The sequence below is a fragment of the Massilia sp. IC2-477 genome, from assembly GCF_020707265.1.
Classification (GTDB): Bacteria; Pseudomonadota; Gammaproteobacteria; order Burkholderiales; family Burkholderiaceae_D; genus Telluria.
Window position 1 is genome coordinate 227682 of record NZ_JAJFEQ010000007.1, and the last position, 55675, is coordinate 283356.

Below are 55675 nucleotides of genomic sequence, written 5' to 3' on the forward strand. Positions count from 1 at the left end.
AGGATGTCGCGCAGCGAGGAGTTGGTGATCTGGATGTCGAGCACCGCCATGAAGGCGCCCAGCATGCCGGCGGCCACCGCGATCCAGGTGCGCGCGTCGATGCGGGCGCCGTTGGCGGGCGCCCCGGGGACGGCACCCGGCACGCCGGCCTTGGTGAGGCTAGTCATGGCAGGTCCTTAATGGGCGACGGCCGCAGTCTGGGTGTGCTGGACCTTCTGGCCCAGTTCGACCTCGGCCACCACCGACATGCCCGGCACCAGGCGGCCGGCGTATTTCTTGACGTCGTTCGGGTCGAGCACGATCTTGACCGGCACCCGCTGCACGATCTTGGTGAAGTTGCCGGTTGCGTTATCGGCCGGCAGCAGCGCGAACTGGGCGCCCGAGGCCGGCGAGAAGCTGTGCACGCGGCCCATCAGGTGTTTGCCCGGCAGCGCATCGACTTCGAGCGAGACCTGCTGGCCCGGCTCCAGGCCGGCCAGCTGGGTTTCCTTGAAGTTGGCGGTGACCCAGACCTCGTCCTCGACCACGGCCAGCAGCTGCTGGCCCGGCTGCACGCGGGCGCCGACTTCGACGCTGCGCTTGCCGACGCGGCCCGCCACCGGCGCCACGATCTGGTTGTAGGCCAGCTGCTGGCGCGCGTCCTTCAACTGCGCCTGCAGCACCTTGACCTGGGCCTTGAGCACGTCGCGGCCGGCGCTGGCGGCGTTCACCTGGGCCAGGGCGGCGCTGGCGCTCTCGCGGCGCGCCGCCACGTCGGCGGTGGCGGCGGCGCGCGCGGCGCTCGAGGCATCCACTTCGGCCCTGGAGACGGCCTTCATGGTGTCGTTATACAGCTGGCCGAAGCGCTCGGCGTCCTGGCGCGCACGCACCAGCTGGGCTTCGGACTGCTTGACCTGGGCGCCGGCGGCCGCGGCCTGCGCCTTCACCTGCGCCACCTGGGCGTCGGCCTGGCCGATCTGCTGCTCCGCGCTGGCAATCTGCGCTTCGATCTGTTCGATGCGCACGCGGTGGTCGGCCGGGTCCAGCTCGGCGATCACGTCGCCGGCTTTCACGATCTGGTTGTCGTCCACCAGCACGCGCGTCACCACGCCCGCCACCCGGCTCGACACCGGGTGCACGCGCCCCGTGACGTAGGCGTTCTCGGTCTCGACGAAGTGGCTGCTGCGGTACCACATGCGCCCGCCCGCCCCGAGGGCGACCAGGGCGATCAGCGCCACCACGCCCAGCACGCGCTTGTTGGGCGGGGTTTTAACCGGGGCTGCCGGTGCTGGTGCGGATACTGGCGACTGCTGGGCCGGGGTGTGCGATTCTGCCATGACGGTCAAACTCCGAAGAAAAATGAAATGGGTCCATCGCATTATTCGACACGCTGCCAGCGAAGTCAAGAAATGAAACGGTTGCATTTCATTTTTAGGTGAATTACTCTATCCACCATGCGTAATGCCCATCCCGACACCCCAGATACTGCCAAGTCCGCCTCCAAATCCGCCGGCCGCCCCAAGGCCTCGGAAGTCGAAGCGCGCACGCGCGAACTGATCGACGTCGCCGGCTGCCTGTTCCTGAAGCACGGCTATACCGGCGTCAGCCTGGACACGATCGCGCGCGAGGCGCGCGTCGCGGTGCGGACCATTTACGTCAAATTCGGCGGCAAGGCGGGTCTGCTGAAGGCCGTGCTGGCTGCGCGCCGCGCGCGCTTCTTCCCGGTCGGGAAGATGGATGCCGACCAGCGCCCGCTGCGCGAGGTCATCGGCGAGTTCGCCGGCCATTTCTACGACATGCTGTGCGAACCCGATGCCATGGCCCTGCAGCGGGTGGTGATCGCGGAAGCCGGCAGCAATCCGGAACTGGCCGACGCCTTCTATGACGCCGGGCCGCGCGCCACCCGCGAGATGCTGGAACGTTATTTCGCCCGTCCCGATGTGCGCGCCCAGCTGCGCCCGGATGCGCCCATCGCCCTGCTCCCCGGCCACCTGATTGCCTGCATCAATGGCGACCCTGTCATGCGTTTCCTGTTCCCGGAACGGGAACCGGTGCGCGAAGAAGCGCGCCGGCAGCTTGCCGAGCGTTTAGAACTGTTTTACCGCAGCATTCTTTGACCACATGGTAAAACCCCGGTCTGTGCGTGATCGCACCGACCTGGTGCGCCCAATGTGACAATCTGACACCCTTATTACAGGAGGATGTCATGAACAATAAAACGACAGCGGCCGTTCGCCGCGAGGAGGAAGCATGAGCAAGTCTTCCCGATACGAATGGCGCGACCAGCAGGCGGCCCTGCAGGAACGCATGAAGGGTTTCCTGCAGAATCCGAACAACGAACAGCTTGAAGCAGTCGTTGCAGAAATGCGTGCCTACGCGGCCGCTGCCCAGGCCGGGACCATCGATATCCCGCAACGGTTTATCGCTTTTACCTGAACGCCGCTACCTGAGCGAACACGCACGCAAACAGCCGCCCCGCACAAGCCGGGCGGCTTTTTTACGTCCCTGCTCCGCCTCAGGCCATGGCCGGCGTGCGATTGCCCTGCGGCGCGGTATCGAAATCGAACAGCCGGGTCAGGCAATACACCTTGCGCGGGGCGCGGTGGCGTTCGTGGATTTCGCGGGTCATCACTTCGACCCGGCGCGGCTGCAAGGCCACCTGGCGCGGGTCGATCGGATCGGCGGCGCCGTCGGCGAAGCGCGCCGCGAGCTGCTGGGAAATGGTGCCGGTCACAATCGCTGCTTCCCCATGGACCATGGTCCTGAGCTCGAAGGAGCGGGTTTCGGGCAGCACGAATACCGTGCCGACGTATTCATTGCCATGTTCGTACATCGCAGCCTCCCTGTCGCTGACTCCATGGCCTTCATCATAGCGTCAATACGACGCCATGGCCCCGCGGCACGATTGGAATCCGCCTGCCTGCCTCGTCCGCCGCCACAAGTGAGAAAGTGAGATTTTTCGAGAGCAACGATTTGTTAAGCTCGTCGCCGGCCGCATGGCCACTTTACCAATTACAAAGGGATGAAATGAACTTCATGATCGCGCCTGGGCGCGCGCTGATGCGCCACGCCGCCACTGCCCTGCTGCTCGCGGGCTCGGCCCTGCTGACCGGCTGCGCCAGCTTCTATGTCGACACCGCGACCAAGGAAGTCGCCGCCGCCCAGTACAAGAAGGTCGCCCAGCCGCGCCCGGTCCAGCTGACGTTTGAATTCCAGAGCGCCGGCGCCCCGAACGCCCGCGCCACCGAACTGCTGCGCGGCCAGGTGACCGACCAGGTCATGGCCAGTGGCCTGTTCTCCGGCATCGTCGCCGACGGCAAGGCCCCGCTGCTGAACGTGACCGTCAACAACCTCCCGGCCGACACCGGCAGCGCGGCCGCCAAGGGCTTTGTCACCGGCCTGACCTTCGGCCTGGCCGGCAATGTCGTCACCGACTACTACGAATGCAAAGTCACCTATCTGGCGCCGGGCCAGACCACGCCGGTCGTGACCAGCGCGCGCCACGCGATCCACACCGCCATGGGCGTCACCAGCGACCCGCCCAACGCCACCAAGTCGGCCAGTGTCGAAGACGCCGTGCGCAGCATGACGCGCCAGATCGTCTCGAACGCGCTGAACGACTTGTCCCAGCAATCCGTCCTGAACTGAGCCCAACATGAACATCTCCCGTCTCTTCGCCATCGCCGCCACCGGCGCCGTCCTGCTGCTGACCGGCTGCGCCTCGACCCCGATGGGCGTGCCGCAAGCCACTATCGAGAACACCGCGCGCCTGCGCAGCGCCCAGCTGGCCCCGGCCCGCGTCGGCAGCTTCACGCTCGACACCAGCAAGCCGGCCGCGCTCGACCAGTCGGTCAGCATCCGCGCCGCCAGCCTGAACTCGCCGATCGGCGGCTCCTTTGCCCAGTACCTCGGCGAGACCCTGCGCGTGGAACTGGCGGCGGCCGGCCTGGCCGACCCGAACGCGCCGACCGTGATCAGCGGCACGCTGCTTGACAGCGAGCTCGATGCCGCGATCGGCACCGGCAGCGGCAAACTGTCGGCGCGCTTCGTGGTCAAGCGCAACGACACCGTCCGCTATGACCGTACCCTGAGCGCCAGCGCCACCTGGGAGTCGTCCTTCGTCGGCGCGGTCGCGATCCCGCTCGCAGCCGGACAGTACCAGGGTCTGTACCGCAAGCTGGCCGGCCAGCTGTTCGACGACCCGGAATTCCGCAAGGCGCTCGCGCCCTGATCTGCAACTCGCGCTGCCCGGCTGCAACTCGCGCCGGGCAGCCGGTCCCTCGTCGCATCCCTCTTCCTGCGCTCCCGCGCATCGCTACAGTGGCTCCATCGACAACCGAAGGAGACCACGATGAACCCGATCCGCAGCGCCTGCCTCGCCCTTTCCCTGCTCAGCTGCACCGCCGGCGCCGCCGACCTCACGGTGCGCGTCACCGACGTCAAGTCAAGCCAGGGCAACATCATGGTCGCCGTCTACGATTCGCCGGGCAGCTTCCTGCGCCGCCCAATGCAGGCCGCCCGCGTGGCGGCGGCAGCCGGCAGCGTCGACGTGGTCATCAAGGACCTGCCGGCCGGCGCCTATGGCATCGCCCTGTTCCACGACGCCAATGCCAACGGCAAGATGGACAGCAATCCCATGGGCATCCCGGTCGAGGACCACGCCTTCAGCAACAACGCCCTCGGCAACATGGGGCCGCCGAGCTTCGAGCAGGTGAAGTTCGCGCTGCCCGCTGACGGCGCCACCGCCACCATCAGCCTGCGCTGAGGAAGCGGACATGGACCGCCGCCGCTTCCTCGCCGCCGTCGGCAGCCTGGCCCTCGCCGGCACTGCCCGTGCCGACGAGCAGACCTACCGGCGCTTCCACGCCGCCCTGGCACGCGACCCCGCGCTTGCCGTCTACGCCGACACGGTCGGCAGCCAGGCCGGCGCGGCGGTGGTCTCCGGACGCCTGCCACGCGACCTGGAAGGCAGCTTCTATCGCAATGGGCCCGGCCGTTTCGAGCTGGGCGGAGAACGCTATCACCACTGGTTCGACGGCGATGGTTTCGCCCAGCGCTGGACCATCGCCGGCGGACGAGTCACCCACCAGGGCCGCTTTGTGGAGACCCGCCGCTACCTGGACGAGTCGGCGGCCGGCCAGTTCCTCTATCCCGCCTTCGGCACCTGGGTGGCGCGGCGCGGCTTTCGCGACAACGACACCCTGAACGCGGCCAACACCAATCTGCTGCCCTTCAATGGCCGCGTGTATGCGCTGTGGGAAGGCGGCTCGGCGACCGAAATGGATCCGGAAACGCTGGCCACCGTCGGCGTGAAGACCTGGCGCGAGGACCTGCGCGCCATGCCCTTCTCGGCCCACCCGAAAGTCGACCCGCAGGGCGGCATGTGGAACTTCGGCGCCCTGCCCGGCTCCGGCGGCATCGCGCTCTACCAGATCGGCGCCGACGGCCAGGTCCTGCGCACGGCCCTGATCAAGGTGCCGCAGCAGGCCATGGTGCATGACTTCGTGGTGAGCAGCAAACACCTGATCTTCATGATCCCGCCCTACGACCTGCTGCCCGGGAAGGACAAGAGCTTTGCCGAGCGCCACGCCTGGGCCGAGCGGCCGATGCGCATCGTCGTGGTCGCGAAAGACAGCCTCACCGTGCGCAAGGTCTTCGAACTGCCGCCGCGCATGGTCTTCCACTTCGGGAACGCCTGGGAAGACGGCGACTGCACCCGCTTCGACGTGGTCCTGCACGAGGGCGACGTGCTGGCCGAACTGGGCAGCCTGATGGCCGGCGAACGCCGCGCGGCCCAGTCGCGCAGCGAAGCGGTCCAGGTCTGCCTCGACTATGGGAGCGGCCAGGCGCACGTCAGCCGTCTGTTCGGCGACAGCGAATTCCCGCGCGTGGCGCCACAGGTAGTCGGTGGCCGCCATCGCAAGCTGGTGCTGCTTGGAGGAGCGGGACGGCTGTCCTCGGTCAACCTGGTCGACACCGACAGCGGCAAGGTGGACGGCTACCGCTTCGATGAAGGCTGGCAGGTCGAGGAACACGTGCTGGTCCCGCGCCGCAACGCGCGTTCGGAGACCGACGCTTACCTGGTCGGCGTGGCCCAGGACCTGCGCCGTGGCGTGGGCGTGATGACGGTGTTCGATGCAGCGCATGTGTCCGCCGGCCCGCTGGCCCTGGCGCGGCTGCCCTATCGCACACCGCACTGCTTTCATGGTAATTTCTTAACAGCATGATGACCAACCACCACACCAGCGCTCCGGTCCGCGAGCGCAACCATCCACTGGAATTGTTTCCCCTGTTCCGGCGCTGGCCGCCCTCGCTCGCGCGCGACTTGCTGTACACGGCGATCTGGAGCAGCCTGCTCGGCGTGGGCCTGACGGTGCTGCAGAAACTCTTCGGCCGCGAGATGTCGTTCTGGCGTCTGCTGTACGCCACCCTTGTCATCAGCAACCTGATCGGCTTCCTGATCCACGGCATGCTGCAGCTGCTCGAACGCTTCCTCGCGCGCGACAACATGCTGCTGTTCCGCACCGCACAGGTGGCTGCGATCACGCTGGCCAGCGTAATCGGCATCCCGTTCGGCAATGCCCTGGTCGTCGGCAGGAGCCCGCTGCGCTTCTTCCAGTACAGCACTACCGTGATGTTCCTGCTCGCCTTCGGCATGATGACGGCCGTGCTGATGGTCCTGCTGCTGGCGGCGGGCGAACGCCGTATGCGGCGCGAAGCCGATGCCGCGCGCCAGCAGGAGCAGATCGCCGCCGCCGGCCGCCTGGTCGCGGAAGCGCGCCTGCGCGCCCTGCAGGCCCAGATCGAGCCGCACTTCCTGTACAACACCCTGGCCAATGTCGTCAGCCTGATCGACACCCAACCGGCCAGGGCGCGCCGCATGCTGGAGCGCTTCATCGACTACCTGCGCGCCAGCCTGTCGGCCAGCCGCGCCGAGCATGCGACCTTGGGCAGCGAAATCGACCTGGCCGGCGCCTACCTCGATGTGCTGGGCGTGCGCATGGAGGGGCGCCTGCGCTGGCGCTTCGAATGCGACCCGGGCGCGCAAGCGCTGCCGCTGCCGCCGATGCTGCTGCAGCCGCTGGTCGAGAACGCAATCATGCATGGCATCGAGCCCAAGCTCGAGGGCGGCGAGATCGTGGTGCGCGCGCGCCGCGAAGACGCCGTGCTGTGCATCGAAGTATGCGATAGCGGTCTCGGATTGCGTCCCGGTGCGCCGCGTCCCGGCGGCGGCGTCGGCCTGTCCAACCTGCGCGAGCGCCTGCGCCAGCTGTACGGCGCCGGCGCGCAACTGCAACTCATCGAAAACCCCACGGGCGGCGTCACCTCGCGCCTGCTGTTACCTCTCCTGGTGCCATGAACGACCATCCACGCGCCCTGATCGCCGACGACGAACCGCATCTGCTCGACTACATGGAAACCCAGCTCGCGGCTGCCTGGCCCGAGCTGCGCGTCAGCCGCGCCGCCAACGGCATCCAGGCGCTCGAGCTGATCGACGAGCTGGCGCCGCAGGTGGTCTTCCTCGACATCCAGATGCCGGGCCTGAACGGCATCGAACTGGCGGCGCGCCTGTGCCAGGGTGGCAATCCGCCACGCGTCGTGTTCACCACCGCTTACGACCACTACACGCTGCAGGCCTTCGAACACGCGGCCTTCGATTACCTGCTCAAGCCGATCGGGCTGGAGCGCCTGTCGCGCACGGTGGCGCGCCTCAAGCAAGCCTTGGGCACTCCGGCGCCGGCCCAGGTCCCGGAGGCGCTGGCGGCGCTGCTGCGCCAGCTGGGCGTGGGCGCACCCGCGCCGGCGCCGCTGCAATGGATCCGCGCGGCCAAGGGCCAGGAGACGCGGCTGGTAGCGATCGACGAGGTGATCTACTTCCAGAGCAACGACAAGTACACCAGCGTGTATCTGGCCGACGGCGAATGCCTGATCCGCACCCCGCTCTCCAAGCTGAAGGAGCAGCTCGATACGCAGCAGTTCTGGCAGATCCACCGCGGCGTGATCGTCGCGGCGAAGCATGTGGCGGGCACGCGCACGGATTTCCGCGGGCGGCTGCATGTGCGCCTGAAAGGACGGGACGAGCAGCTGGTGGTGAGCCGGAATTACGTGGACCTGTTCAAGCAGATGTAAAAAAACGGGACCCCGCGGGGTCCCGTCTTCATTGCGTCGCGACAGCGACAATCACTTCTTGCGCGCCGGCGGCAGGTCGGTGCAGACGCCCTTGTAGGCTTCCGCCGCCATGCCGATCGATTCGCCCAGGGTCGGGTGCGGGTGGATGGTCTTGCCGATGTCCACGCCGTCCGCGCCCATCTCGATCGCCAGCGCCACTTCGCCGATCATGTCGCCGGCATTGGTGCCGACGATCGTGCCGCCGATGATGCGCTTGGTCTCGGCGTCGAACAGCAGCTTGGTGAAGCCCTCGTCGCGGCCATTGGCGACCGCGCGGCCGCTGGCGTTCCACGGGAAGTGGCCCTTCTCGACGGCGATGCCCTTCTGCTTGGCTTCTTCCTCGGTCAGGCCGACCCACGCGACTTCCGGATCGGTGTAGGCCACCGACGGGATCACCTTGGCATCGAAGAAGGCCTTCTCGCCGTGCGCCGCTTCCGCTGCCACGTGGGCCTCGTGCACGGCCTTGTGCGCCAGCATCGGCTGGCCCACCAGGTCGCCGATGGCGAAGATGTGCGGCACGTTGGTGCGCATCTGGCCGTCCACGCCGATGAAGCCGCGGTCGGTCACGGCCACGCCAGCCTTCTCGGCAGCGATCTTCTTGCCGTTCGGGCTGCGGCCCACGGCCACCAGCACCAGGTCGTAGACCTGTGCCGCCGGCGCCGGCTGGCCCGCTTCAGCCGACTCGAACGTGACCTTGATCCCTTCCGGCAGCGCTTCCACGCCGACGGTCTTGGTCTTCAACATGATGTTGTCGAAGCGGTGCGCGTTGTACTTCTGCCAGACCTTGACGGCCTCGCGGTCGGCGCCCTGCATCAGGCCATCCATCATTTCGACCACGTCGATGCGCGCACCCAGGGTCGAGTACACGGTCGCCATCTCCAGGCCGATGATGCCGCCGCCGATCACGAGCATGCGCTTCGGCACCTGGCGCAGTTCCAGCGCGCCGGTCGAGTCGACGATGCGCGGATCTTCCGGCACGAAAGGCAGCTTCACCACCGAGGAACCGGCGGCGATGATCGCCTTCTGGAACTTAACAACTTTCTTGCTACCGTCAGCTGCGGTCACTTCGATGTGGTTCGGGCTGAGGAACTGGCCCACGCCCTGCACCACGTTGACCTTGCGCGCCTTGGCCATGAAATTCAGGCCGCCGGTCATCTTCTTGATCACGCCATCCTTGTAGGCGCGCAGCTTGTCGATATCGACGTCGGGCCTGGCGAAGCTCACGCCCAGGTCGGCCATGTGCGCGGTCTCGTCCATGATGTGCGCCACGTGCAGCAGCGCCTTGGACGGGATGCAGCCCACGTTCAGGCAGACGCCGCCCAGGGTCGCATACTTCTCGACCAGCACGGTGTTCATGCCCAGGTCGGCCGCGCGGAAGGCGGCCGAGTAGCCGCCCGGACCCGCGCCCAGCACCATCATTTCGCATTCGATGTCGACCTGGCCGCTGTAGCTGGCCGCGCCCGGCGCCGGTGCGGCAGGCGGGGTGGCCGCTGGCGCCGGGTGTGCCGGCGCGTACGAGTCGGTCGGAGCGGCAGCGGCGGTCGGCGCCACTGCCTGCGCGCCGATCTGCGCGGCCGGCTTGGCGTCAGGCGCAGGGGCGGCAGGTGCCGCGCCGGCGCCGGATTCCTCGATCATCAACAGCAGCGAACCTTCGTTCACCTTGTCGCCGACCTTGACCTTCACTTCCTTGACCACGCCGGCGTTCGTCGACGGGATCTCCATGCTGGCCTTGTCCGATTCGACGGTGACCAGGGACTGGTCGACCTTGATGGTGTCGCCCGGCTTCACCAGCAGCTCGATGACTTCGACGTCCTTGAAGTCGCCGATGTTCGGTACTTTTACCTCAACAGTGCTCATACTCGGCGCTCCTTACAGAAGGGTCTTGCGCAGGTCGGCCAGCACGTCCGCCAGGTAGGCGGCGAAGCGCGCGGCGCCGGCGCCGTCGATGACGCGGTGGTCGTAGGACAGCGACAGCGGCAGCATCAGGCGCGGCTGGAAGCTGGAACCATCCCACACCGGCTTCATCGCCGACTTCGACAGGCCCAGGATCGCCACTTCCGGCGCATTGATGATCGGCGTGAACGCCGTGCCACCGATGCCGCCCAGCGACGAGATGGTGAAGGTCGCGCCCTGCATCGCGCTCGGGGACAGCTTGCCGTCGCGCGCCTGTGCGGAGAGTTCGCCCATTTCGACGGCGATCTGCGAGATGGTCTTCTTGTCCGCATCCTTCACGACCGGGACCACCAGGCCGTTCGGGGTATCGGCTGCGAAGCCGATGTTGTAGTACTGCTTGACGATCAGGCTGCCGCCGTCTTCCGACAGCGACGAATTAAACTGCGGGAACTTCTTCAGCGCAGCGACCGAGGCCTTGATGACGAAGGCCAGCATGGTCAGCTTGACGGTCGACTTCTGCTTGGCCAGCGCGGCGTTCGAATCGACGCGGAACTGTTCCAGGTCGGTGACGTCGGCGTCCTCGAAGTGCGTCACGTGCGGGATCATGACCCAGTTGCGGTGCAGGTTCGGACCCGAGATCTTCTTGATGCGCGGCAGGGCCACGGTTTCGGTCGGACCGAACTTCGAGAAGTCCAGCGACGGCCAGGCCAGCACTTCCATGCCGCCGCCGGAACCGCCCTTCGCCGGGGCGGCAGCCGTTGGGCCGGCAGCCATCACGCCCTTGACGAAGTTCTGCACGTCCTGCTGGGTGATGCGGCCTTTCGGACCGGTGCCCGGCACGCGCGCCAGGTCGACGCCCAGTTCGCGGGCGAACTTGCGGATCGACGGCGAAGCGTGGGCTTTGGAGCCGGTGACGCCCTGGCTTGGCGCCGGGGCAGGTGCAGCTGCGGCAGGCGCCGGAGCGGCGGCCGCCGGTACAGGAGCGGCAGCAGCAGGCGCAGGCGCGGCTGCGGCGGGCGCAGCGGCAGGCGCACCGCCGGTCGACTCGACCAGCAGCACCAGCGAACCCTTGGCGACCTTGTCGCCGACCTTCACTTTGATTTCCTTGACGGTACCGGCGTGGCTGGACGGGATCTCCATGCTCGCCTTGTCCGATTCGACCGTGATCAGCGACTGGTCGACCTTGATCTGGTCGCCCGGCTTGACCATCAGTTCGATGACTTCGACTTCCTTGAAGTCGCCGATGTCCGGCACGGTGACTTCGACGATACCACCAGCAGCTGCGGGAGCAGCGGCGGCAGGTGCCGGTGCGGCTTGCGGTGCCGGTGCGGCAGCGGCAGGCGCAGGTGCAGCGGCAGCAGGTGCAGATGCAGCGGCCGCGCCGCCGGCTTCCTCGACCAGCAGCACGAGCGAACCTTCGGCGACCTTGTCGCCGACCTTCACTTTGATTTCTTTCACGACGCCGGCGTGGCTGGAGGGGATCTCCATGCTGGCCTTGTCCGATTCGACGGTCACCAGCGACTGGTCGACCTTGATCGTGTCGCCCGGCTTGACCATCAGCTCGATGACTTCCACTTCCTTGAAGTCGCCGATATCAGGGACTTTGACTTCCACAATGCTCATAGTGTTAGCTCCGTTTGTTCTTTGAGTTAGCGCTTAAGCCGCTCCCGCAGTTGCAGGTGTGCGAGAACGGCTTCGAGCATTTACTGGGTCACAGGATTCGGCTTGTTCTGGTCGATGCCGTACTTCTGGATCGCCTGGCCAACCAGGGCGCGGTCGATCTTGCCTTCGTCGGCCAGTGCGCGCAGCGATGCCACGGTGATGTAGTAGCGGTTCACCTCGAAGAACTCGCGCAGCTTGACGCGCGAATCCGAACGGCCGAAGCCGTCGGTGCCCAGCACCTTGTAGGTGCGGCCCTTCGGCATGAAGCCGCGGATCTGCTCGGCGAACATGCGCATGTAGTCGGTGGTTGCGACGATCGGACCGGCGGTGTTCTGCATCAGCGAGGTCACGTAGGGCACGCGCTGCTCGGCATCCGGGTTGACCATGTTCCAGCGCTCGGCGTCCTGGCCGTCACGCGCCAGCAGCGTGAGCGACGGCGCCGACCACACGTCCGCATCGACGCCCCAGTCGTTCTTCAGCAGTTCTGCCGCGAAGATCGACTCGCGCAGGATGGTGCCGCAGCCGATCAGCTGGACGCGCTTGGCGTCGTCCTTGCTGCCCTGGATCGGGGCGCCTTCCTGCAGCAGGTACATGCCCTTCAGGATGCCCTCTTCCTGGCCCGGCTTCAGGCCCGGATGCGCGTAGTTCTCGTTCATGATGGTGATGTAATAGAACACGTCTTCCTGTTCTTGCACCATCCGGCGCAGGCCGTCCTGGATGATCACCGCCACTTCATGGCCGAAGGTCGGGTCGTACGGAATGCAGTTCGGGACCGTGGCCGCGATGATGTGGCTGTGGCCGTCCTCGTGCTGCAGGCCTTCGCCGTTCAGCGTGGTGCGGCCGGCGGTGCCGCCCATCAGGAAGCCGCGCGCACGGATGTCGCCTGCCAGCCAGACCAGGTCGCCCACACGCTGCATCCCGAACATCGAGTAGAAGGTGTAGAACGGGATCATGGTGCGGTTGTTCGACGAGTACGAGGTCGCCGCGGCGATCCACGAGCTCATGCCGCCCGCTTCGTTGATACCCTCTTGCAGGATTTGGCCGGCCTTGTCTTCGCGGTAGTACATCACCTGGTCGCGGTCGACCGGCTCATACAGCTGGCCCTGCTGGTTGAAGATACCGATCTGGCGGAACAGGCCTTCCATACCGAAGGTACGCGACTCGTCGACCAGGATCGGGACGATGCGCTGGCCGATGCTCGGGTCTTTCAGCAGGCTGGTGATCACGCGCACATACGATTGCGTGGTCGAGATCTCGCGGCCTTCCGCGGTCGGTTCCAGCACCGACTTGAAGGTCTCCAATGCCGGCACCACCAGGTTTTCGTCGGCCTTGGCGCGGCGCTGCGGCAGGTAGCCGCCGAGGGCCTTGCGGCGCTCGTGCAGGTACTGCATCTCGGGCGAATCGTCGGAGGGCTTGAAGAACGGGATCTCGGACAGCTTGTCGTCCGGGATAGGAATGTTGAAGCGGTCGCGCATCTCGCGGATCGCGGCGTCGTCCAGCTTCTTGGTCTGGTGCGCGGTGTTGCGCGCCTCGCCCGACTTGCCCATGCCGAAGCCCTTGACGGTCTTCACCAGCAGCACGGTCGGGGTGCCCTTGTTCTCCTGGGCGTTCTTGAACGCGGCGTAGATCTTGTGCGGATCGTGGCCGCCGCGGGTCAGGCGCCAGATGTCGTCGTCGCTCATGTTGGCGACCATCTTGAGCAGCTCCGGATGCTTGCCGAAGAAGTGCTTGCGCACGTAGGCGCCGTCCTTGGCCTTGTAGTTCTGGTATTCGCCGTCGACGGTTTCCATCATCACGCGCTGCAGGATGCCGTCCTTGTCTTTAGAGAGGAGCGCATCCCACTGCGAGCCCCAGATGACCTTGACGACGTTCCAGCCGGCGCCGCGGAAGTCCGCTTCCAGCTCTTGAATGATCTTGCCGTTGCCGCGCACCGGACCGTCCAGGCGCTGCAGGTTGCAGTTGACGACCATGACCAGGTTGTCGAGACGCTCGCGCGCGGCCATGCCGATCGCGCCCATCGATTCCGGCTCGTCCATCTCGCCGTCGCCGCAGAATACCCAGACCTTGCGGTTCTCGGTGTTGGCGATGCCGCGTGCGTGCAAATACTTCAGGAAGCGCGCCTGGTAGATCGCCATCAGCGGGCCCAGGCCCATCGAGACGGTCGGGAACTGCCAGAAGTCCGGCATCAGTTTCGGGTGCGGGTAGGACGACAGGCCCTTGCCGTCGACTTCGCGGCGGAAGTTCAGCAGCTGCTCTTCGGAGATACGGCCTTCGAGGTAGGCGCGCGCGTAGATGCCGGGCGAGGAGTGGCCCTGGATGTACAGCAGGTCGCCGCCATGCTCTTCGGTCGGAGCGTGCCAGAAGTGGTTGAAGCCGATGCCCAGCATGTTGGCCAGCGAGGCGAACGAGGAGATGTGGCCGCCCAGGTCGCCGTCGGCGCGGTTGGCCTTGACCACCATCGCCATCGCGTTCCAGCGCATCCACGAGCGCAGACGCTCTTCGTATTCGAGGTTGCCCGGGCAGTTCACGTTCAGGTGGGCCGGGATGGTGTTCACGTAGGCGGTATTGCTCGAGAACGGGATATGGGCGCCGCGGCGACGCGCCAGGTCGACCATGCGCTCCATCAGGTAGTGGGCGCGCTCGGTGCCTTCATGTTCGATCACCGCCTCCAGCGCATCCAGCCATTCCTGGGTTTCGAGGGTGTCCGGGTCGTTGGCAGCTTGTGCCGTCAACTGGTCGAGTTGAGCTGACATTAATGCGTCTCCTAAGAATTTGCGCCCCACCCGATCCCAATCACGGCTGGCGGCGATGGTGAATTTTCAAATGTCGGGAAATAAACCGTTCGATTCTATCAGTAGCGTTTGGCTTTTTCAAATTGCGATATGTCATTCCACATAATGAAATTCGATGCTGCGATCGCACATTTTTCACTCTGGAGCGGATTGGCAATCGTATAACGAAGCCGGCGGCGCACGCTCCCACCTTTGGCACAGGCGGCTATAAATATGACCATGCTTCGCCCCGCGCGGCGCGCGATAGTGGATGAAGACCTTATAATTTCATTTTTGCCTAGTCGTGAGCCCAAACATGCCAGCCCAGAACATCGACGGAGTCCTCCTTTCCCAACAACTGCGCGGCGAAATCGCCCAGCGCGCAGCAAAACTCACCGCCGCCGGCAAGCAGCCGGGCCTGGCCGTGATTCTGGTCGGCGAGGACCCGGCGAGCCACGTCTACGTGCGCAACAAGGTCAAAGCCTGCGGCGACGTGGGCTTTCATTCGGTGCTGGAAAAGTACGACGCCGACCTGTCCGAAGCCGCCCTGCTCGACCGTATCGCCGCCCTGAACGCCGACCCGGCGATCCACGGCATCCTGGTGCAGATGCCCCTGCCCAAACACATCGACCCGAGCAAGGTGATCGAAGCGATCGCCACCAGCAAGGACGTGGATGGCTACTCGGTGCTGTCGGCCGGCGAACTGGTCGCCAACCTGCCGGGCTTCCGTCCCTGCACCCCCTACGGCTGCATGAAGCTGATCGAAACCACCGGCATCGACCTGCGCGGCAAGCACGCGGTCGTGATCGGCCGCTCGAACACGGTCGGCAAACCGATGGCCCTGCTGCTCTTGCAAGCCAACGCCACCGTCACCATCTGCCATAGCGCGACGCCGGACCTGGGCCTGTACACCCGCCAGGCCGACGTCGTGGTGGCTGCCGTCGGCCGCCGCAATACTCTCACGGCAGACATGGTGAAGCCGGGCGCGGTCGTGATCGACGTCGGCATGAACCGCGACGACGCGGGCAAGCTGTGCGGCGACGTGGATTACGCCGGTGTACGCGAAGTCGCCTCGCATATCACCCCGGTGCCGGGCGGCGTCGGCCCGATGACGATCACCATGCTGTTGATGAACACCGTGGAGTCCGCAGAACGCGTGCACTCCAGCAGCCAGAACTGCCCCAGCCAGGCAACGGGAATGGAACCGAAGCCGGGCGTGGCCTGAACCTTTTAAAGGAACACCATGACCATCGACACCAGCAATCCCCTCCTCGATTTCTCGGGCCTGACCCGGTTCGACCTGGTCAAGCCGGAGCACGTGACGCCGGCCATCGAACAGCTGATCAAGGGGGCGGCCGACGTCGTCGCCCAACTGGAAGCACCGTCGGATAACGTCACCTGGGACAGCTTCGTGATCCCGCTCGAGGAAGCTACCGAGCGCCTGGGCCGCGCCTGGGGCGTGGTCAACCACCTGAACCACGTGGCGGACACGCCCGAGCTGCGCGCTACCTATAACGAGAACCAGCCGAAGGTGACCGAGTTCTGGACCTCTCTGGGCCAGAACGAGGCCCTGTTCGCCAAGTACAAACAGCTGCGCGCCGGCAGCGAATACGAGAGCCTTTCCCCGGCGCGCAAGCGCATCGTCGAGAACGCGCTGCGCGACTTCCGCCTGGGCGGCGCCGAGCTGCCGGAGGATAAGAAGGAACGCTTCGCCGAGATCCAGGAACAGCAGGCCGCGACCTCGACGCGCTTCTCGCAGAACGTGCTGGACGCCACCAACGACTACAAGCTGCTGGTCGAGAACGAAGCCGAACTGTCGGGCATCCCGGACGACGTGAAGGCCGCGGCCCGCGCCAGCGCCGAGCAGGAAGGCAAGGCCGGCTGGCAGTTCACCCTGCACTTCCCGTCCTACTATCCGGTGCTGCAGTTCTGCGACAACCGCTCCCTGCGCGAAACCATCTACCGCGCGAGCAGCACCAAGGCCTCGGACACCGGCACCATGTTCAGCAAGGCCGCCGAGTGGGACAACACCGCCAACATCGTCAAGCTCCTGCAACTGCGCCATGAAGAAGCCCAGCTGCTGGAATACGCCAACTTCGCCGAAGTCTCCCTGGTGCCGAAGATGGCGGAAAGCCCGCAGCACGTGGTCGAGTTCCTCGAGGACCTCGCCAAGCGCGCCCGCCCGTTTGCCGAGAAGGACCTGGAAGAGCTGCGCGCCTTTGCACGCGACGAACTGGGCATCGCTGACCTGCAGTCCTGGGACGTGGCCTACGCCTCGGAAAAGCTGCGTGAGCAGCGCTACGCCTTCTCCGAGAAGGAAGTGAAGGAATACTTCCCTGAGCCGAAGGTCGTCGAAGGCCTGTTCACCGTCATCCAGGACCTGTTCGGGGTGCGTGTCAAGCAGGACGTGGCGCCCGTGTGGCACCCGGATGTGCGCTTCTTCCGCATCGAGCGCGATGGTCAACTCATCGGCCAGTTCTACCTCGATCTGTATGCGCGCGCCGGCAAGAACCAGGGCGCGTGGATGGACGATGCGCGCGGCCGCCGCGTCACCATTGGCGGCATCGTGCAGACCCCGATTGCCTACCTGACCTGCAACTTCACCCCGCCGGCAACCGTCGATGGCAAGCTGCAGCCGTCCCTGTTCACGCACGACGAAGTCATCACCCTGTTCCACGAGTTCGGCCACGGCCTGCACCACATGCTGACCGAAGTCGAGGAGCTGTCGGTGTCGGGCATCTCGGGCGTCGAGTGGGATGCGGTGGAGCTGCCCTCGCAGTTCATGGAAAACTTCTGCTGGGAGTGGGACAAGCTGCAGCAGATGACCGCGCACGTGAAGACGGGCGAGCCGCTGCCGCGCGCGCTGTACGACAAGATGCTGGCGGCGAAGAATTTCCAGTCCGGGATGATGACGCTGCGCCAGGTCGAGTTCTCGCTGATCGACATGCACCTGCACTACGACTTCGACCCGAAAGCCGATCGCACGGTGCAGGAGCTGATCGACGACATCCGCAAGCAGTTCGCGGTGATGATCCCGCCGGGCTTCAACCGCTTCCAGCATTCCTTCGGCCACATCTTCTCGGGCGGTTACGCGGCCGGCTACTACAGCTACAAGTGGGCCGAGGTGCTGTCCGCCGACGCCTATGCGGCCTTCGAAGAAGCACTGGAGTCGGGCCAGCTGCAGGAAACCGGCAAGCGCTTCCAGCAGGAGATCCTGGCGGTGGGCGGCTCGCGTCCGGCGCTGGAATCGTTCAGGGCCTTCCGCGGCCGCGAGCCCTCGATCGACGCGCTGCTGCGCCACAGCGGCATGATCCAGGGCGGCGCGCAGAACAACGCCCGCGCCTGATGTTCCCAAGGGGCGGCCTGGCGCCGCCCCGTTTTACAATAGCACCATGACCCGCATCGACTTCCACACCAACATCCCCGACAAGCTGGCCTATGCCTGCCGCCTCGCCCGCAAGGCCTACGCATCGAAGGCCAAGGTCGTGGTGCTGGCCGAAGACGCCGCGCAGGCCGAAGCGCTGAACACCGCGCTGTGGACGGTCTCGGATACCGACTTCATTCCCCACGTGCTGGCAGATGACCCATTGGCGGATCAAACGCCGGTCATCGTCACCTTTGATGAGGCCCTGCCATTGCCGCATCACGAGATGCTGGTCAACCTCACCCGCCGCACGCCCGCTAGACTGGAGCAGTTCGCGCGCGTGTTCGAGATCATCTCGGTCGACGAAGACGACGCCGCCGCCGGGCGCCAGCGCTACGTCGCGTACAAGAAGCAGAACTATCCCCTGACCCACTTCGTCGCAGGACAGTCATGAGCCAAACGCCAGCCTTCGATCCGAGCATTCCTGTCCTCACCGAGGTCGTCACCGAGCCGCTCGCGCCGACACCGGCTCCGAGCCAGGAGCCCGTGGCCGAACAGCTGGAACGCCGCGCCACCGAACGCTGGACCGGCGAGGAATGGAGCGTGCTGGAACGCCGCGTCACCGAGCGCGTGCTGCAGCAATTGCAGGGCCGCGTCGACTTCGCGATCGAGCAGCGCGTGCGCGACGCCATGGCCGACGCCATGCAGCGCACCCTGGAAAGCTTCACCGCCGACCTGCGCGAAGGCCTGAACCAGGCCCTGGGCGAGATCGTCAGCAACGCCGTCGCCAAAGAGATCGCTCACCTGCAAACGCTCGGCAAATAATCGTTTGCCCCGGGATCGGATCCCGTCCATCCCACGTACGACACGGCGCGCGGGCATCGGCTAAGATTGCTGCCTCAGCAATCATCCGGCAGCTCCAGTGAACCGAAAGATCCTCATCGCCGCGCTCGCGGGCGCGGGCGTCGCCATTGCCGGCGCCGTCCTCTATTTCACCGACACCATCGAACGCCAGCCGGGCGCGCTGGCAGTGTTCACGCCGAAGGCGGCCAAGACGGTGCCGTTCTGGCCCGCGCGCGTGACCACGCTGGCCGGCGACGGCATCCCGGGTGCGGTGGACGGCCCGGCCGCCTCGAGCCGCTTCGACGACCCGTTCGGCGTGGCGCTCGACGCCAAAGGCAAGGTCTACGTCGCCGATGCCGGCGACACCAACCGCATCCGCAGCATCGCGCCGGATGGCACGGTGAGCACTTTTGCCGGCAGCAAGGAGGGCTTCCAGGACGGTGTCGGCACGGCGGCCGCGTTCCACACCCCGTCGGCGCTGGCTTTCGACCACGAGGGCAACCTGTTCGTGGCCGATACCGGCAACCATGCGATCCGCAAGATCACGAAGGATGGCGCCGTCACGACCATCGCCGGCGACGGCACGCCGGGAGACACGGACGGCATCGGACGCGCGGCGCGGTTCCACGGCCCGGTCGGCATCGCTGTGGACGACACCGGCGTCGTCTACGTGGCCGACACCTACAACGACCGCATCCGCCGCATCGGCCGCGACGGCAGCGTCACCACCATCGCCGGTGGCGCCAAGCCGGGCAACGCCGACAGCGTGGGTGCGGCGGCGAGTTTCGATACCCCGAGCGCGCTCGCGGTGACCACCAACGGCACGCTCTACGTGGCCGACACCGGCAACAACGCGATCCGCCGCATCGGCACCGACGGCACGGTCACCACCATCGCCGCACCCGCCGAGGGCGAGCGCCGCGCCCCGCTGCGGCGCCCGGTCGGCCTGGCCCTGACCCGTGACGGCTACCTCTATATTGCCGCCAGCGCGGGCGGGCGCATCCTGCAGCTCACGCCGGAGGGTGAGGTGCGTCCCCTGCCGGACGCCGACGTGCCGGCGTCGACCGACGGCTTCGGCCCCGACGGCACCGTGCAGCTCTACGGTCCGCGCGGCATCGCGGTCGAGCGCGACGGCAGCCTGGTGGTGGCCGACGCCCAGGCCCACCGCCTGCACCGCCTGTCCAGCCCGCGCGCCAACGAAGCGGCGCCGGCGCGCCCGCAGCCGGTCGCCGTCGCCCGCAAGGAGCCGATGCCCTGGCCGGTCGGACCGCAGGACAGCGTGCACGAGGTGGTCGGCGTGATGGGCGAAGTGCGCGGCAGCTACAGCGGCGAGAGCCGTGACCACTTCCACGCCGGCCTCGACGTGCGCGCCGACGTCGGCTCGAAGGTGCTGGCCGTGTTCCCCTCGAAGATCTCGGACCCCTACGCCAACTGGGGCTTCGATTCGCTCAGCGAGGGCATCAGCCTGGGGCCGCTCTCCTATATCCACATGCGGGTCGGCCGCGACACCCGCGGCAAGCCGCTCGACCCGCGCTTCGTGGTGCTCACGGGCGAGCGCGGCAAGGCCGAGCGCGTGCGCGTGCCGCGCGGCACCCGCTTCGCCGTCGGCGACCCGCTCGGCACCATCAATGCGATGGCCCACGTGCACCTCGACTACTACCAGGGCGGCGCGGTGGTCAATCCGCTCAGCCTGCCCTTCGTGGGCTTCATCGATACCGTGGCGCCGCGCATCAACAGCATCGCCCTGTTCGACAGCACGGGCAAGCGCCTGCGTCCGCCTACGGGCACCCGCAAGCGTCCGGCACTGGACAAGCGCCTGCGCGTGCCGCGTTCGCTGGGTGAGGTGAACATCGTGGTCGACGCCTATGACCAGGTGGACGGCAACCTGGCGCGCCGGCGCCTTGGCCTGTACAAGCTCGGCTACCAGCTGCTGCGCGCCGACGGCACGCCCGTGGCCGGCTACGAGCGGCCGCTCATCACGCAGGTCTACGACCGGCTGCCACGCAACCCGGACGCAGTGAAGGCCGTCTATGCGCCCAACAGCGGCATTACCGTGTACGGCAGCCAGGCCACCCGCTTCGCCTACGCGCTCCACAGCCGCCTGCAGGATGGCGAGGTGCAGACGGGCAGCTGGCAGCTCGGCGGCGTGGCGCCGGGTGAGTACATCCTGCGCATCTACGCGGCCGACTACGCCGGCGAGGTGGCGCTCGAAGGACGCGACCTGTCGCTTGTCATCGAGTGAGCCTACAATGAAGTTCGGATAACCGCGGAACATCCGTACCGCGGCGGCATCTGTGCAAGACGAAACTTGTAACAGGAGCTCATCATGGACCGAAATGACGTACTCATCGCCGGTGCAGGCCCGACCGGCATGGTGCTGGCGCTGGCGCTGGCAAAGCAGGGCACCCGGGTCTGCATCGTCGACAAGGCCGACGGGCCGGGCACCACCTCGCGCGCGATGGCGGTGCAGGCGCGCACGCTGGAGCTGTACCGCCCGCTCGGGCTGGCGGACGAAGTCGCCGGGGCCGGCCGGCCGAACCCCTGCATCAACCTGTGGGTGCGGGGCAAGCGCCGCGCCAAACTGTCGCTGCGCGACGCCGGCGCGCGCCTGACGCCCTACCCCTACGTGCTGATCTATCCGCAGGACGCGCACGAGCAGCTGCTCGAGCGCCACCTCGAGGCTGCCGGCGTGCGCATCCTGCGCCGCACCGAACTGGCCGGCTTCGACGAAACCGCGGACGGCATTTCAGTCCAGCTGCGCCACGCCGACGGCGACAAGCAGCTGGTCGAAGCGCGCTACCTGTGCGGCTGTGACGGCGCGCGTTCCTTCGTGCGGCGCCAGCTCGGCACCGGCTTTGCCGGCGGCACCTACGACCACATCTTCTACGTCGCCGACGTGCAGTCGCGCGGCCAAGCCGCCAACGGCGAAATCCACCTGTCGCTCGAGACCTCGGACTTCGTGATCTTCCTCGGTTACGACGATGCCGGGCGCGGGCGCCTGGTCGGCACCATCCGCGACGAGCGCGACGAAGCGAGCATCCTCAGCTTCGACGACGTCAGCCACCGCGCCATGGCCAGCCTGGGCCTCGAAGTCGAGCAGGTGCACTGGTTCTCGACCTACCGCGTACACCACCGCGTCACCGACCACTACCGCAAGGGGCGCGCTTTCCTGCTGGGCGACGCGGCCCACGTGCACAGCCCGGCCGGCGGCCAGGGCATGAACACCGGAATCGGCGACGCCATCAACCTGGCGTGGAAGCTGGCCGCCGTGGTGCGCGGCGAGGCCCGCGACAGCCTGCTCGACACCTACGAGAAGGAGCGGATCGCCTTTGCCCGCAAGCTGGTCGACACCACCGACCGCCTGTTCAGCTTTGTCACGGCGGAGAGCAGTGTCGCCGACTTCGTGCGCACGCGCATCGCGCCGACCTTCGCCAGCGCCGCCTATGGCATCGGGCCGGTGCGCGAGTCGATCTTCCGGATCCTGTCGCAGACCACCATCAACTACCACGACAGCCCGCTGTCGAGCGGCGTGGCCGGCCGCGTGCATGGCGGCGACCGCCTGCCCTGGGTCGCGGCCGGCGACGACGGCCAGGACAACTACGCGCCGCCGGCGCGCATCGACTGGCAGGTGCACGTCTACGGCCAGGCCTACCCCGACCTGCGCGCCTGGTGCGACCGCCACGGCATGATCCTGCGCGAGTTCGACTGGCGCCAGGAACACGAAGAGGCCGGCTTTGCGCGCAACGCCGGCTACCTGCTGCGGCCGGACGGCTACGTGGCCCTGTGCGATCCGGGCGCCTCGGCGCAGGCGCTGGAAGACTATTTCTGCGACCTCGACTACGGGCGCTACCGTGTATGCATGCCTAGACCGGCTGTTCTATGATTTACGCATAAGTGCTCAGGGCTCCTGCGAAACTTATAGACACATATGTCTAGATAATCTATTGTCGAGGCATTCCTCATTGACCACGGAGTGCCTCGCATGCTGAAACGATTCGCCGCCGCCCTGCTGCTGGCCGCCACTGCCTTGCCAGGCATGGCGGCCGACCTGCCCAACCATCCCTTCATCCACGTGAGCGCGACCGCCGACCAGTACATCATGCCCGACGTCGGCGAGATCGATATCGACATCGTATCGCTCGAACCCGATGCCGACGCCGCCTGGAAGATCGTCAACGACAGGCTCGAGGCCAGCCGCGCGCTGTTCGCCCAGCACGGCATCGCGGCGGAAGACGTCTTCGTGCAGGACATCGTGCGCCGTCCGCGCAAGGTCGACATCCTGCCCGAAGGCCAGCCGATGCCGATGGAGACGCGGGTCTCGATGCACGTGACCGTGCGCGACCTGGGCCAGTGGACGCCCGTGATGCGCGCCCTGATCGTGATGAAGGACATCGAATCGCTGGCCGTCACCTACAACCGCAGCGACCGCGAGAAGATCGAATCCGACCTGCTCCAGCAGGCGCTCGTGTCGGCCAAACTCAAGGCACAGGAGATCGCGCGCGGCGTCGGCGCCAGGCTGGGGCCGGCGACCGGCGTATCGATCGCGCCGCTCAAGAACCTGTCGAACGCGATGGGCATGGCCAGCGATTCGAACGCCCGCGGTGGCGGCGGCCGCCGCGTGCCGCCGAAGACGGACATGGCGCTGGTGCAGGCGATGCGGCTGGCCCAGACGGCTGACGTGATCTACCGGATCGGCGGGAAATAAGCACCTCCTTGCGGCAGCCGCCATGCCACGCCGGTGCTTTGCGCACTGGACTGGTGCGGCGGCGCAAATGCTCGCAATAATTGCTTTTCGGCTGTAAAAAACTGATGTACCTTGTGCTGTGGAACGCGTCTTTACAAGGAGATTCCACATGCGCCTCGGTATCGGACTCATCGCATTCGCCTGCACGCTGGCTGCCGCCGGCGCCCACGCCCAGCAGGTCGTCAAAATCGGCCACGTGGGCCCGGTCTCCGGCCCCAACGCCCACCTCGGCAAGGACAACGAGAACGCCGCCCGCATGGCGATCGACGAACTCAACGCCAGGGGCTTCACCCTGAATGGCCAGAAGGTGAAACTGCAGCTGCTGGCCGAGGATGACGGCAGCGACCCCAAACAGGGAACGGCGGTGGCCCAGAAGCTGGTCGACGCGCGGGTCAACGGCATCGTCGGCCACCTGAACTCGGGCACCACGGTGCCGGCCTCGAAGATCTACCATGACGCCGGGCTGGTGCAGATCTCCCCCGCCACCACGGCCACCCAGTACACCAGGCAGAAGTTCCCGGGCGCCTTCCGGGTGGTCGCCAACGACGCCAAGCTGGGCGGGACGCTGGGCAGGTACGCGGTCGAGACCCTGAAGGCCAAGAACATCGCCATCATCGACGACCGCACTACCTACGGCCAGGGCGTGGCCCAGGAATTCGCCAAAGGCGTGAAGGGACCGGGGGTGCGCGTGGTGGCCAAGGAGTTCACCACGGCGACCGCCACCGACTACACCGCCATCCTCACCAAGATCCGCGGCGCCAAACCCGACCTGGTCTTCTTCGGCGGCATGGATTCGGTGGCCGGCCCCATGCTCAAGCAGATGAAGACCCTCGGCATCACCGCGAAGTTCATGGGCGGCGACGGCATCTGCACCGAAGCGCTGGGACGGCTGGCGGGCGATGCGGTGGGCGAAAACAAGGTGGTCTGCGCCGAGGCCGGCGGCGTCAAGGGTGCCCAGGAGGGGGTGATGGCGGACTTCCGTACGCGCTTCAAACAGAAGACCGGCGCCGAGGTGCAGCTGTATGCGCCCTATGTCTACGATTCGGTGATGGTGATGGCGGCGGCGATGCAGAACGCGAAGTCGGCCGACCCGGCCCGGTACCTGCCGGAGCTGAAGCGCATCAAGTACGAGGGCGTGACCGGGACCATCCAGTTCGACCCCTCGGGCGACATCCAGAACGGCGCGCTGACCCTGTTCACCTACAAGGGCGGCAAGCGCTCGCGGATCGACGTGATCCGCTGATGCACCAAAAAACAAAAAGCGCGCTCTGCTCACGCAGGCGCGCTTGATTTATGCCGGGCGAGGATTACTTCTGCGCCAGCACCCATTTCACCAGGCTGCGGGCTTCGGCCTCGCTCACCTGCGGGTTGGCCGGCATCGGCACCGGGCCCCAGGTACCCGCGCCGCCCTTCAGCACTTTCTGCACCAGCTTGTCCTCGGCGCCCTTCTGGCCCTCGTACTTGGCGGCCACATCCTTGTAGGACGGGCCCACCAGTTTGTTGCCGACCGCGTGGCAAGCCATGCAATTCTTGGCCTTCGCCAGGTCGGCCTGGGCCAACGCGCCGCTGGACGCGAAGGCCGACATCACCACACACAACAACAACGAGCGTTTCATTTGTTTCTCCAGGTTTATGACGACTGCATTCTACCGTGGATTTCCCGGCGCTTCATAAGGGGATACACCCTGTTACGCCGGTAACACCACTGCATTGTTGGCGAATCTTCACAAACTGCGATATTTTTCCACGCGGAAATAAATTCATGCGTAATATGCACGGGATAAGGAGCTATCCCATGCCGCTGATCCTCTTGATCGCCGCCCTGAGCGGCCTGCGCCTGTTCGAGGTCTGGCGCTTTGCCGAGCTGTCCTGGTGGGCCATCATCGGCCTGATGGTGTTCGCCTTCATCTGGTTCGAATTCATCGAAAAAGTCCTCGGGCTCGACAAGAAGAAGGAACACAATGTGCTGAACAAGCGCCGCGAAGAACGCGTCCAGAAAGCCTTCGACAAGCGCCGCAAGACCTGACAGCGCACACCGCGCGCCCTGTGATGTGATATGTTTAACATATCACTGAGCATTTTCCATACACGGCGCGTATCAATGAATCTCGAACTCCGCCAGCTTCGGCACTTCGTTACAGTGGCCGAAGAACTCCATTTCGGGCGTGCGGCCGAACGCCTGCACATGACGCAGCCGCCGCTGTCGCAAAGCATCGCCGGGCTCGAAGAGCTGCTCGGCGCGCCGCTGTTCCTGCGCAACCGGCGCCAGGTAGCGCTCACCGCCGCCGGCAGCGCCCTGCTGCCTGAAGCGCGCCGCATCCTGCTGGAGGCCGGCGCCCTGCCCGAGCTGGTGCGCCGCGTCGCTGCCGGCGAAGCGGGTCGCCTCACCCTCGCTTTCGTCTCCACGGCCGACTACAGCGTGCTGCCTTCGATCCTGCAGCGCTACCGCGCCGCCTTCCCCGAGGTGCGCCTGGTGCTGCGCGAAGCCACTTCCGACGTGCAGGCCGAGGAACTGCTGCAGGGCCGCGTCGACGCCGGCTTCGTGATCCCGCCGCTTCCCGGTGCGCTCGATACGACGCTCGGCTACCGCAAGGTGCTCGCAGAGCCGCTGATCCTGTGCGCCCCCGCCGGGCTGGACGCGCTGCGCGGCAAGGGCCCGGTGCGGCTGCGCGACCTGCCGCCGCTGCCGCTGGTGATCTTCCCGCGCGCGGCGGCCCCGGCCCTGCACGACGCCATCCTCGCCACCTTCCGCGCCGCCGGCATCACGCCCGTCATCGGGCAGGAAGCGCTGCAGATGCAGACCATCGTCAGCCTGGTCTCCGGCGGCATGGGATTGGCACTTGTGCCACAATCCGTGTCGAACCTGATGCGCGCCGGCGTCGAGTACCGCGCCCTGCATGAGCCCACGCCGCTCACCGAGCTGGGGCTGGCCTGGCGCCGCGACAATGCCTCGCCCGTGCTCAGGAGCTTCCTGGATTTCATCGAGAGAGAATAACAATGCTAGTACACCCGCAGCCGGATCCCATCGCCTTTGCCATCGGACCGGTGCAGATCCACTGGTATGGCCTGATGTATGTCGTGGCCTTCGCCCTGTTCCTGATCCTGGGCCGCGTGCGCATTCGCCAGCCGCACATCGCCGCGCAAGGCTGGAAGGCCGAGGACCTCGACGACATGCTGTTCTACGGCATGCTCGGGGTGGTGCTGGGCGGGCGCCTGGGCGAAGTGCTGTTCTACCAGCCGCTCTACTTCCTGCAGCACCCGCTCGAGATCTTCATGGTCTGGCGCGGCGGCATGTCCTTCCACGGCGGCTTCCTGGGCGTGCTGATCGCGATGGCCCTGTGGGCCCGCAAATCGAAGCGCAACCTGCTCGATGTGTACGACTTCATCGCGCCGATGGTGCCGCTCGGGTATGCCGCCGGGCGCCTCGGCAACTTCATCAACGCTGAACTGCCGGGCCGCCTGGCCGACCCCAGCCTGCCCTGGGCCATGCTGTGGCCGGGCGTCGAAGGCCCGCGCCATCCCTCGCCGATCTACCAGATGCTGCTGGACGGGATCATCGTGTTCCTGATCCTGTGGCCCTATGCGCGCAAGCAGCGCCCGCGCCTGGCGGTGGGCGCCATGTTCACCCTGCTGTACGGCTGCGCGCGTTTCACCACCGAGTACTTCCGCGTGCCGGACTGGGAAACCACGGTGCTCGGGATGCCGATCACCTCGGGCCAGGTGCTGTCGCTGCCGATGATCGTCGCCGCCCTGGTGATGCTGGCCTGGGCCTACCGCCAGCCGAACGGGCGTCCGGCCACGGCCTGAGCTGCCTTTGATGGGTAGGGTGGTCGGCTGTGCCGACCGCGCGTTCGACAAGTGCGAACGCCTCCATCACGCTTGCCGCAGCTGAACGCGCGTTCGGCGGTCATTCAGTCCAGTGGACTGAATGACGAACACCCTACGCACAAACCGCCCGCTGCAGGTCTTCGAGCGAGGCCGGCTTGGTCAGGTGCAGGTCGAAGCCGGCGCCCAGCGCCTGGCTGACATCGGCGCGCTGGCCGTAGCCGGTCAGCGCGACCAGCCGCAGGTCAGGCGCCTCCTTGCGCAGCAGCGTCGCCAGCGCATAGCCGTCCATGTCGGGCAGGCCGATGTCCAGCACCGCGACATCGGGGATGCGGCGCCGCACCTGCTCCACCGCGGCCACCGCCGTTTCCGCCACCCGTACCGTGTGCCCCAGGTGGGCCAGCACCGCGGCCGTCGCTTCGGCCGCATCGAGGTTGTCGTCCACCAGCAGCACGTCACGCTGTTCCATTGCGGGCGCAGGGGCCGCCTCCGGCGCCGGCAAGGCAGCCGCGGCCAGCGGCAGCCTCACTTCAAAGCGGCTGCCCTTGTCCAGTCCCTCGCTGTGGGCACTGACCGAGCCGCCGTGCAGCTCGACGATGCGGCGCACGATCGCCAGGCCCAGTCCCAGCCCGCCGGTATGGCGCGCCAGCGGCTGCGGGGCCTGGAAGAAGGGTTCGAACACGCGCTCTAGCATCGGCCTGTCCATGCCCACCCCATCGTCGACAACCGCCAGGCGCGCATCCATGCCGTCGGCGGCCAGGGTGACGCGCGTGCTGCGCCTGCCGAAGCGCGCCGCGTTCGACAGCAGGTTGTTCAGCACCTGGGTCAGGCGGCTTTCGTCGCCCTGCACCCACAGCGTTTGCGGCGTCTGCACCTCGACCCGGGTGCCCGGGAAGGAGGCCGCCACGTGGCGCACCAGTTCGGCCAGGTCGAGCGGGCGCCGTTCGATGCGCAGCTTGCCGCTGGTGACGCGCGAGACGTCGAGCAGGTCGTCGACCAGGCGCTTGAGGTGGTTGGCCTGGCGCCGCAGGATGGTGCGCTCGCGCTGGCTGGACGCTTCGCCGCGCAGGTCCATCAGGTCGAGTGCTGCAACGATGGGGCTGAGCGGATTGCGCAGCTCGTGGCCGAGCATGGCCAGGAATTCGTCCTTGACCTGGGCCGCGGCGCGGCTGTCGGCCAGCGCCCGTTCGAGCGAAGCGAGCAGGCGCGAACGCTCGGCCTCGTGCGCGTCGCGCAGGCCGGCGGCGGCCATCAGGGCGCAGCCGGTGTCGTCGATCTCGGTGATGCGCGAGGGCGGCACCGATACCGGCAGGCCGGCGCCGAGCGCCGCGCCGCCCTTCTGCAGGCTGCGGAAGGCGCGCACGATGCGGTTCGACAGCAGGGTCGCCAGCACCGCACACGCCAGCAGCGAAGCGACCAGGCCAGCCGCGTACAGCGCGATGCCCTGCAGTGGGCCCAGCGCCGAGGGCGGCACGCCGATCGCCACCTGCCAGCCGAAGCGGGTGCGGCTGAAGCCCGTTACCACTTGATCGCCTTCGAGCGTGGTGGTGGCGGCCACCGCTTCCTGTCCGGCGCCGCGCATCAGCGCGACCAGCGAGGGGCTGGGCAGGCCGCCCACCAGGCGCTGTTGCCCTTTCGAGCGGGCGACGATGGCGCCGCCACTGTCCATGATCCCGATCACCGAGCTGGCCGGCACCTTCTGGCGCTCGAGCACACGCAGCATGCGGCCGGGCTGGACCACGGCGCTCAGCACATACCGGCGGCCGGCATTGTCGGTAACGGGAACCCGGATCGGGAAGGCGGCGCGGCCGCCCTTGCCGATCACGACGCGGCCGGCCAGGGGCTGGCGGCTGTCGATGGCGCGCTGCAGGCTGGCCGGGTCGGCGATGATGCCGGGCGGCCCGCCAAACGGGGCATTGGTGCGGAACAGGACGGCGCCCCTGTCGTCGGTGAGGATCACGGCCAGCCATTCCGGCTGGCTGGCCGCCTGCATGCGCGCGATCTCGTAGACTGGACGCAGGTCGCCGTTGGCCATGGCCGGGGTGCGCGCCATGGCTTCAAGGGCTGCGGCGGCGCCATCGAGTTCGGCATCGACGGCGCTCGACAGCGCACGCGCCAGGTTGAGCAGGTGGCGCTCCTGTTCACGCTGCTGGTAGTCTCCCACCAGGTGCAGGCCCCACACGCCCAGCAGCGCCAGCGGCAGCAGGCCGAAGGCGGTGAGGAGCACCAGCAGGCGCCGGAGCGAAACGGTGAAGCCCTGGCGCAGCGGCATGGGGTGGCCTGTGTCGAAAAACACATTATAGGCACATTGCCGTGCCCGCCATTAAACCGGTGTTATTCGAAGTCTTCGGCCAGGTTCTTCCACCCGCGGCTCTTCGCAAAAGCGGTGAACTCCTCAGGGGCCTCGAGCACCACCAGGCGGCTTTCCTGCAGCCCCGGGTCGCTGTGCCCGAAATCCGGCCCCTTGTAGCCGAGCGCGCGCAGGCGGTCGACCAGCTGGCGCAGCAGCACCTCGTCCTTGTAGGCGCCGGGTTCGAGCCGGTCCTTGAAGTCCACGTACACGTCGATGATGCCGTAGCCTTCGTCGAAGATGCGGATCGCCTTGACGTCGAGGGTGCGGCCGTTGCCGTCCTTGGCCTGGAAGGGGCCGGACAGTTCGATGTCGGAATCGGTAGTCATGGCCCCAGCATACCACCGCCCGACGCCAGGTGGTGCGCGACCAGGGCATTGGCATGGCCATGCCCCAGCCCGTGCTCGGTTTTGAGCCAGCCGACCAGCTCCATGTGCTTCATGCCCGGCCTGGCGGCCAGCAGGCCGAGCCAGTGTGAGATCGGCTGCCCGTATTTCTTTTCGATGGAAGGGAAGTACGAAGCGGGCCCTTGGGGCCTTGTCTTTTCCGTCATAATGCTCTCCGTGGTGGTTGAGGAAACTGTACATTCCCACGACGATTGGGACGAACGAACATCGACATGATAACAACGCGGCGACAACGATGGTGGCTGGCGCTGGCGGCGCTGGCCGTGCTGGCGCTCACCGCCTTCTTCCTCATGTGGCGTCCGGCGCTGGAACCGCAGGCTGCCGCGCCGCGTGTCGATGCGGCCCTGGTGGCGCGCGGCGCCAATCTGTCCCGGCTCGGCATGTGCGCCGCCTGCCACACGGTCGATCCATCGCGTCCCTTCGCCGGCGGCCTGGCCTTGACGACGCCGTTCGGCACCGTCCACAGCACCAACATCACGCCGGATGCGCAGACCGGGATCGGCGCCTGGAGCTTCGAAGCCTTCGAGCGCGCCATGCGCCAGGGTGTCTCGCGCGACGGCCACCTGCTCTACCCCGCTTTCCCCTACAACCACTACACCAGACTGGCGCAGGACGACATGCGCGCCCTGTACGCGTATTTGATGACGCGGCCGGCCCTGAGCGCCCCGGCGCGCGAGAACCGCATGACTTTCCCCTTCGGTTTCCGTCCGCTGCTCGCGTTCTGGAATCTGCTCTACCTCGACGAATCGCCCTGGCGCCCGGACCCGGGACAGTCCGCCGAATGGAACCGCGGGGCCTATGTGGCCGACACCCTGGCGCACTGCACGGCATGCCACACACCGCGCACGCTGCTGGGTGGTCCGGACCTGAAGCGGCAACTGGACGGCGGCGAGGCCGAAGACTGGTATGCCCTCGCACTGAACGCCAAGTCCCCATCGCCGACTCCCTGGACGCGCGAGCATCTCGCCACCTACCTGCGCACTGGCATCGCACCAGGACACGCGGTGGCGGGCGGCCCGATGCAGGACGTGGTGGTCAACCTTGGCCAGGCCGACGCCGGCGACGTCGGCGCCGTCGCCACCTACATCCACGGCTTCCTGAAGCAGGCCCCGGCCCGCGCCATACCGGCGCCCGGCCCGCTCCCGGCGCCTGGCGACAAGGACCCCGACCTGGCCCGCATGCGCCTCGGCTACGAGACCTATGCAATGGCCTGCGCCAGCTGCCACGACGCGGGCCGCGGCGCCAGCTCCGGCGCCGCCCTGCAGCTGCAGGGGGCGGTGGCCCTGTACGATCCGGACCCGCGCAGCCTGGTCCACATCATCCGCGAGGGCATCACGCCGCCCGATGGCGCACCGGGACGCTGGATGCCGGGCTTCGCCACGGTCCTGAACGACACCCAAACGACGGCGCTTGCGGCCTACCTGCGCCGCTACGGTGCCAAAGCCGAGCCGTGGGAAGACCTGGACGAGGCGGTGCAGAAAGCGAGGACACAGTGAGTAAATTCCAGCTGCAGGTCAACGGCAAGGCACAGACGGTCGACGTCGACGCCGACACGCCCCTACTCTACGTGCTGCGCAACGACCTGAAGCTCAACGGCGCCAAGTTCGGCTGCGGCCTGGGGCAATGCGGCGCCTGCACCGTCATGCTCGACAAGCAGGCCGTGATGTCCTGCCTGGTGCCGGTATCGATGGTCGGCGCACGCGCCGTGCGCACGGTGGAATCGGGCGGCACGCGCTGGGTCCCCGCTTCGGTGCTGCAGCAGGCCTTCGTCGACGAGCAGGCCGCCCAGTGCGGCTACTGCATCGCCGGCATGATCATGCGCGCCACCGCCCTGTTCGAGCAGGTGGCCTCACCCACCGACGCCCAGATCCAGGCCTGGATGCAGCCGAACCTGTGCCGCTGCGGCACCCACATGCGCATCCTGCGCGCGGTACGCCGCGCCGCCGACGTGCTGGCGGCCCAGCCGATCCGGAACTACTGATGACGGCGCAAACCGCTCCGCGTCCAGGCCGGCGCCGCTTCCTCGCCGGGGGCGGCGCCCTGACCCTGTCCTTCGCGCTGCCGCTGCCGGCCAGCGCGGCGCTGCCGGGCAGCCTGGAAACCGAGCCCTGGCTCGACGCCTGGATCCGCGTGGGCGCCGACAACCGCGTCACCCTCTTCACCGGCAAGGTGGAACTGGGCCAGGGCATCCGCACCGCACTGCTGCAGGTGGCGGCGCACGAGCTGCAGATCGACCCGGGGCGCATGGTATTGATCACGGCCGACACCGAACGCACGCCGGACGAAGGCTATACCGCGGGCAGCCATTCGATGCAGGACAGCGCTACCGCGATCCGTTACGCCGCCGGCCAGGTGCGCGCCCTGCTGCACGACAAGGCGGCCGCCCACCTCAAGGTGCCGGCCGCCGCGCTGGCGCAGGACAACAGCGTGTTTCGCGCCCCCGACGGCCGCCGGGTCAGCTTCAGCGACCTGGTGGCGGCCAGCGAGCTGCACGTGCGCGCCGGCGACACCCTGCCGCCACGCCCGCCGAACGCGCGGCGCTGGATCGGCACGCACCTGCCGCGGGTCGACATCCCGAACAAGCTCAAGGGCTACCTCACCTACATCCAGGACATCCGCTTGCCCGCCATGGTGCACGCGCGCGTGGTGCGCCCGCCTGCCCCGGATGCGCGCCTGCTCGGCGTCGATACCAGCCAGGTTGCGCGCATGAGCGGCGTGCTCGAGGTGGTGCAGGATGGGCGCTTCCTGGCCGTGATCGCCGACGAGGAGTACCGCGCCATCAAGGCCGCCAGGGCGCTGGCGCTGGCGGCGCGCTGGGAAGTTCCGCCGCGGCCGCAAGTCACGCGCGACGTGGCGGCCTTCGTGCGCAGCCTGCCGGCCCAGCCGCAGCAGGTGCTGGCGCGCGGCGTCCCGGCGGCTGCACGTGCGGCGGGCAAGACCCTGCGCGCCAGCTACACCCGCCCCTACCAGCTGCACGCCTCGATCGGCCCTTCCTGCGCAATCGCGCTGCGCGAGGGCAGCCGCTATACGGTGTGGACCCACGCCCAGGGCGTGTTCCCCCTGCGCCGCGCGCTGGCCGAGCTCCTGGACGTGCCGGAAAACGCGATCCGCTGCATCCACGCCGAAGGCCCCGGCTGCTACGGCCACAACGGCGCCGACGACGCGGCGGCCGACGCGGCGCTGCTGGCGCGCGTCTTCCCCGACGTCCCGGTGCGGGTGCAGTGGATGCGCGAGGACGAACATGGCTGGGAACCCTTCGGCCCCCCGATGGTGGCCGACGTCGCCGCCACGCTGGATGCGGGTGGCCGCATCGTCGACTGGCAGTACGAGGTCTGGAGCCAGGCCCACGCGACCCGCCCGGGGCGCGCCGGCAACCTGCTCGGCGCGACCCTGCTGGCGCGGCCCTTCATCCCGCCTGTCCCCAAACCCCTGCCCCAGCCGGAAGGCGGTGGCGACCGCAATGCGATTCCGTATTACGCGCTGCCGAACGCGCGCGTGACCCACCGCTTCCAGCCGGCCGGCCCGTGGCGCACCTCGGCCCTGCGCTCGCTCGGCGCCTACTGCAACGTGTTCGCGATCGAAAGCTTCATGGACGAGCTGGCGCGCGCCGCCCGCATCGATCCGGTGGCCTTCCGCTTGCGCCACCTGAATGACGCGCGCGCGATCGAGGTGGTGAAGCTGGCCGCGGCGAAGTTCGGCTGGAATGCCTACAAGCGCAGCCCGCGGCGCGGACGCGGCTTCGCATTTGCCCGCTACAAGAATTCCGCCGCCTACTGCGCCATCGCGCTGGAAGTCGAGGTGGCGCTCGATACCGGCTTTGTGCGCATCGTGCGCGCCGACGCCGCCGTCGATTGCGGCGAAGTGGTGAGTCCGGACGGAGTGCGCAACCAGATCGAGGGCGGCCTGGTCCAGTCGAGCAGCTGGACCCTGATGGAACAGGTCCACTTCGAGGCCGGCAAGGTCGCGAGCCTGGACTGGGGCGGCTATCCGATCCTGCGCTTCAGCGGGGTGCCGCAGGGGGTGACGGTGCACCTGCTGGACCGTCCCGGCCAGCCCTTCCTGGGCACGGGAGAAGCGTCCCAGGGACCGGCCGCGGCGGCGCTGGCCAATGCCGTGGCGGACGCCTGCGGCGTGCGCGTGCGCGACCTGCCGCTGGACCGCGAGCGCCTGCGCCGGCTCGCGACCTGAGCTGGGTTCAGGCCTGGCGGGTTTCCTGCGGCGCCGGGTGGTCTTCGGCCGCGGCGGCGCTGTCGCGCATGCGCATGCGCAGGCTGGCTTCGCGGTCGATCAGGAAGGCCACCAGCAGCACCAGGCCGGTGAAGGTCGTGCTCAGGTTGCGCAGTTCGCCGGTGGCGCAGAAGGCCAGGAACAGCGGCAGGTTGACCAGGGCAGAAATGGCCAGGTGGCGGCGCACCACGCGCGGCGCCAGAGGCCAGGCCCGCCACAGCACGATGCCGAGCACCGCCAGGGTGCCGACGAAGGCGCGCGAGGGGCCGACCAGGCCATAGGTGGTCTCGAGGCGGAAATACGGGTTGCCCGACAGGTAGGCCTGGATGTTGGCCAGCAGGTGGAACTCGAGCGCGCCGCCGAAGGCTTCCAGGTAGGCCGCCTTCAGGGCGACGTTCATCAGGCCCGCGAACAGCACCAGCACGCCCACCGCCAGCCACGCGTTGCGGCGCGACTGGTGCCGGCGCAGCAGCGGATACAGGGCCGGCAGCACGAAGAAGAAGGTCTCCTTGTTCAGGGTTGCCACCAGCACCAGGGCCGCCAGCGCCACCAGGCGTCCGCGTAGCGCCAGCAGGAAGGCCAGGCTGGCGAACAGCAGTTCCGCCGTGTCATAGAAATAACCGCCGACGGTCTGCAGGTAGGGAAAGGCGAGCGCGAAGGCGGTCGGCGCCAGCACCGCCGCCAGCGGCGACACATTGAAATGCAGGAGGATCCGGCGCAGCACGAACAGGCTGCCCAGCAGCGAGAGGAAGCTGGCGTACCAGACGATCGCATAGCGGAAGCGCGCGCTGTCCGTGGTCCCCGGCTGGCTCTTGGCAAAGGTCTCGTCCGGACGGAAGCGCTTGGCGACGCGCTCCTTGAGGCGATCGGAGGCGACGGCGTCGAGCCGGCGCGCCAGGTCCGGCACCAGCTGGCGATACACGAAGGGCTTGTGCGCTTCCATCTCGAGCATGGCGGCCACCCCGAAGCGCGGATCGCCGTCGCGCAGCCCCCACTTGCCGGCAAAGCCGGAAAAAGCGGCGGCGGCCACGATCCAGAAGAAGGCGAACAGCAGGAAACCGCCGGCCGCGCGCGACATGGCGCCCTGGCTGGCGGGAGAGGTAACGGGAAGCAGGTGAACGGTATCGGATGGCATGCTGCAAGGACGTTATCGAAGCCGGGCCACGGCGTCAATATGCCGGGCGCGAAGGGCGCGCAATTGTATCCGTACAGCCTCACTTCGTCACTCCCTGCCCTCCCCCTGCCCGGCCGTGACAATGGGTGAGTTTGTATGTACGCCTTTTCGGTAGCATGGTCTGTTTTTCCCTGGACCCGCCATGCAACGATTCCTCATCGCCATCCTGCTGTGCCTGAGCCTGGGCGCCGCCGGCGCACAGGACGCCGCGCCTGCCCAGCGCACGGCCGAACAGTTCCTCGCCTCGCTCAGCTTCCAGCAGGGGCGGATCACCCTGCCCGGCGGGATCGCCACGCTCGACCTGCCACCCGCCTTCCGCTACCTGGCGCCCGGCGACAGCGCCCGCCTGCTGGAGCAGGGCTGGGGCAATCCGCCCGGCGCCGGCACGCTCGGCATGATCGTGCCGGCCGGCGTCAGCCCACTGAGCGAGCAAGGCTGGGGGGTCGTGATCACCTATGAAAAGGACGGCCACGTCAAGGACGACGACGCCGACAGCATCGACTACGACGAACTGCTCACCGAGATCAAGGACGGCATCGCCGAGGGCAACAAGGAGCGCAAGGAACAGGGCTATCCCGCGATGACCCTGGTCGGCTGGGCCGAGAAGCCGCATTACGACAAGGGCCAGCACAAGCTGTACTGGGCCAAGGAGCTGCGCACCGAGGGCGCGCAGGCGAATGGCCTGAACTACAACATCCGGGTGCTGGGCCGCGAGGGCGTACTGGTGCTGAACGCCGTGGCGAGCCTGAGCCAGCTGGACCAGATCCGCACCGAGATGCAGCAGGTGACCGCCTTCACCAACTTCAACGCCGGCCACCGCTACGCCGACTTCAACGCCAGCACCGACAAGGTCGCCGAATACGGCATCGCCGCCCTGGTGGCGGGCGGCGTGGCGGCCAAGCTGGGCTTCTTCGGCAAGCTGCTGGCGCTGCTGGTCGCCTTCAAGAAGCTGATCATCCTGGGCGTCGCCGCCCTCGCCTCCGTCCTGTGGAAGTTCCTGCGCCGCGAGAAGCCGGCGCCAGGCCTGCGGAAGGTCGACCTGAGCAAGGGGCCTGAGGCCTGATGGGTAGAGCCAGGGTCAGGTCTGACATCTGGACACGGCCTCTACAGTGCACATGCTGTCAAGGCAGGGCTCGTGTCCGAATGTCAGACCTGACCCTCATTGATCGTGACCCTCATTGATCGATGCGGCCTTCCTGCGCCGCGCCCTCGGCCCGGCGCAGGAACACCAGGTGCTCAGTTCACCGCTTTCCAGAACATGTAAGCCGCCAGCGCATACAGGATCACCGCAAACACCTTCTGCAGCTGCCGCACCGGCATCCGGTGCGCGGTGCGCGCGCCGAGCGGCGCCATGCTCACGCTGGCCAGCACGATGATGGCCAGCGCAGGCAGGTAGATGAAGCCCAGCGAATACGGCGGCAGGCCGGGTTCGCCCCAGCCGAAATAGATGTTCGAGATGGTGCCCGACAGCGCGATCGGGAAGCCCAGCGCCGCGCTGGTGGCGACCGCATTATGAATGCGCACACCGCACCAGGTCATGAAGGGCACCGACACGAAACCGCCGCCCGCGCCGACGATGCCCGACAGCGTGCCGATCAGGCCACCGGTCGCGAACATCCCCGGCGCTGCGGGCAGCTCACGCGCCGCGGCGGGCTTTTTCCCGATCAGCATCTGGGTGGCCGAAAAGGCGACGAACACGCCGAAGAAGGCTGCCAGCACGGTCGAATCCATCTGCTTGCCGATCCACGGACCGATCCAGGAGCCGACCAGGATGCCCGGCGCCAGCAGCTTCACCACCGGCCACAGGACTGCGCCGTGCTTGTGGTGGGCGCGTACCGAGGACAGGGAGGTGAACAGGATGGTGGCGAGCGAGGTGGCGATGGCCATGTGGATGGTCAGTTCCGGCGCGAAGCCACGCGCGGTAAAGATCATGGTGATGAAAGGGACCAGCACCATGCCGCCGCCGATGCCGAGCAGGCCGGCCGCGAAGCCGCCGAAGGTGCCCATTGCCAGCAGGGCGAGGATCAGGCCGAGGTCCATCAGCGCTGCTCCCGCAGCAAAGCGACGATGGTGTTCCACTGTCCCGCCGTCACCGGCGACACCGACAGCCGGCTGCCCTTCTGCAGAAGCACCATGTCTTCCAGCGCGGGGATGCTGCGCATCTCGGTGAGCGGCAGGTAGCGCCCCGCCTCGATCGCACGCACGTCGACCGAGATCCAGCGCGGATTTTCCTGCGTGGCCTTCGGGTCGTGATAAGGAGAGGATGCATCGAACTGGGTCGCATCCGGATACGGGCTGCTCGCCACCTCGGCGATGCCGGCCACGCCGGGGGCCGCGCAGCTGGAGTGGTAGAACAGGATGCCGTCGCCAACCGACATGGCGTCGCGCATGAAGTTGCGCGCCTGGTAGTTGCGCACGCCGTACCAGGCGACGGTCTGCTGCGGCGCGGCCAGGACGTCGTCGAAACTGACTTCGTCCGGCTCGGATTTCATCAACCAATAGCGCATCGAATCTCCATCGACAAGCACCAATAAAAAAAGCGGCTGCGTACCAAGGTGCGCAACCGCTCGTGTGTGTAGCCCCGCCTGTGTCGTTATTGCCGGCATCCCGAACCAAAAGGCTCAAGGTGGTCGCAGTCAGCTCGATTTCGGGTTCGTCAGACTAGTGACGCTCGCGCCCACCAGGCATGTCCCGCAACCTATGCGAAAGAATGGTTCAAGGAATATATGACAAATCTCGAACACCGCAGGGTAGAGCGCAGTTTACTCTGTTGACCGAGCATGTCAACCGAAACTGAATCCAATCCGACATTCAGGACAGATTTTCCTGCGTCGACAAAGCCTTGTCGAGGACGGTGTGCATCGCTTCCAGCTTCTGCTTCACTTCCAGGATCGACATGTCGGACAGGGGGCCCTGGGGCGATTTGACCGACAGGAACTCCGCCGCCACGCTGAGCGCCGCCATGACCGCGATGCGGTCGGTGCCCCGGACCTTGCCCGAGTCGCGCAGCGCACACATCTTGCCGTCCAGGTAGCTGACCGCCTCGCGCAGGGTGCGCTCTTCGCCTTCGCGACAGGCCAGGCGGTAGGGCTGGCCCATGATGGTGCAATCGAGATGGATCATTGGGTAGCCTCGTTCGCTTCGTCGGCGTCATCCTCGGGCGCAGGGGCTTCCGGCAGGGGAAGCTCGGCGAGCAGCGCTTCGACACGGTACTGGGCCTGGACCAGCCGCTCCTTGAACTCCTGGTTCTCGGCGCTGAGCAGGCTGTTGGCCTGGCGCAGCAGGTAGTTCTCGGCGCGCAGCGACTGGGTCAGCTGGGCGAGCCGGTCGATCTTGTCGGAGAGGTCTTGAAATTCGGAAATCATTCGACACTATAGAACTGAGTTCGTTTTTCCGTCAACCGAATCGCGCCTCCATCAAGGGGAGGACGGCGTCCGGGCCGTCGCCATGGGGCGCGCCCATGGGCGAGCGCCATCCGTGTGGCCCCCTGTTGCGATTCCGGTGTACGCTGCCCGGCTATTGTCGCGGATGCCACGGGCGAGAGTGTACAACCCATCTATTGGATTGTGTTTTCGCAAAAAAGTCGGTTCGATCCCCCACATTCCCGCTTGAAATGGGAAGTTATGATCCCTATAATCATGTTGCGTTAGCACTCGTCGATTGAGAGTGCTAACAACCGTTTCCAGGCCGACGCCCTCCGGCGGCGGCACCGAATAGCTAGTCAAACCACTGAAAAATAAGGAGTTTTGCATGAACCTTCGTCCTCTGCACGATCGCGTAATCGTGAAGCGTCTCGACCAGGAAACCAAAACTGCATCCGGCCTGATCATCCCAGACGCGGCTGCCGAGAAGCCGGACCAGGGCGAGATCCTCGCCGTCGGCAACGGCAAGGTGCAGGAAAACGGCCAGGTTCGCCCGCTGGAAGTGAAGGTCGGTGACCGCGTCCTGTTCGGCAAGTACTCGGGCCAGGCCGTCAAGGTCGATGGCCAGGAACTGCTGGTCATGCGCGAAGAAGACATCATGGCCGTCGTGGCCCAGTAATCCTCCTCGTATAGAACATTCACGAATTCATTCGGAGAAATAAAAAATGGCAGCTAAAGAAGTAGTGTTCGGCGACGCAGCGCGCGCCAAGATGGTCGAAGGCGTCAACATCCTCGCCAACGCAGTCAAAGTCACCCTGGGCCCGAAAGGCCGCAACGTGGTGCTGGAGCGCTCGTTCGGCGCCCCGACCGTCACCAAGGACGGCGTCTCGGTCGCGAAAGAGATCGAGCTGAAGGACAAGCTCATGAACATGGGCGCGCAGATGGTCAAGGAAGTCGCTTCGAAGACCAGCGACAACGCCGGTGACGGCACCACTACCGCGACCGTGCTGGCACAAGCCATCGTCCGCGAAGGCATGAAGTTCGTCGCCGCCGGCATGAACCCGATGGACCTGAAGCGCGGCATCGACAAGGCCGTCGCCGCCACCGTCGAAGAACTGAAGAAGATCGCCAAGCCGACCACCACCTCGAAAGAGATCGCCCAAGTCGGCGCCATCTCGGCCAACTCGGAAACCTCGATCGGCGAGCGCATCGCCGAGGCGATGGAAAAAGTCGGCAAGGAAGGCGTCATCACCGTCGAAGACGGCAAGTCGCTGAACGACGAGCTGGACATCGTGGAAGGCATGCAGTTCGACCGCGGCTACCTGTCGCCGTACTTCATCAACAACCCGGACAAGCAGGTCGCCGTTCACGAGAACCCGTTCATCCTGCTGTGCGACAAGAAGATCTCGAACATCCGTGACCTGCTGCCGGTGCTGGAGCAAGTTGCAAAAGCCGGCCGTCCGCTGGTGATCGTCGCCGAAGACATCGAAGGCGAAGCGCTGGCGACCTTGGTGGTCAACAACATCCGTGGCATCCTGAAGACCGTCGCCGTCAAGGCGCCGGGCTTCGGCGACCGCCGCAAGGCCATGCTGGAAGACATCGCCATCCTGACCGGCGGCCAGGTCATCGCCGAAGAAGTCGGCCTGACCCTGGAAAAGGTCACGCTGCAGGAGCTGGGCCAGGCCAAGCGCGTCGAAGTGGGCAAGGAAAACACCATCATCATCGACGGCGCCGGCGCCGCTGAATCGATCGAAGCACGCGTCAAGATGGTCCGCGTCCAGATCGAAGAAGCGACCTCGGACTACGACCGCGAAAAACTGCAGGAACGCGTGGCGAAGCTGGCCGGCGGCGTTGCCGTGATCCGCGTTGGTGCAGCCACCGAAGTCGAAATGAAAGAGAAGAAGGCACGCGTGGAAGACGCGCTGCACGCAACCCGCGCTGCTGTGGAAGAAGGCATCGTCCCGGGCGGCGGCGTGGCCCTGCTGCGCGCACGCTCGTCGATCGACATCAAGGGCGACAACCCTGACCAGGACGCAGGCATCAAGATCGTCCTGCGCGCCATGGAAGAGCCGCTGCGCATGATCGTCCAGAACGCCGGCGACGAGCCGTCGGTCGTGGTCGCAGCCGTCATCGCCGGCACCGGCAACTACGGCTACAATGCCGCCAACGGCACCTATGGCGACATGGTCGAAATGGGCGTGCTGGATCCGGCCAAGGTCACCCGCTCGGCACTGCAGAACGCAGCGTCGATCGCCGGCCTGATGCTGACCACCGACTGCATGGTTTCGGAAGTCGTTGAAGACAAGCCGGCCGGCGGTATGGGCGGCATGGGTGGTATGGGCGGCATGGGCGGCATGGACGGCATGATGTAATTCGTCCCCGCACGAAAATAAAAGCCTGCAGGGTTCGCGCCCTGCAGGCTTTTTTCATTGGTGCGCCTCTACCGGCAGGCGGCGATGGCGGCACTGCGCAGGCGCCGCGTGTCGGCCGACGAGGACAGCGCAGCCGCCCCGTCACCGATGCGGGCATGCAGCAGCGTGGCCATCATCAGGATCGCCGGGTACAGCCAGCCGCCACCCGGGATGTTGTCAAACCAGCCGTTGCCGGTGTGGGCGACCAGGGCGCCGGCCAGCAGGGGCAGCAGCACCAGCGACGCGATCCGGCCGTGCAGGCCGAGGATGATCAGGGCGCCGCCGGCGAGTTCCAGCAGGGCCACCGGCCAGGCCATCGGCGTCGGCATGCCCTCGAGGGCCAGGAAGCTGCCGAGCGCCGGGACGCAGAAGGCGGCCAGTTTCAGGAAAGCGTGCGAGAGCCAGGCGGAGCCGAGGGCGAGGCGCAGCAGCAGGGCAGCATAGGGAGTCAGGTTGTAGCGGGTCATGGTAGTCTCTTGCGCTGGTGGTTGACGAGGACCCCACTCTATCGGCGCAACCGGACGAATAAAATAAGCAGCCATGAAAGCACCCTCTGCAAATCTGCAATCGAAGCTGGGCCTGCCGGACCTGGAGACCATCCTGGCCCTGCACCGGGGCCGCACGCTGGCCGGCGCGGCCGAGCGCCTGAAGGTCGATGCGTCCACGGTGTTCCGTGCGATCCGGCGCATCGAGAAGGACATCGGCGAGGTGCTGTTCGACCGCGGCCGTCACGGCTATGCGGCCACGACACTGGGACGCGCCCTCGCCGCCCACGCCGAGCGCATCGAGAAGCAGCTCGAGGAGGCGCGCGAGACCGCCTTCAACCAGGACACCGAACCTTCCGGCCTGCTGCGCATCACGCTCACCGAAACCCTGTTCCACACCGTGCTGCTGCCGATACTGCCGCGTTTCGCCGCTGCCTATCCACGCATCGAGCTGGAACTGGCGACGACCAATGCGATCGCCAACGTCGGGCAGCGCGAAGCCGACATCGCCATCCGCGTCACCAATGCGCCACCCGAGCACCTGGTCGGCATCCGGCTCGGCACCATGCGCTCGGCGCTCTGGGGCGGCCGCGATTACCTGGCCGCGCAGGCGCCGGGCCGGCAGGTCGAGGAGATGGACTGGATCGCACTGGACGACAGCCTGCCCGAGCACCCGTCCCACATCTGGCGCCGCACCGCCCTGCCCTCGGTGGCGCCGCGCTACAAGGTCGGCAACCTGCTGGCGGTGGCGGGCGCGGTGGTCAATGGCCTGGGGGTCGGGGTGGTGCCGCTGGCGGTCATGCGCGGGCATCCGCACGCCGTGATGCTGGGCGATCCGCTGCCGGAACTCGACATCGGCCTGTGGGCGCTGGCCCATCCCGACACCCGCTATCTTGGAAGGATGAAAGCGATGTTCGATTTCCTGCGCGCCGAGATCGCGCTGCCGGCATGAGCAAGACCGAACCGAGCTTCTTCGCCGACGCCGGGGCTTTCCGTGCCTGGCTAGAGGCCAATGCGGCGAGTGCAAGCGAGCTGCTGGTGGGCTTTCACAAGGTCGGCAGCGGCCGGCCCTGCATGAGCTGGTCCGAGTCGGTCGACGAGGCGCTGTGCTTCGGCTGGATCGACGGCGTGCGCAGGCGTATCGACGAGGACAGCTACTCGATCCGCTTCACGCCACGCAAGCCATCGTCGATCTGGAGCGTCGTGAACATCGCGAAGATGGAGAAGCTGCGCGCGGAAGGGAAAATGACGCCAGCGGGCGAGGCGGCTTTCGCCCAACGCTCGGAGGCCAGGTCCGGCGTCTATTCGCATGAGCGCCTCGACGTCCCCGAGCTCACGCAGGTGGAGCTGGAGCGCTTCCGGCAGGAGGGAGCAGCATGGACCTACTTCGAGACCGTCCCGCCGGGCTACCGCAAGACAGTGCTGCACTGGATCACCAATGCGAAGAAGGACGAGACGCGCGCCGGCCGCCTGGACAAGCTGATCCAGGCCTGCGCGGCCGGCACACGTTTACGCTAGCGTCGCTTCGCCTGAAAGGATCTGCGCAAGCACCCCGCCGCGACGCAGGATGAAGGCGCGCAGGCGCTCCGGATAATCGCCGGCCACCGCACCCGCCACCGAGGGCCGCGCCGCCAGCGCGCGGCGCCAGGCTGCCACCTTGCGCAACTCAGAGGGCACGCAATGCACCCCGTGCGCGTCGAACAGGTCGAGGTAGCGGAACACCGGGCCGAAGGCCGCGTCGACCAGCGAGAATTGCAGGCCGCCGAAATACGGCCCCTCCCCCAGTACCGTTTCCAGGAAGGCGAAGCGCTCGCGCAGCAGGCCGAGCGCAGTGTCGAAAGCCGCCCCGTCCTGCGCCGAGTACAGGCCGCCGATCGTGTTCAGTACCGAGGACGCAAATTCGACCCAGCCGCGGTGGTGGGCGCGCGCCAGGTCATTTTCCGGGTGCAGGCGCGGCGCGACGGTGTCGTCGAGGTACTCGCAGATCACGCTCGATTCGAACACCGGCTGCCCGTCCACCAGCAGCACCGGCGTCTTGCCGAGTGGTGACACCGCGCTGAACCAGGCCGGCTTGTCGGCCAGGTCGATGTCGATCCGTTCGTAGCGCGCGCCTTTCTCCGCGAGCGCGATCACGGCCCGCTGCACGTAGGGGCACAGCGGATGGCTGATCAGCTTGAGATCCATCACGCCGCCTTCAGGCCTTCCGCCGCCAGCGCTGCCTGCACTGCCGGACGCGCCGCCACGCGGGCGCGGAAGGCGTTCAGCGCAGTCCAGCGATCGAGGCTGATGCCCAGGTACGCCGCCCAGTTGGTGGTGACGTACAGGTAGGCGTCGGCGATCGAATAGCGCTCGCCCATCAGGTAGTCGTTCTGCGCCAGGTGGCGTTCCAGCACGTCGAAGCGCTTGCCGAGCTGCTCGACGAAGAGAAGCTTCGCTTCCGCCGGCATCTCCGGCTTGAACAGCGGCGAGAAGCCCTTGTGGATCTCGGAGGTGATGAAGTTCAGCCAGGATTGCAGCTGGTAGCGCGCCAATGTGCCGGCGCCTGGAGCCAGTTGCGCGCCGGGGGCCTTGTCAGCCAGGAGCTGCAGGATGGCCGGGCCTTCGGTCAGTACCAGGCCCGGTTCGATTTCCAGCGCCGGCACATAGCCGTGCGGGCTGATGGCCAGGAAGTCCTTGCCCTCGGCGGTGCGTTTGCTGTTGGTGTCGACCTTGTCGAGCGTGAAGTCCAGGCCGGCCTCGCGCAGGACAATATGGGAAGCCAGCGAGCATGCGCCCGGTGCATAGTACAGTTTCATGGTGACCTCAATGAATGGTGATTGGGAGCCGCCACTCTAACTATGCGAAACTGCAATTAAAATAGGCGTCCATGAAACTTCCCTATGCAAAAACGCAATCGAAGCTCGACCTGCCCGATCTCGAGCTGATCCTGGCCCTGCACCGCGGCCGCACGCTGGCCGGCGCCGCCGAGCGCCTGCAGGTCGATGTCTCGACCGTGTTCCGCTCGATCAAGCGCATCGAGAAGGACCTGGGCGAACTGCTGTTCGAGCGCAGCCGCCAGGGTTACGCGGCCACGGAACTAGGCATCGCGCTGGCGGGATACGCCGAACGCATCGAGTCCCAGCTCGAACAGGCCAGGGAAGCGGCCCTCGACACCGGCACCACGCCGTCTGGAACGCTGCGCATCACCACCACCGACTCGGTGATGCATAGCCTGCTGCTGCCGGCGATGGCGGCCTTCAGCGGACGCTATCCGCAGATCGAGCTGGAACTGATCGCCTCCAACGCCCTGGCCAACCTGAGCCATCGCGACGCCGACATCGCGATCCGCGCCACGAAGAACCCGCCCGAGCACCTGGTCGGCGTGCGGCTCGGCCGTCTGGAAGCGGCCGTGTATGCCAGCAAGGCTTACCTGGCCGCGCACCGCCACATCCCGGACTACCGCGACATGGACTGGATCGCGCTCGACGCCACCCTGCCCGACCATCCTTCGCAGCGCTGGCGCCGCCTGCACCATCCGAAGGTGATTCCCCGCTACCGCATGAACAGCGTGCTGTCGGTCGCCGGCGCCGTGGTGCACGGCATGGGCGTGGGTGTGGTGCCGCTGGCGCTGTTCAGGGACAACCCCGAGGTCGAGGTCGTGGACGGTCCCATCGCTGAACTCGAGACCGAGCTGTGGGCGCTGGCCCATCCGGACACCCGCCACCTGCAGCGCATGAAGCTCATGTTCGAGTTCCTGCGTGGGGCGCTCGGCCTGCCGGACTGAGTCCGGCCTGGCTCATTCCGGCAGCAGCTCGACACCCTCGATCTCGTCGGCCTTGTTGATCACGAAGCGCATGGTGACGGTGTCGTTATCGAACCGCGTGCGGTACACGTAAAGACGTAGCTCTCCCCTGGTCTTGCGCTCGAGCGGCTCGAGCCCGACCAGCTTGCCGAAGCCCTGCATGTCCTTGGCCACCCAGCCCATGAATTCCGGCGTGAGCACGCCTCTGGCGCGCGGCGACAGGCGAGGCGGCTGCACCCCGCGCTCGAAATGGGCAAGGATGTCGCGCGCACGCGCCGTTGCTTCGGGCTCGGTATCCGGGATCGGCTGCTGCACCAGGGCCGGGAGGTAATGGCGCGCGACTGCATTGCCGATCTTTTCCACCGGCGCGGACGAGGAATTGGCCAGCACGATGACGCTCAAGCGGTCATCCACGAAGCGGCTGATCACGCTGCGGAAGCCCTGCCAGCTGCCGTTGTGCGCGATGCGGCGGTGACCGTTGAGCGGTGCGAGGTCCCAGCCGAAACCATACGGATGGGTGGCGCCGCCCTTGAGCGTGACGGGCGTCCAGCTCGATTCCTTGACACGCGCATTGAGCGGCGCGTCCTGGTACAGCGCCAGGTCCCACAGCGCCAGGTCATGTGCCGTCAGGTACAGGCTCCCGTCGGCGGTGGTGTTCATCGTCGGCGACACCCAGGCCTGGTTCTTGAGTTCCCCGTTCTCGACCTCGTAGCCGGCGGCGCGATGCGGCACGATATCGCGTTCGCTGATGACGCGCGCCCCCATCCCGAGCGGACCGAAGATCCGCTCGCGCAACTGGTCGCCATAGAACTTGCCGCCGACCCTGTTGCAGATATAGCCCAGCAGGTGGTAGCCGGTATTGCTGTATTCCCAGCGCTCGCCCGGCTGGAAACGCAGGGGCATGCTCGCCGCGATGGCGATCATCTGGGCATCCGTATAGTCTTTGCGCAGGTCCACCTTCTTGCCCGGATCGCCGACACCCGAGGTATGCGTCAGCAGGTGGCGCACGGTGATGTTCTTCCACGCCTTCGGCGACTTCGGGAGATGGCGCGAGATCGGATCGTCCAGTTTCAGCTTTCCCTCCTCCACCAGCAGCATGACAAGCGCGGCAGTGAGTTGCTTGCCGATCGAGCCCGACTGGAAAACGGTCGCGGCCGTCACCGGCACGCCGTGCTCGACATTCGCCAGTCCATACCCCTGCTCGCGCACGACGCGCCCGTCACGCACGACCGCCAGGCTGATTCCCGGGGTATTGGTACGCTTCATTTCCGCCTGCACCAGCTCGTCGATCGGATCGGCCTGCACCCAGCCGGCGCCAAGGAACAGGGGAACAAAGATAAGGGAAAACAGACGCATGGAGTCTCCATAGAGTTGTTATAAATACATGCTCGACTATAGCATTATTTTTTCTATCAAATGGCAAATCTTCTTCCAATGAATTCCCGGCGAGCGCTGTGATGACGAGTGCTTGCTCCGTGCGAATGGCCTGTCTCTCGTCACCCTAGCCCGGCGAATTATTGCTGCTGAAACACACAGGGTGTAGACTTCCCCCTCACCCTGTGAGGCTTCCCATGTCGATACGCGCTGCATTCCGTCCTTCCCTGCCCCTGCTGGCCAGCCTTGCCCTGGCGCTGGCGGGCGCGGGCTGCAAGCGTGCCGAGCGCGAGGAGCCGAAGCCGGCGCCCGCCGTCGTCAAGGAAGCGCCGGCGCGCACCAAAGAGCAGGCGATGGCCGCCCTGCTGGCGGTGCCGGAACTGAAGGCCTGGTCCGAGCAGATCGAGAAGCGCTCCAAGGGCAAGGCGCACGGCGCCGTCATCGAGGATGATCCGGCGCCGCGCGAGATCAACGGCAAGAAGTATTATCAGCTCACGTATGTGGAGAACCGCGCCGCCGACGTGCGCCGCCGCGAGAGCTTCCTGGTCGCCCAGCAGGGCGACGAAATCCTGGTGGAAGACGCCGAGACCGATACCCTGATGAGCTTGCAGGAATGGCGCCGCAACATCGAGCGGGTCGAGCTCAAGAGCGCCAACTGAATCCGGTTACACGAACACGATTGAGCTGCCGCAAACGGCGCCACCAGGCACCGTCTACCTTGATAGAGCCGCTGGTCGTGGCCGGTGCACGTGCCTCCACACGCATGCCGGCCGACCTTCTCCCTGGACCAGCGGCGCCTGCCTCCCGGTCGGCTCGGCACTAGGCCGCCTGCGGCTCCCGCGCATCCTGCATGATGTGCTCGACGATGAGGTCGCGCAGCCGCGCCGCGGCCGGCGCAAGCTGCTCATGTGAACGGTGCAAGGCCAATTCCACACGCGGCAATGCCGGCAAACCATGTTCTTCCGGCGCCAGCAAGACCAGGCTGCGCGGCAGGCCAAAGCCGGTGCGTACGCCGATGCCCAGGCCCGCGGCCACGGCGGCCCAGACCCCGCTCAGGCTCGGACTCGCATACACGATCCGCCATGGGATGGCTGCCGTATCCAGGGCGTCGGTGGCGGCCGAGCGCAAGCGGCATGGGGCTTCAATGCTGACCAGGGACAGCGGGCCGTCCTGCGGCGAGGGCCGGCCCGCAGCCAACAGGCTGGCGTCGGCGGGTCCTATCCAATGCAAAGGGTAGCTGCCCAGGATATCCATATGAGGCGTCGGCCCGCGAGTGTGCCAGGCCAGGGCAAGATCGAGCCTGCCGTCGCGCATGGCGTCGTGCAAGTCGGCGTTCCTGCCGACGGTCACCTCGATCTGCACGCCGCGGTGGCCACGGCTGAATTTTCCGAGCACATCGGGCAGCAAGTGATCGCTGAAGTCTTCCTGCAGTCCCAGGCGCACCTTTCCTTCCAGCGCGCTGCCGGCCAGCGCCAGCAGCGCTTCATCGTTCATCCTGAGCATGCGCCGCGCGTAGCCGAGCATGGTTTCACCTGCCGCAGTGAGCACCAGGCCGCGGCCCGACTTCTGCAGCAAGGGCATGCCGGCCTGCTCCTCGAGCTTCCTGAGCTGGGCGCTGACAGCAGACGCGGAGCGGCCGACCTGGTCGGCTGCGCGTGCAAAGCTGCCCAGGTCGGCGCCGGCGACGAAGGTCCGCAGCGCGTCCAGATCAAAATTCACCCTGCGCATATCGTTCGGATTTTCTGAAGTGTTGATCGCAAACTTTGCGATATTCAGCAGTATCTTCCCGAATTACCATGCTCGCGTCAACCAGGAGGAAACGTGATGCAACAGGAAAGCCAGGGAGGGGAAGCATCCGCCGCGCTCGCGGGCAGGGTGGCCATCGTCACCGGCGGCGGCACCGGGATCGGCCGTGCCGTCAGCCGGCTGTTGGCAGCGCAGGGCGCGGCGGTGGCGGTCGTGTATTCGCGCAGCAGCGCCGACGCCGAAGAGACCGTCGCGCAGCTGCTGGCAAGCGGAGCACGCGCGCTGTCGCTCAAGGCCGATGTGGCCGACGCGCAGGAAGTGGCGCGCATGACGGACGCGGTCGCGCAGCGCTTCGGGCAGATCGACTATCTCGTGAATAATGCGGGCAGCACGCGGCAGCTGCCCTTCGCCGACCTGGACGCCATCGATGACGCGGCCTGGGACGCGCTGTATGCGGTGAACGTCAAGGGCGCCTTCCATTGCGCACGCGCGGCCGCGCCTTTCCTGCGCCGCAGCGCCGACGGCGCGATCGTCAACATCGGCAGTATCGCGGGCGAGACCGGCTACGGGTCCTCGCTGCCTTATGCCGTGTCCAAGGCTGCCCTGCACGGGCTCACCCGCTCGCTGGCACGCGCGCTGGCGCCGGCCATCCGCGTCAATTGCCTGGCGCCGGGCGCGGTCGGCACGCGCTGGTGGCAAGGCATGGAAGCGAAGATGCATGCGCTCGCCGGCAACGTGGCGCTGAACCGCGTCTCCACGCCGGAGGATATCGCCGCCACCGTCCTGATGCTACTTGGCGCACGCTCGATGACGGGACAGGTGGTCCGGGCGGACAACGGACAAAGCCTGTAGGAGCTGCCATGGATTCCGAGTGCTGGAGCGCCTTCCTGCTGGCCTCCCTCGTCACTGCCTTCACGCCGGGCCAGGCCATCCTGCTCGCGGTCTCGAATACGCTGGAACGGGGACGGTCGCACGCACTGGTCAGCTCCAGCGGCAATATCGCCGGCCTGTTCATCGTGGCCGGCGCTGCGGCTGCAGGGCTCGGACTGCTGATGCAAGAGCTGCCCTGGACGCTGCAGGCACTCAGGATCGGCGGCGCGCTCTACCTCATCTACCTGGGACTGCAACCGTGGTGGCCGGTGCGGCCAACGCGGATCGCTTCCGTCCCGCGGACTCCCGCGCCAACCAGGCGCGACCTGTTCATGCAAGGCTTGACGGTCGCGGCGACCAATCCGAAAGGCCTGCTGTTCTTCGGCGCGCTGTTCCCCCAATTCGTCGGGACCGGCCCTGGCCTGGCCGCGCGCTTCCTGGCGCTGACCCTGAGCTTCGCGGCCTGCACCCTGGTTGCCCACGCAGTCTACATCCTGGCCGCTCCCTGGGCCGGCGCGCGCCTGCGGGACCGGGTCAGCCCGGCATCGGGCAGGAAGCTGGCCGGCAGCCTGTTCGTCCTGCTCGGCCTGGGCCTGCTGCTGGCATGACGGCTTCGGTTCAGCTGTCGAGGTGTGAGATCAGGAGCCGGCGCGCCTGCGCTCCCTCCGCATCGCCGTGCTGCCCATCCACCGACATGCCCACCGCCAGGATGTCGATCAGCAGCAGCTGCAGGATGCGCGATATCATCGACAGGAAACTCGTACTGTCCTCGGCATGGTCGACCGCCAGGCACACGGTGGCCTTGCGCGCCAGCGGCGACTGGCTGTTGCTGATGGCGATCACGTCGGCGCCGGCATTGCGTGCGATGTCCACCGCCGTCAGGAGCTCGGCGATGCTGCCCGAGTTCGACACCGCGATCACGACGTCGCCCGGCTGCAGCAGCTCGGCCGCCAGCTTGAACAGGTGCGAGTCGCCGTAGAGCGAGGTCGGGATGCGGAAGCGGAAGAACTTGTGCTGGCCGTCGAGCGCCACCGCGCGCGAATTCCCCATGGCGAAGAACTCGACGCGGCGCGCCCGGCTCACCAGCTCGATGGCGCGGTCGAGCGCGCGCACGTCCAGCTGGTCGCGGAAACGCAGGATCGCCGACACCGTATTGTCGATCACCTTGGCCGACAGGTCGTGGGTGCTGTCGCTGGTGCGCACCTGGCTGTGGCGCACGGGAATGGCGCCCGTCAGGCTGCTGGCGAACTTGAGCTTGAAGTCGGCCAGCCCCTGGAAGCCGAGCGAGCGGCAGAAACGGATCACGGTCGGCTGGCTCACGTCGGCCAGGCGCGCGATCTCGGCGATTGGCTCGTTCAGCACCAGGCGCGGCTGCTCCAGCACCAGGCTTGCCACGCGCTGCTCGGCGGGGCTCAGGCCATGGCGCAACTGGGTGATGCGGTCCATCAGGCTGTTGGCGCCACTGCGGCCGCGCAGGTGCTCGGCCAGGATGCTGGCCACGCCGTGCAGGGCGGGATTCGGCGTCGTGATGACGTAGGTCGGGATCTCGGCCAGGTAGCGCGAGAAGCGTCCCTTGGCCTCGAAGCGGGTGCGGAACGGGGAACTGGCGAACCACTCTCCCATGCGCGGCACGATGCCGCCGCCGATGAAGATGCCGCCAAATGCGCCCAGGGTCACCGCAAGGTTGGCTGCGGCGCCGCCCAGCATGCCGCAGAAGCATTCCAGGGTTTCCAGGCAGAGCGGATCCCCGCTTTCCAGCGCGCCGTCGATGATCTCGGCCGCCTTGCGCGAGGGCGCATCGACGCTATTCCTCGCTGCCAGCGCGCGGTAGATGATTTCCATGCCCGGGCCGGAGATCAGGCGCTCGTTGGAGACGTGCTGCCACTCTTGCCAGGCATGCTGCAGGATCGCGAACTCGCGCTCGTCGGCGGGGGCAAAGTTGACGTGGCCGCCCTCGCTACCGAGGGTGACGAAACCGTCCTCGGTCGGGATCACGCCCGACACACCCAGGCCGGTGCCCGGCCCCAGCACCCCGACCACGGCGTTCGGGGCGGGCGCGCCCTGCCCCACCTGCATCAGGTCGTCCCTGGTGAAGCCGGGGATCGCCATCGCCAGCGCGGTGAAGTCGTTGACGATCAGGAGCGTGGTCAAGCCCAGTTCGCGACGCACCGCGTCGGTCGAGAATTCCCAGTCGCGGTTGGTCATGCGGACGAAGTCGCCGCTGATCGGATTGGCCACCGCCAGCGCCGCGTGGTGCAGGCGCAGGTTTGGATGAAACTGCGTGCTGTGGTCGCCCAGGTAGTAGCGCAGCAGCGGAACGATGCCTTCGAAGTCCTCGCATTTCAGCACCCGCACGGCGGTGAAGCTGCCGGGTGCGGTCTGCAACGCCAGGCGCGCGTGGGTGGCGCCGATGTCGGCCAGCAGGCGCGGGCCGTCCGCAAACGCGGTGGCTGCCGATCGTTCCGCCAGCTTTGCAGCGTCCCCGGCGCCGCCCATTATGCTGCGCCGCCCGGGACGCTGCCGAACCAGGCGCCATACGGCGGCAGGGTCACTTTGCCGCCGGCCGCCTGGCCCGGCAGGCCGTGCGATTCGAGCGATTGGGCACCGCTGGTGGCGGGCCAGTCGAAGCTCACCTCGCGGCTTGATAAGTTGAAGGCGGCCAGTACGGCGTCCATGCCCGCGACCTCACGGCGCAGGGCCAGCACCGGTTCCGGCGCGTCGAAGAAGGCGATCTCGCCGCGGGTCAGCTGCGGCATGGTCTTGCGCCAGGCGATGAAGCGGCGCTGGAAGTTCAGCATCGAATCGGGATCGGCATCCTGCCGGGCGACGTTGGCGGCCAGGTGCGGCTCGGCCACCGGCAGCCACGGGGTGCCGCTGGTGAACCCGGCGTTCGGCGCCTCGCTCGTCCAGGGCATCGGGGTGCGGCAGCCGTCGCGGCCCTTGAACTCGGGCCAGAAGGTGATGCCGTAGGGGTCCTGCAGCAGCTCGAAGGGGACGTCTGCTTCCGTCAGGGCCAGCTCGTCGCCCTGGTACAGGCAGGGCGTACCTTTGAGAGAGAGCTGCATCGCCAGCACCAGCTTGGCCAGCGCCGGCGTGGGGTTCTCTCCACCCCAGCGGGTCATGACGCGGATCGCGTCGTGGTTGCCGACCGACCAGGAGGCCCAGCCGTCCTTGACGCGCTCGTTGAATTCCTCGACCTGTTTGCGGATGTGGCTTGCAGTGAACACCGGCGTGAGCAGATTGAAGCTGTAGGCCATGTGCAGCTTGTCGCCGCCTTCGGTGTACTCGGCCATCTGGGCCAGCGCGTCGTCCGAGCTGACTTCGCCGATCGAGACCGCGCCGAACTCGTTGAGCTGGGCGCGCACCCTGCGCAGGAACTCGACATTCTCCGGCTGGGTCTTGTCGTAGATATGGGCCTGCATGCCGTAGGGGTTGACGTCGGTGACGGTCGAGGTGTCCCGCACCAGCGCCGGCGGGTTGCTGCGCAGCTGGCGGTCGTGGAAGTGGAACACGCAGGCATCCATGCGTACGCCGTCGACGCCGCGCGCGAGCCAGAAGCGCTGGGCGTCGAGGTGGGCCTGCTGCACTTCCGGATTGTGGAAGTTCAGCTGCGGCTGGCTGGTGAGGAAGTTGTGCATGTAGTACTGCTTGCGGCGGGTGTCCCACTGCCAGGCCGAGCCGCCGAACACGGACAGCCAGTTGTTGGGCGGGCAGCCGTCGGGCTGCGGGTCGGCCCACACGTACCAGTCCGACCTGGGGTTGTCGCGACTCTTGCGGCTCTCGACGAACCAGGGATGGGTGTCGGCAGTGTGCGACATCACCTGGTCGATCATGATTTTTAGGCCCAGGCTGTGCGCCTTCGCGATGAGTTTGTCGAAGTCGGCCAGGGTGCCAAACAGCGGGTCGACGTCGCAGTAGTCGGCGATGTCGTAGCCGAAGTCCTTCATCGGCGACTTGAAGAAGGGCGACAGCCAGACGATGTCCACGCCCAGGCTTGCGATGTAGTCGAGCTTGTCGGTGATGCCGGGCAGGTCGCCCACGCCGTCGCCGTTGGTGTCGAGGAAGCTGCGCGGATAGACCTGGTAGATGATGGCTTCTTTCCACCAGTTCGGGTTGTCGGTCGTCGAAGTCGGGGTCATGGCTGGCTGTCCGAAGAATGTCAGAAATTCTAGGCAATATACAGGACGATGGAAAAATTTACAATTAGCACAACTCATCCACAAATCCACCAATCCTCTTTATAGTCAATGACTTACAGAATAAGCTCGCATGCAGGACACACGGTATAAGTAGCTAAACTACGGGTTATTAATAACTTCTTTGCATCTCAACGATATTTTTATTGCAAAGCTACTCAGCCTCGGCATAGGATCGCGTCTGTTTCGATTTTCCGAGGACGCCATGAATGCTCCAGCCACCAAAGAAGTGAGCAGCGCCGGCCGCATGCCGCGCCAGATCCCCTACATCATCGCCAACGAGGGCTGCGAGCGTTTCAGCTTCTACGGGATGCGCAACATCCTGACGCCCTTCCTGATCTCGACGCTGCTGCTGTTCGTGGCCCAGGACCAGCGCGCCAGCGAAGCCAAGCACGTGTTCCACACCTTCATGATGGGCGTGTACTTCTTCCCCCTGCTGGGCGGCTGGCTGGCCGACCGCTACTTCGGCAAGTACAACACCATCTTCTGGTTCAGCCTGATCTACTGCGCCGGCCACGCCTGCCTCGCCATCTTCGAGCACAGCGTCAGCGGCTTTTACTTCGGCCTGTTCCTGATCGCCTTCGGCTCGGGCGGCATCAAGCCGCTCGTGGCGTCCTTCGTCGGCGACCAGTTCGACAAGACCAACAAGAGCAAGGCAAAGGTGGTATTCGATGCCTTTTACTGGATCATCAATTTCGGCTCCTTCTTCGCCTCGATCTCCATGCCGATCCTGCTGCGCGACTACGGCCCCTCGGTCGCCTTCGGTGTTCCCGGCATCCTGATGTTCATCGCCACGATCGTCCTGTGGAGCGGCAAGAAGAAGTACGTGCACGTGCCGCCAAGCCCGGCCGATCCGCACTCCTTCCTGCGCGTGGTGCGCACCGCCGTGCTGGCGCGGCAGGCGGGCGCGGGCCGTCCGGGCCTGGTCGTCGCGCTCGCCGGCGTGCTCGGCGCCCTGGCCGCGCTGACCATGTGGTCTAGCTGGGGCCCGGTGATCGCCATTTGCACGGCGCTCGTGCTGCTGATGGCCTTCATCGGCATCGGCGCCTCCATGCAGCTCGAGCGTGCCCGCGGCGCGCATCCGGACATCGCGGTCGACGGCGTGCGCGCCGTGCTGCGCATCCTGATCGTGTTCGGCCTGGTCACGCCCTTCTGGTCGCTGTTCGACCAGAAGGCCTCGACCTGGATCGTGCAGGCGAACGCCATGTCCACCGAAGTCAACCTGCTGGGCTGGACCTTCGACGTGATCCCGGCCCAGATGCAGGCGCTGAACCCGCTGCTGGTGATGCTGCTCATCCCCTTCAACAACCTGGTGCTGTTCCCGCTGCTGAACAGGATCGGCCTGGTGCCGACCGCCCTGCGCCGCATGACCGCCGGCATCGCCTTCTCGGCCCTCGCCTGGATCGTGGTCGGCAACCTGCAGGTGCAGCTCGATGCCGGCGACGCCGTGTCGATCGCCTGGCAGATCCTGCCCTACGCCCTCCTGACGCTGGGCGAAGTGCTGGTCTCGGCTACCGGCCTCGAATTCGCCTACAGCCAGGCCCCGGCCTCGATGAAGGGCGTGATCATGGCCTTGTGGTACCTGGCGGTCACGGTCGGCAACCTGTGGGTGCTGATCGTGAATTCCGGCGTGAAGAACGAGGGCGTCATCGCCCACATCGAGAGTTCCGGCATGGGCGTGATCGCCTTCCAGATGTACTTCTTTGCCGGTTTCGCAATGCTGGCCGCCCTTGCCTTCGGCCTGTACGCAAGGCGCTACAAGATGGTCGACCACTACCGCGCCTGACTTTCAATCTTATTGGTGGGTCACTGCTGCCTGAACGCGTGGGCGGGAGGACCCGCCCACCCTACGATGACTCCACTTCGATACGCTGCACTGGCAGCCGCCGCTCTTGCCTCATCCGCCCACGCCGCGGTTCCCCTTGCCACCTGCGACAACCCGTCGTTCCAGGAAGTGCTGCAGGCTTCCAGCGCCAAACTGGACGCGCGCGCGGTCTGGCTCGACCGCCGCCTCCTGGCCTGGCCCGGAGCCGACGCGGGCG

Annotated in this window: 55 protein-coding genes and 1 other RNA gene (2 of these 56 only partly in view); 33 read left to right on the top strand and 23 right to left on the bottom strand. The window is 66.7% G+C overall.

Going from position 1 to position 55675, the window contains the following annotated elements; translation table 11 throughout:
• Both LK542_RS16215 and LK542_RS16220 read right to left on the bottom strand, forming a co-directional pair.
• Positions 1-167: the 5' end (the start) of a DHA2 family efflux MFS transporter permease subunit gene (locus tag LK542_RS16215; RefSeq protein WP_227812670.1), read on the bottom strand. Its footprint begins 1438 nt before the window's first position; 167 of the gene's 1605 nt are visible here — the first part of the coding sequence; it begins with the start codon at positions 165-167; its stop codon lies beyond the left edge, outside the window.
• 9 nt (positions 168-176) lie between these two features.
• Positions 177-1316, bottom strand: a complete 1140-nt coding sequence (locus LK542_RS16220; RefSeq protein WP_227812671.1) for an HlyD family secretion protein — start codon at positions 1314-1316, stop codon at positions 177-179.
• A gap of 117 nt (positions 1317-1433) precedes the next feature.
• Between LK542_RS16220 and LK542_RS16225 the strand changes: the two genes are divergently transcribed.
• Together LK542_RS16225 and LK542_RS16230 are read left to right on the top strand one after the other, a co-directional pair.
• Complete coding sequence (locus tag LK542_RS16225; protein ID WP_227812672.1) at positions 1434-2096, top strand: TetR/AcrR family transcriptional regulator; 663 nt, start codon at positions 1434-1436, stop codon at positions 2094-2096.
• A 133-nt stretch (positions 2097-2229) separates the two neighbouring features.
• Positions 2230-2415 (top strand): hypothetical protein, encoded by a 186-nt coding sequence (locus LK542_RS16230; protein WP_227799493.1) that lies wholly within the window; start codon positions 2230-2232, stop codon positions 2413-2415.
• Between the two features lie 79 nt (positions 2416-2494).
• Here LK542_RS16230 and LK542_RS16235 read toward each other — a convergent pair whose 3' ends face one another.
• Entirely contained in the window at positions 2495-2812 is a 318-nt protein-coding gene (locus LK542_RS16235; RefSeq protein ID WP_227799494.1) for a hypothetical protein, read from the bottom strand.
• A gap of 194 nt (positions 2813-3006) precedes the next feature.
• On the opposite strand from LK542_RS16235, the gene LK542_RS16240 reads away from it, so the two are divergent.
• From LK542_RS16240 to LK542_RS16265, 6 genes are all read left to right on the top strand, one after another.
• The gene (locus tag LK542_RS16240; protein WP_227812673.1) at positions 3007-3627 is read left to right on the top strand and encodes a hypothetical protein; all 621 of its coding nucleotides are present in this window, start codon (positions 3007-3009) and stop codon (positions 3625-3627) included.
• Positions 3628-3634: 7 nt separating this feature from the next.
• Positions 3635-4210: a hypothetical protein gene (locus LK542_RS16245; protein WP_227812674.1), complete on the top strand. Its 576-nt coding sequence runs from the start codon at positions 3635-3637 to the stop codon at positions 4208-4210.
• A 120-nt stretch (positions 4211-4330) separates the two neighbouring features.
• Complete coding sequence (locus tag LK542_RS16250) at positions 4331-4744, top strand: DUF2141 domain-containing protein (RefSeq protein ID WP_227812675.1); 414 nt, start codon at positions 4331-4333, stop codon at positions 4742-4744.
• Between the two features lie 10 nt (positions 4745-4754).
• A complete protein-coding gene (locus LK542_RS16255; RefSeq protein ID WP_227812676.1) occupies positions 4755-6206 on the top strand; it encodes a carotenoid oxygenase family protein in 1452 nt (483 codons plus the stop codon).
• Positions 6203-7339, top strand: coding sequence for a sensor histidine kinase (locus tag LK542_RS16260; protein ID WP_227812677.1), 1137 nt, complete (start codon positions 6203-6205; stop codon positions 7337-7339). Before LK542_RS16255 ends, LK542_RS16260 begins: the two co-directional genes overlap by 4 nt.
• Complete coding sequence (locus tag LK542_RS16265) at positions 7336-8109, top strand: LytTR family DNA-binding domain-containing protein (RefSeq protein WP_227812678.1); 774 nt, start codon at positions 7336-7338, stop codon at positions 8107-8109. The genes LK542_RS16260 and LK542_RS16265 overlap by 4 nt, the downstream gene beginning before the upstream one ends.
• A 51-nt stretch (positions 8110-8160) precedes the next feature.
• Here the strand turns inward: LK542_RS16265 and lpdA are convergent, their stop codons facing one another.
• From lpdA to aceE, 3 genes are all read right to left on the bottom strand, one after another.
• Positions 8161-10005: a dihydrolipoyl dehydrogenase gene (gene lpdA, locus LK542_RS16270; protein ID WP_227812679.1), complete on the bottom strand. Its 1845-nt coding sequence runs from the start codon at positions 10003-10005 to the stop codon at positions 8161-8163.
• Between the two features lie 12 nt (positions 10006-10017).
• Complete coding sequence (gene aceF / locus LK542_RS16275) at positions 10018-11664, bottom strand: dihydrolipoyllysine-residue acetyltransferase (protein ID WP_227812680.1); 1647 nt, start codon at positions 11662-11664, stop codon at positions 10018-10020.
• A gap of 80 nt (positions 11665-11744) precedes the next feature.
• Positions 11745-14456: a pyruvate dehydrogenase (acetyl-transferring), homodimeric type gene (gene aceE / locus LK542_RS16280; RefSeq protein ID WP_227812681.1), complete on the bottom strand. Its 2712-nt coding sequence runs from the start codon at positions 14454-14456 to the stop codon at positions 11745-11747.
• 334 nt (positions 14457-14790) lie between these two features.
• Here aceE and folD point away from each other — a divergent pair, with 334 nt between their 5' ends.
• The 8 genes from folD (at position 14791) to LK542_RS16320 (ending at position 24668) form a co-directional block, all read left to right on the top strand.
• Complete coding sequence (gene folD / locus LK542_RS16285; RefSeq protein WP_227799504.1) at positions 14791-15699, top strand: bifunctional methylenetetrahydrofolate dehydrogenase/methenyltetrahydrofolate cyclohydrolase FolD; 909 nt, start codon at positions 14791-14793, stop codon at positions 15697-15699.
• An 18-nt stretch (positions 15700-15717) separates the two neighbouring features.
• Complete coding sequence (locus LK542_RS16290; RefSeq protein WP_227812682.1) at positions 15718-17820, top strand: M3 family metallopeptidase; 2103 nt, start codon at positions 15718-15720, stop codon at positions 17818-17820.
• A 46-nt stretch (positions 17821-17866) separates the two neighbouring features.
• On the top strand, positions 17867-18292 hold the full coding sequence (locus LK542_RS16295) for a DNA polymerase III subunit chi (RefSeq protein ID WP_227812683.1): 426 nt from the start codon (positions 17867-17869) through the stop codon (positions 18290-18292).
• Positions 18289-18663 carry a hypothetical protein gene (locus tag LK542_RS16300; RefSeq protein WP_227812684.1) on the top strand — a complete coding sequence of 125 codons (375 nt, stop codon included), beginning with the start codon at positions 18289-18291 and terminating at the stop codon, positions 18661-18663. The genes LK542_RS16295 and LK542_RS16300 overlap by 4 nt, the downstream gene beginning before the upstream one ends.
• 97 nt (positions 18664-18760) lie before the next feature.
• Complete coding sequence (locus LK542_RS16305; protein ID WP_227812685.1) at positions 18761-20923, top strand: gluconolaconase; 2163 nt, start codon at positions 18761-18763, stop codon at positions 20921-20923.
• Positions 20924-21007: 84 nt separating this feature from the next.
• Complete coding sequence (locus LK542_RS16310) at positions 21008-22564, top strand: FAD-dependent oxidoreductase (RefSeq protein ID WP_227812686.1); 1557 nt, start codon at positions 21008-21010, stop codon at positions 22562-22564.
• A 99-nt stretch (positions 22565-22663) separates the two neighbouring features.
• Complete coding sequence (locus LK542_RS16315; RefSeq protein ID WP_227812687.1) at positions 22664-23386, top strand: SIMPL domain-containing protein; 723 nt, start codon at positions 22664-22666, stop codon at positions 23384-23386.
• A gap of 148 nt (positions 23387-23534) precedes the next feature.
• A complete protein-coding gene (locus LK542_RS16320) occupies positions 23535-24668 on the top strand; it encodes a branched-chain amino acid ABC transporter substrate-binding protein (RefSeq protein ID WP_227812688.1) in 1134 nt (377 codons plus the stop codon).
• A 64-nt stretch (positions 24669-24732) separates the two neighbouring features.
• On the opposite strand, the gene LK542_RS16325 is transcribed toward LK542_RS16320, so the two are convergent.
• Positions 24733-25041, bottom strand: coding sequence for a c-type cytochrome (locus LK542_RS16325; RefSeq protein WP_227799512.1), 309 nt, complete (start codon positions 25039-25041; stop codon positions 24733-24735).
• Positions 25042-25220: 179 nt separating this feature from the next.
• On the opposite strand from LK542_RS16325, the gene LK542_RS16330 reads away from it, so the two are divergent.
• From LK542_RS16330 to lgt, 3 genes are all read left to right on the top strand, one after another.
• Positions 25221-25451 carry a TIGR04438 family Trp-rich protein gene (locus tag LK542_RS16330; protein ID WP_227799513.1) on the top strand — a complete coding sequence of 77 codons (231 nt, stop codon included), beginning with the start codon at positions 25221-25223 and terminating at the stop codon, positions 25449-25451.
• A 75-nt stretch (positions 25452-25526) separates the two neighbouring features.
• Positions 25527-26420, top strand: coding sequence for a LysR family transcriptional regulator (locus LK542_RS16335; RefSeq protein ID WP_227812689.1), 894 nt, complete (start codon positions 25527-25529; stop codon positions 26418-26420).
• 2 nt (positions 26421-26422) lie between these two features.
• Complete coding sequence (gene lgt, locus LK542_RS16340) at positions 26423-27232, top strand: prolipoprotein diacylglyceryl transferase (RefSeq protein WP_227812690.1); 810 nt, start codon at positions 26423-26425, stop codon at positions 27230-27232.
• Positions 27233-27365: 133 nt separating this feature from the next.
• On the opposite strand, the gene LK542_RS16345 is transcribed toward lgt, so the two are convergent.
• From LK542_RS16345 to LK542_RS16355, 3 genes are all read right to left on the bottom strand, one after another.
• Positions 27366-29522 (bottom strand): ATP-binding protein, encoded by a 2157-nt coding sequence (locus LK542_RS16345; RefSeq protein ID WP_227812691.1) that lies wholly within the window; start codon positions 29520-29522, stop codon positions 27366-27368.
• Positions 29523-29584: 62 nt separating this feature from the next.
• A complete protein-coding gene (locus LK542_RS16350) occupies positions 29585-29929 on the bottom strand; it encodes a hypothetical protein (RefSeq protein ID WP_227799517.1) in 345 nt (114 codons plus the stop codon).
• On the bottom strand, positions 29926-30153 hold the full coding sequence (locus LK542_RS16355) for a DUF4287 domain-containing protein (RefSeq protein WP_227812692.1): 228 nt from the start codon (positions 30151-30153) through the stop codon (positions 29926-29928). Before LK542_RS16355 ends, LK542_RS16350 begins: the two co-directional genes overlap by 4 nt.
• 66 nt (positions 30154-30219) lie before the next feature.
• Here LK542_RS16355 and LK542_RS16360 point away from each other — a divergent pair, with 66 nt between their 5' ends.
• From LK542_RS16360 to LK542_RS16370, 3 genes are read left to right on the top strand one after another with little or no spacing between them, the layout of a single operon-like run.
• Positions 30220-31503: a c-type cytochrome gene (locus LK542_RS16360; RefSeq protein ID WP_227812693.1), complete on the top strand. Its 1284-nt coding sequence runs from the start codon at positions 30220-30222 to the stop codon at positions 31501-31503.
• Complete coding sequence (locus LK542_RS16365; RefSeq protein WP_227812694.1) at positions 31500-31988, top strand: 2Fe-2S iron-sulfur cluster-binding protein; 489 nt, start codon at positions 31500-31502, stop codon at positions 31986-31988. The genes LK542_RS16360 and LK542_RS16365 overlap by 4 nt, the downstream gene beginning before the upstream one ends.
• Positions 31988-34195: a molybdopterin cofactor-binding domain-containing protein gene (locus tag LK542_RS16370; protein ID WP_227812695.1), complete on the top strand. Its 2208-nt coding sequence runs from the start codon at positions 31988-31990 to the stop codon at positions 34193-34195. The genes LK542_RS16365 and LK542_RS16370 overlap by 1 nt, the downstream gene beginning before the upstream one ends.
• A 7-nt stretch (positions 34196-34202) precedes the next feature.
• Here the strand turns inward: LK542_RS16370 and LK542_RS16375 are convergent, their stop codons facing one another.
• Positions 34203-35369, bottom strand: coding sequence for a hypothetical protein (locus LK542_RS16375; RefSeq protein ID WP_227812696.1), 1167 nt, complete (start codon positions 35367-35369; stop codon positions 34203-34205).
• Positions 35370-35550: 181 nt separating this feature from the next.
• On the opposite strand from LK542_RS16375, the gene LK542_RS16380 reads away from it, so the two are divergent.
• Entirely contained in the window at positions 35551-36471 is a 921-nt protein-coding gene (locus LK542_RS16380) for a DUF2167 domain-containing protein (RefSeq protein WP_227812697.1), read from the top strand.
• 173 nt (positions 36472-36644) lie between these two features.
• On the opposite strand, the gene LK542_RS16385 is transcribed toward LK542_RS16380, so the two are convergent.
• The 5 genes from LK542_RS16385 to LK542_RS16405 form a co-directional block, all read right to left on the bottom strand.
• A complete protein-coding gene (locus LK542_RS16385; RefSeq protein ID WP_227812698.1) occupies positions 36645-37448 on the bottom strand; it encodes a sulfite exporter TauE/SafE family protein in 804 nt (267 codons plus the stop codon).
• Positions 37448-37915 (bottom strand): EVE domain-containing protein, encoded by a 468-nt coding sequence (locus LK542_RS16390; protein ID WP_227812699.1) that lies wholly within the window; start codon positions 37913-37915, stop codon positions 37448-37450. The genes LK542_RS16385 and LK542_RS16390 overlap by 1 nt, the downstream gene beginning before the upstream one ends.
• Before the next feature lie 67 nt (positions 37916-37982).
• Positions 37983-38163: non-coding RNA, 6S RNA (gene ssrS / locus LK542_RS16395), on the bottom strand.
• A 56-nt stretch (positions 38164-38219) separates the two neighbouring features.
• Positions 38220-38531 (bottom strand): cell division protein ZapA, encoded by a 312-nt coding sequence (locus LK542_RS16400; protein ID WP_227799525.1) that lies wholly within the window; start codon positions 38529-38531, stop codon positions 38220-38222.
• Entirely contained in the window at positions 38528-38773 is a 246-nt protein-coding gene (locus tag LK542_RS16405) for a hypothetical protein (protein ID WP_227812700.1), read from the bottom strand. The genes LK542_RS16400 and LK542_RS16405 overlap by 4 nt, the downstream gene beginning before the upstream one ends.
• A 385-nt stretch (positions 38774-39158) precedes the next feature.
• Here LK542_RS16405 and groES point away from each other — a divergent pair, with 385 nt between their 5' ends.
• Together groES and groL are read left to right on the top strand one after the other, a co-directional pair.
• Positions 39159-39449 (top strand): co-chaperone GroES, encoded by a 291-nt coding sequence (groES, locus tag LK542_RS16410; RefSeq protein WP_027865155.1) that lies wholly within the window; start codon positions 39159-39161, stop codon positions 39447-39449.
• 46 nt (positions 39450-39495) lie between these two features.
• Positions 39496-41142 (top strand): chaperonin GroEL, encoded by a 1647-nt coding sequence (gene groL, locus LK542_RS16415; protein ID WP_227812701.1) that lies wholly within the window; start codon positions 39496-39498, stop codon positions 41140-41142.
• A gap of 68 nt (positions 41143-41210) precedes the next feature.
• Here the strand turns inward: groL and LK542_RS16420 are convergent, their stop codons facing one another.
• The gene (locus LK542_RS16420; RefSeq protein WP_227812702.1) at positions 41211-41648 is read right to left on the bottom strand and encodes a DoxX family protein; all 438 of its coding nucleotides are present in this window, start codon (positions 41646-41648) and stop codon (positions 41211-41213) included.
• A 73-nt stretch (positions 41649-41721) separates the two neighbouring features.
• On the opposite strand from LK542_RS16420, the gene LK542_RS16425 reads away from it, so the two are divergent.
• Positions 41722-42618 carry a LysR family transcriptional regulator gene (locus LK542_RS16425; protein ID WP_227812703.1) on the top strand — a complete coding sequence of 299 codons (897 nt, stop codon included), beginning with the start codon at positions 41722-41724 and terminating at the stop codon, positions 42616-42618.
• A complete protein-coding gene (locus LK542_RS16430; RefSeq protein ID WP_227812704.1) occupies positions 42615-43184 on the top strand; it encodes a YdeI family protein in 570 nt (189 codons plus the stop codon). The genes LK542_RS16425 and LK542_RS16430 overlap by 4 nt, the downstream gene beginning before the upstream one ends.
• On the opposite strand, the gene LK542_RS16435 is transcribed toward LK542_RS16430, so the two are convergent.
• Both LK542_RS16435 and gstA read right to left on the bottom strand, forming a co-directional pair.
• A complete protein-coding gene (locus LK542_RS16435) occupies positions 43176-43850 on the bottom strand; it encodes a glutathione S-transferase family protein (RefSeq protein ID WP_227812705.1) in 675 nt (224 codons plus the stop codon). The genes LK542_RS16430 and LK542_RS16435 overlap by 9 nt on opposite strands.
• Complete coding sequence (gene gstA / locus LK542_RS16440; RefSeq protein ID WP_227812706.1) at positions 43850-44461, bottom strand: glutathione transferase GstA; 612 nt, start codon at positions 44459-44461, stop codon at positions 43850-43852. The genes LK542_RS16435 and gstA overlap by 1 nt, the downstream gene beginning before the upstream one ends.
• Positions 44462-44532: 71 nt before the next feature.
• Here gstA and LK542_RS16445 point away from each other — a divergent pair, with 71 nt between their 5' ends.
• A complete protein-coding gene (locus LK542_RS16445) occupies positions 44533-45429 on the top strand; it encodes a LysR family transcriptional regulator (RefSeq protein WP_227812707.1) in 897 nt (298 codons plus the stop codon).
• Positions 45430-45441: 12 nt separating this feature from the next.
• Here the strand turns inward: LK542_RS16445 and LK542_RS16450 are convergent, their stop codons facing one another.
• Entirely contained in the window at positions 45442-46803 is a 1362-nt protein-coding gene (locus LK542_RS16450) for a serine hydrolase (protein WP_227812708.1), read from the bottom strand.
• Between the two features lie 215 nt (positions 46804-47018).
• Here LK542_RS16450 and LK542_RS16455 point away from each other — a divergent pair, with 215 nt between their 5' ends.
• Positions 47019-47480 carry a hypothetical protein gene (locus LK542_RS16455; RefSeq protein WP_227812709.1) on the top strand — a complete coding sequence of 154 codons (462 nt, stop codon included), beginning with the start codon at positions 47019-47021 and terminating at the stop codon, positions 47478-47480.
• Between the two features lie 160 nt (positions 47481-47640).
• Here LK542_RS16455 and LK542_RS16460 read toward each other — a convergent pair whose 3' ends face one another.
• Entirely contained in the window at positions 47641-48549 is a 909-nt protein-coding gene (locus LK542_RS16460) for a LysR substrate-binding domain-containing protein (RefSeq protein WP_227812710.1), read from the bottom strand.
• A gap of 96 nt (positions 48550-48645) precedes the next feature.
• Between LK542_RS16460 and LK542_RS16465 the strand changes: the two genes are divergently transcribed.
• Both LK542_RS16465 and LK542_RS16470 read left to right on the top strand, forming a co-directional pair.
• Positions 48646-49419: an SDR family NAD(P)-dependent oxidoreductase gene (locus tag LK542_RS16465; RefSeq protein ID WP_227812790.1), complete on the top strand. Its 774-nt coding sequence runs from the start codon at positions 48646-48648 to the stop codon at positions 49417-49419.
• A gap of 8 nt (positions 49420-49427) precedes the next feature.
• Entirely contained in the window at positions 49428-50045 is a 618-nt protein-coding gene (locus tag LK542_RS16470; protein WP_227812711.1) for a LysE family translocator, read from the top strand.
• Positions 50046-50055: 10 nt separating this feature from the next.
• Here the strand turns inward: LK542_RS16470 and LK542_RS16475 are convergent, their stop codons facing one another.
• Both LK542_RS16475 and LK542_RS16480 read right to left on the bottom strand, forming a co-directional pair.
• Positions 50056-51933, bottom strand: a complete 1878-nt coding sequence (locus LK542_RS16475) for a glucokinase (RefSeq protein WP_227812712.1) — start codon at positions 51931-51933, stop codon at positions 50056-50058.
• Positions 51933-53576 (bottom strand): alpha-glucosidase, encoded by a 1644-nt coding sequence (locus tag LK542_RS16480; protein WP_227812713.1) that lies wholly within the window; start codon positions 53574-53576, stop codon positions 51933-51935. Before LK542_RS16480 ends, LK542_RS16475 begins: the two co-directional genes overlap by 1 nt.
• 262 nt (positions 53577-53838) lie before the next feature.
• Between LK542_RS16480 and LK542_RS16485 the strand changes: the two genes are divergently transcribed.
• Both LK542_RS16485 and LK542_RS16490 read left to right on the top strand, forming a co-directional pair.
• Entirely contained in the window at positions 53839-55419 is a 1581-nt protein-coding gene (locus tag LK542_RS16485; protein ID WP_227812714.1) for an oligopeptide:H+ symporter, read from the top strand.
• 66 nt (positions 55420-55485) lie between these two features.
• Positions 55486-55675, top strand: the 5' end (the start) of a protein-coding gene (locus LK542_RS16490) for an alpha-1,6-glucosidase domain-containing protein (protein WP_227812715.1). The gene runs 2519 nt beyond the window's last position; only the first 190 of its 2709 coding nucleotides appear in the window; it begins with the start codon at positions 55486-55488; the stop codon falls past the right edge of the window.

Excerpts from the sequence above, each read along its gene's own strand:
- LK542_RS16220 (WP_227812671.1), bottom strand. The coding sequence starts at position 1,316 with ATGGCAGAATCGCACACCCCGGCCCAGCAGTCGCCAGTATCCGCACCA.
- LK542_RS16225 (WP_227812672.1), top strand. The coding sequence starts at position 1,434 with ATGCGTAATGCCCATCCCGACACCCCAGATACTGCCAAGTCCGCCTCC.
- LK542_RS16230 (WP_227799493.1), top strand. The coding sequence starts at position 2,230 with ATGAGCAAGTCTTCCCGATACGAATGGCGCGACCAGCAGGCGGCCCTG.
- LK542_RS16235 (WP_227799494.1), bottom strand. The coding sequence starts at position 2,812 with ATGTACGAACATGGCAATGAATACGTCGGCACGGTATTCGTGCTGCCC.
- LK542_RS16240 (WP_227812673.1), top strand. The coding sequence starts at position 3,007 with ATGAACTTCATGATCGCGCCTGGGCGCGCGCTGATGCGCCACGCCGCC.
- LK542_RS16245 (WP_227812674.1), top strand. The coding sequence starts at position 3,635 with ATGAACATCTCCCGTCTCTTCGCCATCGCCGCCACCGGCGCCGTCCTG.
- LK542_RS16250 (WP_227812675.1), top strand. The coding sequence starts at position 4,331 with ATGAACCCGATCCGCAGCGCCTGCCTCGCCCTTTCCCTGCTCAGCTGC.
- LK542_RS16255 (WP_227812676.1), top strand. The coding sequence starts at position 4,755 with ATGGACCGCCGCCGCTTCCTCGCCGCCGTCGGCAGCCTGGCCCTCGCC.
- LK542_RS16260 (WP_227812677.1), top strand. The coding sequence starts at position 6,203 with ATGATGACCAACCACCACACCAGCGCTCCGGTCCGCGAGCGCAACCAT.
- LK542_RS16265 (WP_227812678.1), top strand. The coding sequence starts at position 7,336 with ATGAACGACCATCCACGCGCCCTGATCGCCGACGACGAACCGCATCTG.
- lpdA (WP_227812679.1), bottom strand. The coding sequence starts at position 10,005 with ATGAGCACTGTTGAGGTAAAAGTACCGAACATCGGCGACTTCAAGGAC.
- aceF (WP_227812680.1), bottom strand. The coding sequence starts at position 11,664 with ATGAGCATTGTGGAAGTCAAAGTCCCTGATATCGGCGACTTCAAGGAA.
- aceE (WP_227812681.1), bottom strand. The coding sequence starts at position 14,456 with ATGTCAGCTCAACTCGACCAGTTGACGGCACAAGCTGCCAACGACCCG.
- folD (WP_227799504.1), top strand. The coding sequence starts at position 14,791 with ATGCCAGCCCAGAACATCGACGGAGTCCTCCTTTCCCAACAACTGCGC.
- LK542_RS16290 (WP_227812682.1), top strand. The coding sequence starts at position 15,718 with ATGACCATCGACACCAGCAATCCCCTCCTCGATTTCTCGGGCCTGACC.
- LK542_RS16295 (WP_227812683.1), top strand. The coding sequence starts at position 17,867 with ATGACCCGCATCGACTTCCACACCAACATCCCCGACAAGCTGGCCTAT.
- LK542_RS16300 (WP_227812684.1), top strand. The coding sequence starts at position 18,289 with ATGAGCCAAACGCCAGCCTTCGATCCGAGCATTCCTGTCCTCACCGAG.
- LK542_RS16310 (WP_227812686.1), top strand. The coding sequence starts at position 21,008 with ATGGACCGAAATGACGTACTCATCGCCGGTGCAGGCCCGACCGGCATG.
- LK542_RS16315 (WP_227812687.1), top strand. The coding sequence starts at position 22,664 with ATGCTGAAACGATTCGCCGCCGCCCTGCTGCTGGCCGCCACTGCCTTG.
- LK542_RS16320 (WP_227812688.1), top strand. The coding sequence starts at position 23,535 with ATGCGCCTCGGTATCGGACTCATCGCATTCGCCTGCACGCTGGCTGCC.
- LK542_RS16325 (WP_227799512.1), bottom strand. The coding sequence starts at position 25,041 with ATGAAACGCTCGTTGTTGTTGTGTGTGGTGATGTCGGCCTTCGCGTCC.
- LK542_RS16330 (WP_227799513.1), top strand. The coding sequence starts at position 25,221 with ATGCCGCTGATCCTCTTGATCGCCGCCCTGAGCGGCCTGCGCCTGTTC.
- LK542_RS16335 (WP_227812689.1), top strand. The coding sequence starts at position 25,527 with ATGAATCTCGAACTCCGCCAGCTTCGGCACTTCGTTACAGTGGCCGAA.
- lgt (WP_227812690.1), top strand. The coding sequence starts at position 26,423 with ATGCTAGTACACCCGCAGCCGGATCCCATCGCCTTTGCCATCGGACCG.
- LK542_RS16345 (WP_227812691.1), bottom strand. The coding sequence starts at position 29,522 with ATGCCGCTGCGCCAGGGCTTCACCGTTTCGCTCCGGCGCCTGCTGGTG.
- LK542_RS16350 (WP_227799517.1), bottom strand. The coding sequence starts at position 29,929 with ATGACTACCGATTCCGACATCGAACTGTCCGGCCCCTTCCAGGCCAAG.
- LK542_RS16355 (WP_227812692.1), bottom strand. The coding sequence starts at position 30,153 with ATGACGGAAAAGACAAGGCCCCAAGGGCCCGCTTCGTACTTCCCTTCC.
- LK542_RS16360 (WP_227812693.1), top strand. The coding sequence starts at position 30,220 with ATGATAACAACGCGGCGACAACGATGGTGGCTGGCGCTGGCGGCGCTG.
- LK542_RS16370 (WP_227812695.1), top strand. The coding sequence starts at position 31,988 with ATGACGGCGCAAACCGCTCCGCGTCCAGGCCGGCGCCGCTTCCTCGCC.
- LK542_RS16375 (WP_227812696.1), bottom strand. The coding sequence starts at position 35,369 with ATGCCATCCGATACCGTTCACCTGCTTCCCGTTACCTCTCCCGCCAGC.
- LK542_RS16380 (WP_227812697.1), top strand. The coding sequence starts at position 35,551 with ATGCAACGATTCCTCATCGCCATCCTGCTGTGCCTGAGCCTGGGCGCC.
- LK542_RS16385 (WP_227812698.1), bottom strand. The coding sequence starts at position 37,448 with ATGGACCTCGGCCTGATCCTCGCCCTGCTGGCAATGGGCACCTTCGGC.
- LK542_RS16390 (WP_227812699.1), bottom strand. The coding sequence starts at position 37,915 with ATGCGCTATTGGTTGATGAAATCCGAGCCGGACGAAGTCAGTTTCGAC.
- LK542_RS16400 (WP_227799525.1), bottom strand. The coding sequence starts at position 38,531 with ATGATCCATCTCGATTGCACCATCATGGGCCAGCCCTACCGCCTGGCC.
- LK542_RS16405 (WP_227812700.1), bottom strand. The coding sequence starts at position 38,773 with ATGATTTCCGAATTTCAAGACCTCTCCGACAAGATCGACCGGCTCGCC.
- groES (WP_027865155.1), top strand. The coding sequence starts at position 39,159 with ATGAACCTTCGTCCTCTGCACGATCGCGTAATCGTGAAGCGTCTCGAC.
- groL (WP_227812701.1), top strand. The coding sequence starts at position 39,496 with ATGGCAGCTAAAGAAGTAGTGTTCGGCGACGCAGCGCGCGCCAAGATG.
- LK542_RS16420 (WP_227812702.1), bottom strand. The coding sequence starts at position 41,648 with ATGACCCGCTACAACCTGACTCCCTATGCTGCCCTGCTGCTGCGCCTC.
- LK542_RS16425 (WP_227812703.1), top strand. The coding sequence starts at position 41,722 with ATGAAAGCACCCTCTGCAAATCTGCAATCGAAGCTGGGCCTGCCGGAC.
- LK542_RS16430 (WP_227812704.1), top strand. The coding sequence starts at position 42,615 with ATGAGCAAGACCGAACCGAGCTTCTTCGCCGACGCCGGGGCTTTCCGT.
- LK542_RS16435 (WP_227812705.1), bottom strand. The coding sequence starts at position 43,850 with ATGGATCTCAAGCTGATCAGCCATCCGCTGTGCCCCTACGTGCAGCGG.
- gstA (WP_227812706.1), bottom strand. The coding sequence starts at position 44,461 with ATGAAACTGTACTATGCACCGGGCGCATGCTCGCTGGCTTCCCATATT.
- LK542_RS16445 (WP_227812707.1), top strand. The coding sequence starts at position 44,533 with ATGAAACTTCCCTATGCAAAAACGCAATCGAAGCTCGACCTGCCCGAT.
- LK542_RS16450 (WP_227812708.1), bottom strand. The coding sequence starts at position 46,803 with ATGCGTCTGTTTTCCCTTATCTTTGTTCCCCTGTTCCTTGGCGCCGGC.
- LK542_RS16455 (WP_227812709.1), top strand. The coding sequence starts at position 47,019 with ATGTCGATACGCGCTGCATTCCGTCCTTCCCTGCCCCTGCTGGCCAGC.
- LK542_RS16460 (WP_227812710.1), bottom strand. The coding sequence starts at position 48,549 with ATGCGCAGGGTGAATTTTGATCTGGACGCGCTGCGGACCTTCGTCGCC.
- LK542_RS16465 (WP_227812790.1), top strand. The coding sequence starts at position 48,646 with ATGCAACAGGAAAGCCAGGGAGGGGAAGCATCCGCCGCGCTCGCGGGC.
- LK542_RS16470 (WP_227812711.1), top strand. The coding sequence starts at position 49,428 with ATGGATTCCGAGTGCTGGAGCGCCTTCCTGCTGGCCTCCCTCGTCACT.
- LK542_RS16475 (WP_227812712.1), bottom strand. The coding sequence starts at position 51,933 with ATGGGCGGCGCCGGGGACGCTGCAAAGCTGGCGGAACGATCGGCAGCC.
- LK542_RS16480 (WP_227812713.1), bottom strand. The coding sequence starts at position 53,576 with ATGACCCCGACTTCGACGACCGACAACCCGAACTGGTGGAAAGAAGCC.
- LK542_RS16485 (WP_227812714.1), top strand. The coding sequence starts at position 53,839 with ATGAATGCTCCAGCCACCAAAGAAGTGAGCAGCGCCGGCCGCATGCCG.